The organism is Paractinoplanes bogorensis, assembly GCF_018829635.1.
Lineage (GTDB): Bacteria > Actinomycetota > Actinomycetes > Mycobacteriales > Micromonosporaceae > Actinoplanes > Actinoplanes bogorensis.
The window spans coordinates 283,467-338,357 of record NZ_JAHKKG010000002.1 but is presented as its reverse complement, the minus strand read 5'-3'; the positions used below and the strand labels follow the sequence as shown (position 1 = coordinate 338,357).

Annotated in this window: 62 protein-coding genes and 1 pseudogene (2 of these 63 running past the window's edge); 43 read left to right on the top strand and 20 right to left on the bottom strand. The window is 69.5% G+C overall.

What is annotated here, in order from left to right:
- From ygfZ to KOI35_RS06415, 7 genes and pseudogenes are all read left to right on the top strand, one after another.
- Window positions 1-605 carry the 3' portion of a CAF17-like 4Fe-4S cluster assembly/insertion protein YgfZ gene (gene ygfZ / locus KOI35_RS06445; protein WP_215785115.1) on the top strand. Its footprint begins 430 nt before the window's first position, so 605 of the gene's 1,035 nt are visible here — the last part of the coding sequence; its start codon lies off the left edge, out of view; its stop codon occupies window positions 603-605.
- Window positions 606-615: 10 nt separating this feature from the next.
- Window positions 616-1,260 carry a beta-keto acid cleavage family enzyme gene (locus KOI35_RS06440; protein WP_215785114.1) on the top strand — a complete coding sequence of 215 codons (645 nt, stop codon included), beginning with the start codon at window positions 616-618 and terminating at the stop codon, window positions 1,258-1,260.
- Entirely contained in the window at window positions 1,257-2,162 is a 906-nt protein-coding gene (locus tag KOI35_RS06435; protein ID WP_215785113.1) for an asparaginase, read from the top strand. Before KOI35_RS06440 ends, KOI35_RS06435 begins: the two co-directional genes overlap by 4 nt.
- A 69-nt stretch (window positions 2,163-2,231) precedes the next feature.
- Window positions 2,232-2,580, top strand: a pseudogene (locus tag KOI35_RS06430) (helix-turn-helix domain-containing protein); the annotation flags it as partial.
- Between the two features lie 31 nt (window positions 2,581-2,611).
- Window positions 2,612-3,058, top strand: coding sequence for a hypothetical protein (locus KOI35_RS06425; RefSeq protein WP_215785111.1), 447 nt, complete (start codon window positions 2,612-2,614; stop codon window positions 3,056-3,058).
- 66 nt (window positions 3,059-3,124) lie between these two features.
- Entirely contained in the window at window positions 3,125-3,439 is a 315-nt protein-coding gene (locus KOI35_RS06420; protein ID WP_215785110.1) for a DUF2516 family protein, read from the top strand.
- Window positions 3,436-4,332: an alpha/beta fold hydrolase gene (locus KOI35_RS06415; RefSeq protein ID WP_215785109.1), complete on the top strand. Its 897-nt coding sequence runs from the start codon at window positions 3,436-3,438 to the stop codon at window positions 4,330-4,332. The genes KOI35_RS06420 and KOI35_RS06415 overlap by 4 nt, the downstream gene beginning before the upstream one ends.
- A gap of 48 nt (window positions 4,333-4,380) precedes the next feature.
- Here the strand turns inward: KOI35_RS06415 and KOI35_RS06410 are convergent, their stop codons facing one another.
- Window positions 4,381-5,445 carry a PKD domain-containing protein gene (locus tag KOI35_RS06410; RefSeq protein WP_215785108.1) on the bottom strand — a complete coding sequence of 355 codons (1,065 nt, stop codon included), beginning with the start codon at window positions 5,443-5,445 and terminating at the stop codon, window positions 4,381-4,383.
- A 173-nt stretch (window positions 5,446-5,618) separates the two neighbouring features.
- Between KOI35_RS06410 and KOI35_RS06405 the strand changes: the two genes are divergently transcribed.
- A complete protein-coding gene (locus KOI35_RS06405; RefSeq protein ID WP_215785107.1) occupies window positions 5,619-6,056 on the top strand; it encodes a hypothetical protein in 438 nt (145 codons plus the stop codon).
- A gap of 341 nt (window positions 6,057-6,397) precedes the next feature.
- Window positions 6,398-7,189, top strand: a complete 792-nt coding sequence (locus KOI35_RS06400; RefSeq protein ID WP_308120816.1) for an EI24 domain-containing protein — start codon at window positions 6,398-6,400, stop codon at window positions 7,187-7,189.
- On the opposite strand, the gene KOI35_RS06395 is transcribed toward KOI35_RS06400, so the two are convergent.
- The 3 genes from KOI35_RS06395 to KOI35_RS06385 all read right to left on the bottom strand — a co-directional run bounded on the left by KOI35_RS06395 (window position 7,186) and on the right by KOI35_RS06385 (window position 10,559).
- Window positions 7,186-8,196 (bottom strand): LacI family DNA-binding transcriptional regulator, encoded by a 1,011-nt coding sequence (locus tag KOI35_RS06395; RefSeq protein ID WP_215785106.1) that lies wholly within the window; start codon window positions 8,194-8,196, stop codon window positions 7,186-7,188. The two genes, KOI35_RS06400 and KOI35_RS06395, sit on opposite strands and share 4 nt — an antisense overlap.
- A gap of 6 nt (window positions 8,197-8,202) precedes the next feature.
- Entirely contained in the window at window positions 8,203-9,627 is a 1,425-nt protein-coding gene (locus tag KOI35_RS06390; RefSeq protein WP_215785105.1) for a GH1 family beta-glucosidase, read from the bottom strand.
- A gap of 173 nt (window positions 9,628-9,800) precedes the next feature.
- The gene (locus tag KOI35_RS06385; protein WP_215785104.1) at window positions 9,801-10,559 is read right to left on the bottom strand and encodes a maleylpyruvate isomerase family mycothiol-dependent enzyme; all 759 of its coding nucleotides are present in this window, start codon (window positions 10,557-10,559) and stop codon (window positions 9,801-9,803) included.
- Window positions 10,560-10,684: 125 nt separating this feature from the next.
- Here KOI35_RS06385 and KOI35_RS06380 point away from each other — a divergent pair, with 125 nt between their 5' ends.
- Window positions 10,685-11,767, top strand: a complete 1,083-nt coding sequence (locus KOI35_RS06380; protein ID WP_215785103.1) for a UDP-N-acetylmuramate dehydrogenase — start codon at window positions 10,685-10,687, stop codon at window positions 11,765-11,767.
- Between the two features lie 6 nt (window positions 11,768-11,773).
- Here the strand turns inward: KOI35_RS06380 and KOI35_RS06375 are convergent, their stop codons facing one another.
- Window positions 11,774-12,271 carry a CAP domain-containing protein gene (locus tag KOI35_RS06375; protein ID WP_308120815.1) on the bottom strand — a complete coding sequence of 166 codons (498 nt, stop codon included), beginning with the start codon at window positions 12,269-12,271 and terminating at the stop codon, window positions 11,774-11,776.
- A gap of 345 nt (window positions 12,272-12,616) precedes the next feature.
- On the opposite strand from KOI35_RS06375, the gene KOI35_RS06370 reads away from it, so the two are divergent.
- The 25 genes from KOI35_RS06370 to KOI35_RS06250 all read left to right on the top strand — a co-directional run bounded on the left by KOI35_RS06370 (window position 12,617) and on the right by KOI35_RS06250 (window position 34,502).
- Window positions 12,617-13,315, top strand: coding sequence for a response regulator transcription factor (locus KOI35_RS06370; RefSeq protein ID WP_203377309.1), 699 nt, complete (start codon window positions 12,617-12,619; stop codon window positions 13,313-13,315).
- A 74-nt stretch (window positions 13,316-13,389) separates the two neighbouring features.
- Window positions 13,390-15,732: a chemotaxis protein CheW gene (locus KOI35_RS06365; protein WP_215785102.1), complete on the top strand. Its 2,343-nt coding sequence runs from the start codon at window positions 13,390-13,392 to the stop codon at window positions 15,730-15,732.
- A gap of 1 nt (window position 15,733) precedes the next feature.
- Window positions 15,734-16,171 (top strand): chemotaxis protein CheW, encoded by a 438-nt coding sequence (locus KOI35_RS06360; protein WP_215785101.1) that lies wholly within the window; start codon window positions 15,734-15,736, stop codon window positions 16,169-16,171.
- Window positions 16,171-17,043, top strand: a complete 873-nt coding sequence (locus tag KOI35_RS06355; RefSeq protein ID WP_215785100.1) for a hypothetical protein — start codon at window positions 16,171-16,173, stop codon at window positions 17,041-17,043. The genes KOI35_RS06360 and KOI35_RS06355 overlap by 1 nt, the downstream gene beginning before the upstream one ends.
- 15 nt (window positions 17,044-17,058) lie before the next feature.
- On the top strand, window positions 17,059-18,243 hold the full coding sequence (locus KOI35_RS06350; protein WP_215785099.1) for a protein-glutamate methylesterase/protein-glutamine glutaminase: 1,185 nt from the start codon (window positions 17,059-17,061) through the stop codon (window positions 18,241-18,243).
- Window positions 18,240-19,085, top strand: coding sequence for a CheR family methyltransferase (locus KOI35_RS06345; protein WP_215785098.1), 846 nt, complete (start codon window positions 18,240-18,242; stop codon window positions 19,083-19,085). The genes KOI35_RS06350 and KOI35_RS06345 overlap by 4 nt, the downstream gene beginning before the upstream one ends.
- 5 nt (window positions 19,086-19,090) lie before the next feature.
- Window positions 19,091-19,477: a response regulator gene (locus tag KOI35_RS06340; protein ID WP_246612625.1), complete on the top strand. Its 387-nt coding sequence runs from the start codon at window positions 19,091-19,093 to the stop codon at window positions 19,475-19,477.
- A complete protein-coding gene (locus KOI35_RS06335; RefSeq protein WP_215785096.1) occupies window positions 19,474-19,965 on the top strand; it encodes a chemotaxis protein CheX in 492 nt (163 codons plus the stop codon). The genes KOI35_RS06340 and KOI35_RS06335 overlap by 4 nt, the downstream gene beginning before the upstream one ends.
- A complete protein-coding gene (locus tag KOI35_RS06330; protein ID WP_215785095.1) occupies window positions 19,962-20,324 on the top strand; it encodes a response regulator in 363 nt (120 codons plus the stop codon). The genes KOI35_RS06335 and KOI35_RS06330 overlap by 4 nt, the downstream gene beginning before the upstream one ends.
- A 7-nt stretch (window positions 20,325-20,331) precedes the next feature.
- Complete coding sequence (locus KOI35_RS06325; RefSeq protein WP_215785094.1) at window positions 20,332-20,820, top strand: hypothetical protein; 489 nt, start codon at window positions 20,332-20,334, stop codon at window positions 20,818-20,820.
- A 145-nt stretch (window positions 20,821-20,965) separates the two neighbouring features.
- Window positions 20,966-21,415 carry a flagellar hook assembly protein FlgD gene (locus tag KOI35_RS06320; RefSeq protein WP_215785093.1) on the top strand — a complete coding sequence of 150 codons (450 nt, stop codon included), beginning with the start codon at window positions 20,966-20,968 and terminating at the stop codon, window positions 21,413-21,415.
- A gap of 28 nt (window positions 21,416-21,443) precedes the next feature.
- A complete protein-coding gene (locus KOI35_RS06315) occupies window positions 21,444-22,727 on the top strand; it encodes a flagellar hook protein FlgE (RefSeq protein WP_215785092.1) in 1,284 nt (427 codons plus the stop codon).
- A 202-nt stretch (window positions 22,728-22,929) separates the two neighbouring features.
- Window positions 22,930-23,217, top strand: coding sequence for a flagellar FlbD family protein (locus KOI35_RS48265; RefSeq protein WP_215785091.1), 288 nt, complete (start codon window positions 22,930-22,932; stop codon window positions 23,215-23,217).
- Complete coding sequence (locus KOI35_RS06305) at window positions 23,217-24,008, top strand: flagellar motor protein (RefSeq protein ID WP_215785090.1); 792 nt, start codon at window positions 23,217-23,219, stop codon at window positions 24,006-24,008. The genes KOI35_RS48265 and KOI35_RS06305 overlap by 1 nt, the downstream gene beginning before the upstream one ends.
- A 4-nt stretch (window positions 24,009-24,012) precedes the next feature.
- Window positions 24,013-25,020, top strand: a complete 1,008-nt coding sequence (locus KOI35_RS06300; RefSeq protein WP_215785089.1) for a flagellar motor protein MotB — start codon at window positions 24,013-24,015, stop codon at window positions 25,018-25,020.
- A gap of 13 nt (window positions 25,021-25,033) precedes the next feature.
- Window positions 25,034-25,483, top strand: coding sequence for a flagellar basal body-associated FliL family protein (locus tag KOI35_RS06295; RefSeq protein WP_246612624.1), 450 nt, complete (start codon window positions 25,034-25,036; stop codon window positions 25,481-25,483).
- Window positions 25,484-25,604: 121 nt separating this feature from the next.
- Window positions 25,605-26,555: a flagellar motor switch protein FliM gene (locus KOI35_RS06290; RefSeq protein WP_215785088.1), complete on the top strand. Its 951-nt coding sequence runs from the start codon at window positions 25,605-25,607 to the stop codon at window positions 26,553-26,555.
- Window positions 26,552-27,313, top strand: coding sequence for a flagellar motor switch protein FliN (fliN, locus tag KOI35_RS06285; protein ID WP_215785087.1), 762 nt, complete (start codon window positions 26,552-26,554; stop codon window positions 27,311-27,313). The genes KOI35_RS06290 and fliN overlap by 4 nt, the downstream gene beginning before the upstream one ends.
- 5 nt (window positions 27,314-27,318) lie before the next feature.
- Complete coding sequence (locus tag KOI35_RS06280) at window positions 27,319-27,759, top strand: flagellar biosynthetic protein FliO (RefSeq protein WP_215785086.1); 441 nt, start codon at window positions 27,319-27,321, stop codon at window positions 27,757-27,759.
- Complete coding sequence (gene fliP / locus KOI35_RS06275; RefSeq protein ID WP_215785085.1) at window positions 27,756-28,613, top strand: flagellar type III secretion system pore protein FliP; 858 nt, start codon at window positions 27,756-27,758, stop codon at window positions 28,611-28,613. The genes KOI35_RS06280 and fliP overlap by 4 nt, the downstream gene beginning before the upstream one ends.
- Complete coding sequence (locus KOI35_RS06270) at window positions 28,610-29,374, top strand: flagellar biosynthetic protein FliR (protein ID WP_215785084.1); 765 nt, start codon at window positions 28,610-28,612, stop codon at window positions 29,372-29,374. Before fliP ends, KOI35_RS06270 begins: the two co-directional genes overlap by 4 nt.
- 15 nt (window positions 29,375-29,389) lie before the next feature.
- Entirely contained in the window at window positions 29,390-30,481 is a 1,092-nt protein-coding gene (locus tag KOI35_RS06265) for an EscU/YscU/HrcU family type III secretion system export apparatus switch protein (protein WP_215785083.1), read from the top strand.
- Between the two features lie 70 nt (window positions 30,482-30,551).
- Window positions 30,552-32,606 (top strand): flagellar biosynthesis protein FlhA, encoded by a 2,055-nt coding sequence (gene flhA / locus KOI35_RS06260; RefSeq protein ID WP_215785082.1) that lies wholly within the window; start codon window positions 30,552-30,554, stop codon window positions 32,604-32,606.
- The gene (locus KOI35_RS06255) at window positions 32,584-34,269 is read left to right on the top strand and encodes a hypothetical protein (protein WP_215785081.1); all 1,686 of its coding nucleotides are present in this window, start codon (window positions 32,584-32,586) and stop codon (window positions 34,267-34,269) included. Before flhA ends, KOI35_RS06255 begins: the two co-directional genes overlap by 23 nt.
- A complete protein-coding gene (locus tag KOI35_RS06250; protein ID WP_215785080.1) occupies window positions 34,266-34,502 on the top strand; it encodes a hypothetical protein in 237 nt (78 codons plus the stop codon). The genes KOI35_RS06255 and KOI35_RS06250 overlap by 4 nt, the downstream gene beginning before the upstream one ends.
- 73 nt (window positions 34,503-34,575) lie before the next feature.
- Here the strand turns inward: KOI35_RS06250 and KOI35_RS06245 are convergent, their stop codons facing one another.
- The 14 genes from KOI35_RS06245 to KOI35_RS06180 all read right to left on the bottom strand — a co-directional run bounded on the left by KOI35_RS06245 (window position 34,576) and on the right by KOI35_RS06180 (window position 47,468).
- Window positions 34,576-36,420 (bottom strand): flagellar hook-length control protein FliK, encoded by a 1,845-nt coding sequence (locus tag KOI35_RS06245; RefSeq protein ID WP_215785079.1) that lies wholly within the window; start codon window positions 36,418-36,420, stop codon window positions 34,576-34,578.
- A gap of 34 nt (window positions 36,421-36,454) precedes the next feature.
- Window positions 36,455-37,459, bottom strand: a complete 1,005-nt coding sequence (locus KOI35_RS06240; protein ID WP_215785078.1) for a transglycosylase SLT domain-containing protein — start codon at window positions 37,457-37,459, stop codon at window positions 36,455-36,457.
- Entirely contained in the window at window positions 37,456-37,899 is a 444-nt protein-coding gene (locus tag KOI35_RS06235; protein WP_215785077.1) for a flagellar FliJ family protein, read from the bottom strand. Before KOI35_RS06235 ends, KOI35_RS06240 begins: the two co-directional genes overlap by 4 nt.
- Before the next feature lie 88 nt (window positions 37,900-37,987).
- On the bottom strand, window positions 37,988-39,295 hold the full coding sequence (locus KOI35_RS06230; RefSeq protein ID WP_215785076.1) for a FliI/YscN family ATPase: 1,308 nt from the start codon (window positions 39,293-39,295) through the stop codon (window positions 37,988-37,990).
- Window positions 39,296-39,304: 9 nt separating this feature from the next.
- Window positions 39,305-39,985 (bottom strand): FliH/SctL family protein, encoded by a 681-nt coding sequence (locus tag KOI35_RS06225; protein ID WP_215785075.1) that lies wholly within the window; start codon window positions 39,983-39,985, stop codon window positions 39,305-39,307.
- Window positions 39,969-40,994: a flagellar motor switch protein FliG gene (gene fliG / locus KOI35_RS06220; RefSeq protein WP_215785074.1), complete on the bottom strand. Its 1,026-nt coding sequence runs from the start codon at window positions 40,992-40,994 to the stop codon at window positions 39,969-39,971. Before fliG ends, KOI35_RS06225 begins: the two co-directional genes overlap by 17 nt.
- Window positions 40,995-41,068: 74 nt before the next feature.
- The gene (fliF, locus tag KOI35_RS06215) at window positions 41,069-42,688 is read right to left on the bottom strand and encodes a flagellar basal-body MS-ring/collar protein FliF (RefSeq protein WP_215785073.1); all 1,620 of its coding nucleotides are present in this window, start codon (window positions 42,686-42,688) and stop codon (window positions 41,069-41,071) included.
- A gap of 1 nt (window position 42,689) precedes the next feature.
- Window positions 42,690-43,034: a flagellar hook-basal body complex protein FliE gene (gene fliE / locus KOI35_RS06210; RefSeq protein ID WP_215785072.1), complete on the bottom strand. Its 345-nt coding sequence runs from the start codon at window positions 43,032-43,034 to the stop codon at window positions 42,690-42,692.
- A gap of 8 nt (window positions 43,035-43,042) precedes the next feature.
- Window positions 43,043-43,435, bottom strand: coding sequence for a flagellar basal body rod protein FlgC (locus KOI35_RS06205; RefSeq protein ID WP_215785071.1), 393 nt, complete (start codon window positions 43,433-43,435; stop codon window positions 43,043-43,045).
- A gap of 2 nt (window positions 43,436-43,437) precedes the next feature.
- Complete coding sequence (locus KOI35_RS06200) at window positions 43,438-43,785, bottom strand: flagellar basal body rod protein FlgB (protein WP_215785070.1); 348 nt, start codon at window positions 43,783-43,785, stop codon at window positions 43,438-43,440.
- A 180-nt stretch (window positions 43,786-43,965) separates the two neighbouring features.
- A complete protein-coding gene (locus KOI35_RS06195) occupies window positions 43,966-44,289 on the bottom strand; it encodes a hypothetical protein (protein ID WP_215785069.1) in 324 nt (107 codons plus the stop codon).
- Between the two features lie 15 nt (window positions 44,290-44,304).
- Window positions 44,305-44,685 carry a flagellar export chaperone FliS gene (fliS, locus tag KOI35_RS06190; RefSeq protein WP_215785068.1) on the bottom strand — a complete coding sequence of 127 codons (381 nt, stop codon included), beginning with the start codon at window positions 44,683-44,685 and terminating at the stop codon, window positions 44,305-44,307.
- 31 nt (window positions 44,686-44,716) lie between these two features.
- Complete coding sequence (fliD, locus tag KOI35_RS06185; protein WP_215785067.1) at window positions 44,717-46,111, bottom strand: flagellar filament capping protein FliD; 1,395 nt, start codon at window positions 46,109-46,111, stop codon at window positions 44,717-44,719.
- A 109-nt stretch (window positions 46,112-46,220) separates the two neighbouring features.
- On the bottom strand, window positions 46,221-47,468 hold the full coding sequence (locus KOI35_RS06180) for a flagellin N-terminal helical domain-containing protein (protein ID WP_215785066.1): 1,248 nt from the start codon (window positions 47,466-47,468) through the stop codon (window positions 46,221-46,223).
- Window positions 47,469-47,724: 256 nt separating this feature from the next.
- On the opposite strand from KOI35_RS06180, the gene KOI35_RS06175 reads away from it, so the two are divergent.
- The 8 genes from KOI35_RS06175 (at window position 47,725) to KOI35_RS06140 (ending at window position 54,699) form a co-directional block, all read left to right on the top strand.
- A complete protein-coding gene (locus KOI35_RS06175) occupies window positions 47,725-48,210 on the top strand; it encodes a flagellar protein FlgN (RefSeq protein ID WP_215785065.1) in 486 nt (161 codons plus the stop codon).
- Complete coding sequence (gene flgK / locus KOI35_RS06170) at window positions 48,210-49,619, top strand: flagellar hook-associated protein FlgK (RefSeq protein WP_215785064.1); 1,410 nt, start codon at window positions 48,210-48,212, stop codon at window positions 49,617-49,619. Before KOI35_RS06175 ends, flgK begins: the two co-directional genes overlap by 1 nt.
- A gap of 10 nt (window positions 49,620-49,629) precedes the next feature.
- Complete coding sequence (gene flgL / locus KOI35_RS06165) at window positions 49,630-50,526, top strand: flagellar hook-associated protein FlgL (protein WP_215785063.1); 897 nt, start codon at window positions 49,630-49,632, stop codon at window positions 50,524-50,526.
- Window positions 50,527-50,528: 2 nt separating this feature from the next.
- Window positions 50,529-50,966, top strand: coding sequence for a flagellar assembly protein FliW (gene fliW, locus KOI35_RS06160; RefSeq protein WP_215785062.1), 438 nt, complete (start codon window positions 50,529-50,531; stop codon window positions 50,964-50,966).
- A gap of 82 nt (window positions 50,967-51,048) precedes the next feature.
- A complete protein-coding gene (csrA, locus tag KOI35_RS06155; protein WP_215785061.1) occupies window positions 51,049-51,285 on the top strand; it encodes a carbon storage regulator CsrA in 237 nt (78 codons plus the stop codon).
- A gap of 155 nt (window positions 51,286-51,440) precedes the next feature.
- Window positions 51,441-52,985, top strand: coding sequence for a methyl-accepting chemotaxis protein (locus KOI35_RS06150; RefSeq protein WP_215785060.1), 1,545 nt, complete (start codon window positions 51,441-51,443; stop codon window positions 52,983-52,985).
- 105 nt (window positions 52,986-53,090) lie between these two features.
- Window positions 53,091-53,819: a hydrolase gene (locus KOI35_RS06145; RefSeq protein WP_215785059.1), complete on the top strand. Its 729-nt coding sequence runs from the start codon at window positions 53,091-53,093 to the stop codon at window positions 53,817-53,819.
- Window positions 53,820-53,901: 82 nt separating this feature from the next.
- The gene (locus KOI35_RS06140) at window positions 53,902-54,699 is read left to right on the top strand and encodes an SRPBCC family protein (RefSeq protein WP_246612622.1); all 798 of its coding nucleotides are present in this window, start codon (window positions 53,902-53,904) and stop codon (window positions 54,697-54,699) included.
- Window positions 54,700-54,760: 61 nt separating this feature from the next.
- On the opposite strand, the gene KOI35_RS06135 is transcribed toward KOI35_RS06140, so the two are convergent.
- Window positions 54,761-54,891, bottom strand: partial view of a sensor histidine kinase gene (locus KOI35_RS06135; RefSeq protein WP_246612621.1) — the end only. The gene runs 1,048 nt beyond the window's last position; only the last 131 of its 1,179 coding nucleotides appear in the window; its start codon lies beyond the right edge, outside the window; it ends in the stop codon at window positions 54,761-54,763.

Sequence of the window (54,891 nt, the reverse complement as noted above, 5' to 3'; positions counted from 1 at the left end):
CCGACGTCATCGGCGGGCTGGGCGAGCCGCGGATCAACGTGGTGCCCGGGGCCAAGTTCGCGGCCGGCGAGGTGCCGTCGGGGGCGACGAGCCTTTATCCCGTACGGGAAACCGCATTTGGTCTCGCCCGAAGGGTGCCCCTCGGCGTCGACCTGTTGGTGCCGCGGGCCGAGAAGGCGGCGGTGATCGAGAAACTCGGCGTGCCGATGGCCGGTCTGTGGGCCTACGAGGCGCTCCGGGTCGAGCACCGCATCCCCCGGCTGGGATGGGAGACCGACCACCGCACGATTCCGGCCGAGGCCGAGTTCCTGGCCGCGGCGGTGCACCTCGACAAGGGGTGCTACCGCGGGCAGGAGACGGTGGCCCGGGTGCACCACCTGGGCCGGCCGCCGCGCCGCCTCGCGCTGCTGCACTTCGACGGCATCGCCACCGACCAGCCGCCGGCCAAGGGCACTCCGGTGGTGCGGGCGGGGCGCGAGGTCGGCTTCGTCGGCACCGCCGTGCGTCACCACGAGCTCGGTCTGATCGCCCTGGCCGTACTCAAGCGCAACGCGACCGACGAGCTGATGGTGGGCGAGTCCGTGGTGGCGGTCGACCCGCATTAAGGTCAGCTCCATGACCGGGACCGTGATCACCGTTGCTCCGACCGGCCGGGATTCTTCCCTCGACGACCTGGTGAGCACCGCTCGGGAGTGCGAGGCGCTCGGCGCGGCCGTCATTCGCGTGCATGATCCCGAGGCCGTGCCGGCCCTTCGCGCGGCGACCGGTCTGATCGTGCAGCTCGCCTCCGGCTCCCTCGAGGTCCAGCCCGACATGGCGGTCTGTCCGGTGGGTGGCAGCCTGGGGAAACCCGGCATCGTGCCGGAATACGAGATCACCGACCCGGCCCAGATCGTCGAGCTGGGCCGGCTGGTGGACCAGGCCGTTCACGTCGGCCTGGTGCTGGGCGCGCCGGGCGGCATGCCGGCCACGGCCGCCGCGCTCGTCGAGTGCGAGCAGGCTGTCCGCCGGCTGCCCGAGGGCACGACGTTCTCGGCCACCGGGCTCGGCGCGGGCACCCTGCCGGTCATCCTGGCCACGCTGAGCCTGGGCGGGCACCTGCGGGTGGGCCGGGAAGACACGATCATGTACGGTCCGGGTCGCCCGGTCGAGTCGAACATGCAGCTGGTGGCCCGGGCGGTCGGGTTCGCGCAACTGGCCCAGCGCCCGCCGTTGTCCCCGAACGAGGCCCGTGAGTTGCTAGGAGTTCCGGCTAAATGATCATCGCCGAAGTCGTCCGCTCGGGTTTCGTCGAGAGCGTTCACCACGGATCGGTCTTCAGCCCGGGCGGCAGCCGGGGCGACGTGACGACGCCGATCTTCCCGCGCTCGTCGAACAAGCCGTTGCAGACGGTCGGGATGCTGCGGGCCGGCCTGATCCCGCGCGACGAGGCCGATCTGGCCCTGATCAGCGGCAGCCACTTCGGCGAGCCGTTCCACGTGCGCCGCACGCGCGAGATCCTGGCCGCGGCCGGCTTGGACGAGGGTGCCCTGCGCTGCCCCACCTCCCTGCCGCTGGCCGAGCCGGTCCGCGACGAGTGGCTGCGCGCCGGCGGCACCGCCGAGCGGGTGCTGATGAACTGCTCGGGCAAGCACGCCGGCATGCTCGCGACCTGCGTGGCCAACGACTGGCCGCTCGAGACCTACCGCGACGCCGGCCACCCGTTGCAGGTGGCGATCGCCGACGCCGTGGCCGACCTGGCCGGCGAGAAGATCACCGCGGTCGGTGTCGACGGCTGTGGCGCGCCGGTGCTGGCCCTGTCGCTGACTGGGCTCGCCCGCGCGTTCGAGCGTCTGGTCGAGGCCGAGCCGGGCAGTCCCGAGCGCCGGGTGGCCGACCAGATGCGGGCCCACCCCGAGCTGGTGGCGGGCACCGGGGCCGACGACACCGTGCTGATGGCGGCGGTGCCGGGCCTGCTGGCCAAGGGCGGCGCCGAGGGCGTGGTGGCGGTGGCCGTGCCCGGAATCGGTGCCGTGACCATCAAGATCGACGACGGCGGGATGCGCGCACGTACCCCCGTTCTGCTCGATGAGCTGCGTAAACTGGGCGTCGACGTGCCGCTTATGAACGAGTTGGTGCTGGGCGGGGGAGAGCCGGTGGGTCAGGTAAGACCCCTACGGTGACTCGTTTCACGCTTGCTGGAGTTAGCGTTTTGCTTGCAAGAGCTAGCACTCGGAGCTAACTTCGGATGCATGGCCACACCGAAGGATCTGCCTGAGGACATCGGCGGTTTCATCCGCGATCTCCGGCAGACGGCGAAGATCTCGCTGCGTCAGCTCGCCGACAAGGCGGGCGTGAGCAACCCGTATCTCAGCCAGATCGAGCGTGGCCTGCGTAAGCCCAGTGCCGAGGTATTGCAGCAGATTGCCAGCGCGCTGCGGGTGTCGACGCCCGCGATGTACCTGCGCGCCGGCCTGCTCGACAGCGAGGGTCAGCAAGGTGTGCTGGCCGCGATCGCGGCGGATCCGGACCTCACGATCGCTCAGAAGCAGTCCCTGACCCAGATCTACGAGACGTTCCGCAACGAGAACGCTCGCACCCAGCCCACCTCTGAAGCTACCGAGGAGCAGAAATGACCGAGCAGACCAAGACCCGCTTCCCCGCCCCGCTCTACGCCGCCGCCGGCGCCGGTGACATGGCCGTCGAGCAGCTGCGCAAGCTGCCCGCCGTGCTCACCGAGATCAGCGAGCGCGCCGCCGCCAACTTCCGCACCTACAACGAGCAGGCCGGCACCAAGGCCGCCGAGCTGCGGGACAAGGCCTCCACGACCGACTTCGAGGCCCTGCGCGGCAACGCCGCCAGCGTCGCCACCTCGTTCGCCCAGATCGCTCAGGACCGCGCCGTCGCGGCCTACACGGCTCTGGTCGCCCGGGGCGAGCGCGTCGTCGGCACCGGTGTCGTCGAGGCCGCCGACGTGGTGAACGCCGACCTGGCCACCACCGAGGAGCCGGCCGCGATCGAGGCCGCCGAGAAGGCCCAGCCCACCCCGAAGCCCCGCAAGCGCGCCGCCACCAAGTGACGACCCGGCAACACATGATCAGCGGGGCCCGGCATCGGCTGGGCCCCGCGGCATAGACTCTCCGTCATGGCCTCCTCCGCGCCGATCTTCTATCAAGACGTCGTTTCTCTTCTCAACCTGCTCCTGCTTGTTCTTTCGCTGGTCGTCCAGGCGATCGCGCTGATCCACTGCCTGACCCAGCGGGGCGACGGATTCCAGGCCATCGGCACGCTGCCCAAGGGGGCGTGGGCGGCCATTCTCGCCATCTGCATCGTGCTCACGCTGCTGATCAGCGGTCCGGTCGGCATCTTCAGCCTGATCGGCATCGCGGCCGCCCTGATCTATCTGCTCGACGTCCGGCCCGGCCTCAAAGACCTGTCGGACGGCAAAGGCTTCTGGTGAGGCGGTTCGGCCCGCCACCGCCCGACGGCGGGCCCCGTCTGCATCGTCCCGACCCGACCGGCCCCCGCTCGGGCCGGCCCACCCTTCCCGGGGCGCCGACCGAGATCAAGACCACCCCTTCCGGTGTACGGATCGAAGAGCTCACCACCGGCGTCGGTGACCCGGTGACCGTCTTCGCGCACGGGCTGGGCGGCGACATCTCCGGTACCCGCCCGCTGGGCAGTGCGGTCACCGGCCGACGGGTCTTCTTCCACTTCCGGGGTCACGGCCGCTCCGACGCCCCGGTCGGGCCGTGGAGCTTCGGCGACCTGGCCGCCGACCTGCGCGGCATAGCCGACCTGTCCGGCGCCACCCGGGCGCTCGGGGTCAGCATGGGCGCGGGCGCGCTGTGCCGGCTGATCAGCGAGACGCCCGACCGGTTCGAGCGGGTCGTCTTCTATCTGCCCGCGCCGTGGGACGGCACCCGGCCGGTGGTCGCCGAGACCCGCGTCGAGCGGTTGCTGGCCGCGGTCGAGTCGGGGGAGGCGGCGTCGATCGCCGCGGCCGTGGAGACGGAGCTGCCGGCCTCGGTGCGCAACACGCCGACCGGGTGGAGCTACCTGCGCCAGCGGGTCGAGCAACTGCAGCGTGACGGTCTCGCGCCCGAACTGACGACGCTCTGGCACGAGCCCGCGGTGGCCGACGAGTCGCTGCTGCGGGCCTTCCGCGGGCGGGCGCTGGTGCTGGGCTGCCTGGGCGACGAGGTGCACCCGGCCTCGTGGGCCGAGCGCCTGGCCACCCTGCTGCCCGGCGCCGACCTGCACGTCTACGACCGGCCCGCCGTGCTGTGGAACAACCGGCGCGAGCTGCGCGAGCGGATCTCGACCTTCCTCAACTCCTCGTTGAATGACTGAGGCCTCCCCGGGTTTCCCCGGAGAGGCCTCGATGTCGTACGGCTCAAGTCAGCTGGCGAGCCAGACCGGAACGTAGTACTCGGGGTTGCTGTAGTTGGCCACCTTGTCCAGCGCGACCGGCCAGATCTCGAGGTGCCAGCCCTTCGCCAGCCCGGTCACCGGGCGCGACGCCCAGGTGCCGTTGGAGGCGACCGAGGGGGTGTCTTCGATGCCCGAGGGCATCGAAGACAGCGGCTGACCGGTGTACTTGATCCACGACTTCGCGTCGAAGTTGTACATGTAGGTGCCGCTGGCGTTGTTCCACTTCAGCACGATCAGGCTGACGTAGTCCATGCCGGACTGCGAGTCGCTCGCGGTGCCCCGGATCGTCGACCACAGGCTCGCCTTGTTCGGCGGCGACGGGTACTTGATCGCCACCTTGGGCGCGGTCTTGTCGTAGAGCACGTTGAGCGTCGACGCGTTGCGCGCGGTCGCCTTGCCGTGCTCGTTGCTGAACTGCACCTTCGGCGTGAAGGTGCCCTGGTCGAAGTAGTGCGGGACGGTGGTCGCCGTCGCGTCCTGCTTGAGCAGGGTGTATTCGCCGTCGCCCCACTCGGTCCAGGCCTCGTCGGCCGTCGCCGGCATGCCGGACGGCGCGAAGACGCCCTCGACCAGGTAGTCGTAGGTGGAGCCGCCGGACGTGTAGGTGTTCGTGTAGATCGTGCTCTTCTGCCAGCCCAGGCTGCCCGACGGGGTGGTCACCGAGACGGCGGCGGACGCCAGCGTGCCGGTGCCCGCGACGGTGCCGTCGTTCAGCGCCACGCTCACCGTGAAGGTGCCGTTGGCGGCGTAAGTGTGCGTCCAGCTCGTGGAGCCGGCCTCGGCCGTCTGCGCGGCGGTGCCGTCGCCCCAGGTGATGACGCGGCTGATCTCTTCGACCGGGATGTCGTCGTCGGCCAGCGCGGTCTGCGTCAGGGTGACGGTCTGGCCGGCCCAGACCGCGGTGCCGTTCAGCGCGAAGGTGCCGGTCGGCGCCTCGCCGGCGGCCAGGGCGGGCGCGCCCACGCCGACCACGCCGGCCGTGAGGGCCGCGGTGAAAAGCGCAGGTAGGGCGCGACGGTAAACGATTTTCATCTGTCCCCCGTTGATGTGCCTCCCCGACCCGACAGTGAGGGAGCCTCGGGACAGTACCGGTGACCCGCCTCATCGATCAAGCCCGTTCTACCAGTTGGGCCGTAACCTTCTTCACCTGTGACCGCGTTGTCTACATCGTGCGGCTTTCCCCTAAATCAGTCTTTGTCGGACTAGTGGCGATTGGCCTGCCGGTCGCCGTCACGATCGGCTGGAGCCTCGCCACGCCGGCCAAGCGCCCCGCTGCAGTGGGCGCTCCCAACGGCTGGGGTGGCCTGGGCGCCGCCCCGGCCACGGCCCGGACCGGCCCGGTGCCGGTCCGGTATTCGGCGCAGCCCTACCGCCCGTCCCCGGTGGTGTCCACAAGCGTCCCCCCAGCGCCGGCCACATCCCCGGTGCCCGCCTCGTCGTCGTCCCCCACGGCAGGCGTCACGACACCGACGGTCTCGCCGTCCCCCACCCCGTCAGCGACGACGACCGACACGTTGCCGCCGCTGACCCTGCCCCCGGTGCCGACCCCTACCGACCCGGGTCCCGGCCCCGACCCCGATCCGACCGATTCCGAGGTGCCGCCCTCCGTTCCCCCGAGCGAGCCCGCGCCGTCCTTTCCGTGAGGTGGTAGCCGAAAGGCCCGCCACCTTCCCCGTCCACCCACCCGGGGGCAGCCGTTTTGAAGGTAGGGGCTGTCAAGTCGAGGTGACCGGTTATCCACAGGCCGGGCACCTTCGGGTGGAGTTTGTGGACAACGACGCCGAAGGTGCTGGCGAGGACACGGCGGCGGGCTGACCGGGGTGTTGGGCGCCTCCGGCCGTCCGACACCCCGAGCACCTGGGAGCGCCTCGATGAACGGCCTGCCGCACGACTGATCGTCGCTCTCCAGCCCCGGTCGGTGTCGGCCAGAGTCGTGGCCCTCAGGGGTGAGTGGCGGGGGCGCGGCTGCTCTACGCTGCTGGGCGTGAACGCGGATCACGGCAAACCGCTCGGTGCTGTCAAGCAGTTCTTCTTCGGTGCGGGGCTGCTCGGGCGGGGGCTCGGCATCATCCTGCGCAGTCCCAAGCTGCTCGGCCTCGGGCTGGTGCCGGCGCTGATCTCGGGCGTCATCTATGCCACGGCACTGTTCTTCCTGCTCGACTATCTGCCCGAGTTGTCCCGCTCGGTCACCTGGTTCGCCGACGGGTGGTCGGAGTGGGCTCGTGACCTCGTCCAGGTGCTGGGTGGCCTGGCTCTGGTCGGCGTGGCCGCGCTGCTCGGCGTGCTCACCTTCACCGCGGTCACGCTGCTCATCGGGGATCCGTTCTACGAGCGGATCTCGGAGCTGGTCGAGGATCGGTTCGGCGGTGTGCCGGACGCTGTCGAGGTGGGCTTCTGGCCGTCGCTGCGGCGCAGCCTGGTCGACTCGCTGCGCCTGATCGGGCTGACCATCCTGGTCGGCATTCCGCTGTTCCTGCTCGGGTTCCTGCCGGTGGTCGGGCAGACGGTGATCCCGGTGCTGGGTGGCGCGGTCGGTGGCTGGTTCCTGGCCGTCGAGCTCACCGGGGTGCCGTTCCAGCGGCGGGGGCAACGGCTCAAGCAGCGGCGGGCCGCGCTGCGGGCGAACCGGCCGCTGGCCCTCGGCTTCGGCGTGGCCGTGTTCTGCTGCTTCCTGATTCCGCTGGGCGCGATCCTGCTCATGCCGGCCGCCATCGCCGGCGCGACCCTGCTGGCCCGTCAGTCGCTCGGCCACTCCATCGAGGCGATAAAGGTCTAAGCCGATTCCCGTACGACCAGCTCGGTCGGCAGCACCACGGCGTCCGGCAGCCCGGCCTCGCCGTTGATCAGGCCCAGCAACTGGCGGGCCATCGTCCGGCCCATGTCGGCGATCGGCTGGCGGACCGTGGTCAGCGGCGGATCGCTGTAGCGACTGATCTCGAAGTCGTCGAAGCCGATCACCGCCACGTCGGCCGGCACGCGGCGACCCGCTTCCTTCAGGGCGAGCAGCGCGCCGTGGGCCATCATGTCGGAGGCGGCGAACACGGCATCCAGCGCCGGGTCGTCGGCCAGCAGCGTGCGCATCGCGGCCAGGCCCGACTCGCGGGTGAAGTCGCCGAACGCCACGTGCTGGGCCAGGCCGGCCTCGTCGAGCGTGGCGCGATAGCCGGCCAGCCGGTCGATGCCGGCCACCATGTCCTGCGGGCCGGCGATGGTGGCGATCCGGCGGCGGCCCCCGGCGACCAGGTGGCGTACGCCGGCCGCGACTCCGCCGAAGTGGTCCACGTCCACATAGGGGACTTCGGTGGTCCCGATGGGGCGGCCGCTGCAGATCACCGGAATGCCCATGCGGACCAGCGTGCCGGGCAGCGGGTCGGCGCCGTGCATGGATGCGAACATCACGCCGTCGACGTGACCGGCCACCGCGTACCGCTCGACCCGGTCGTGGCTGCGGACCGAGCCGGCCATCATCAGCACGAGCTGCTTGTCGGCCAGTTCGAGTTCGACGCCGGCCCCGCGGATGATCGCCGGGAAGAAGAGGTCGTCGGAGAAGACCCGGTTGGCCGTCTCGGGCAGGATCAGTGCGATCGACTCGGTGCGCTGGGTGACCAGGCTCCGGGCGGCCTGATTGGGCACGTAGCCCAGCTCGTCGACGGCGCGGGTGACCGCCTCACGGATGGAGGCGGCCACCGAGGTCGAACCGTTGACGACGCGGGAGACGGTCGCCCGGGACACCCCGGCGCGGCGCGCCACTGCTTCCAGGGTCGGCCGCTCCCGCGTCACCACAAAATCTCACCCCTCGTCGGATCCCGGCGCGGCGATGCCGTTGCGCCGGATCACCTCCCGGTACCACTTCGCGCTGTCCTTCAGCGTCCGCGCCTGCGTCGCGTAGTCGACGTGCACGACCCCGAACCGCTTGCGATACCCCTCGGCCCACTCGAAATTGTCCATCAGCGACCAGACGAAGTAACCACGCAGATCGACTCCGGCCGCCAGGGCATCATGGCAGGCCCGCAGGTGGCCGTCGAGGTAGTCGACGCGGCGGGCGTCGTGCACCTCGCCGTCGGCCGACGGGACCTCGGGATACGCGGCGCCGTTTTCGGTGATCATCAGCGGGATGCCCGGGTAGTCGTCGTTGATCCGGGTCAGCAGGCCGGTCAGCGCGGACGGCTCGATGCGCCAGTTCATGTCGGTGACCGGGCCGTCGGGGGCGTGGAACGCGATGCCCTCGCTGCCGGGCTGGTCGAGCGACGACGGGGTGCCGGGCTTCGCCGAGACGTACGCGGGCTGGTAGAAGTTGATCCCCAGCACGTCGATCGGGGCGTTGATCGTGGCCAGGTCGCCGTCCGCGATGTACGACAGGTCGGTGAACCGGGACATGTGCTCGAGCATGTCGGCCGGGTAGTGCCCCTTGACCAGCGGGTCGAGGAACATCCGGTTGGACAGCCCGTCGATGATCCGGACCGCGTCGAGGTCGGCGGCGCTGGTCGGGTCGACCGGCAGCGCGACGTTCGGGTTGAGCGTGATGCTGATGCTCTGGGCGCCGGCCGAGCGCAGCGCCCGGGCCGCCATGCCGTGGCCGAGCAGCAGGTGGTGCACCGCGGCGAAGACGGCCGCCGGGTCCTGCTTGCCGGGCGCGTGCACGCCACTGCCGTAGCCGAGGTAGGCCGAGCACCAAGGCTCGTTCAGCGTGGTCCAGGTCTTGACCCGGTCGCCGAGGCGGGCGTGGACGATCTGCGAGTATTCGGCGAAGGCCTCGGCGGTCAGCCGGTTGGCCCAGCCGCCCAGGTCTTCCAGGGTCTGCGGCAGGTCCCAGTGATAGAGCGTGACGACCGGGTCGATGCCCTTGCCGAGCAGCTCGTCGGTCAGCCGGTCGTAGAAGTCGAGACCCTTGACGTTGACCGGGCCGGTGCCGTCGGGCTGGATGCGGGGCCAGGCGATCGAGAACCGGTACGACGCCAGTCCCAGGTCCGCCATCAGCGCCACGTCGTCGACGTAGCGGTGGTAGTGGTCGCAGGCGATGTCGCCGGTGTGGCCGTTGTAGACCCGTCCCGGCGTACGGCTGAAGGTGTCCCAGATCGACGGGCCGCGACCGTCTTCCCGTGCCGCGCCCTCGATCTGGTACGACGCGGTGGCCGCGCCCCAGATGAAGTCGTCGGGGAAGGTGATCGCGGCGAGGGCCGGCTGCGCCGACGTTGACGTAACGGTGGCCGTCATACGTTCCCCTTAGTCGCTCACGAAGCGAGAAGCTCGAACTTAACCGGTTAATCATAGGGGCCGAAACATTCGGCGGAATACCGGTAAGTCGAATGTAAGCCAGTCTTCAGTCAGGCAAGGGGCGGTTGGCCGGCGTGGTTGGACGGGGTCCCGGCCTGAGCGCAGGACGGTAATCAGCCAGTGCGCAGGGCGCTGACCAGGCGTGGGTCGCCGGTCACGACCAGGCGATCCGGACGAACCCGGCCCATCAGCATCAGCAGCAGATCGCTCGCCGTGCCGGTCGCCTGAGCGCGGGCGTGGTGATCGTCGGTGTCGAGGATCGTGAGCGTGTCGAGCAGCGCCACCCCGGCCCCACGCAGTCGCACGAACCACTCGTAACCGGCGTCGTTGGCCACCAGGTGGACCACGCCGTGCAGGTCGGTCGGACCCTGCCGGCGCCCGGCGGGCAGCCAGGTGTCGAGCACCTCGCTCACCCCGTCGGCGGCCAGCTTGGTCTCTATCGGGGTCGGGCGCTCGGCCGCGGACTCGGCGTCCCACCGGTGCACCGAGATCTCGTGGGCCATCCGGCGCTGCCAGAACGCGGCCTTCTTGGCCTGGGGCGCCCAGTTCCACGCCGGGAAGTCGGCGTCGAGCGCCTCGAGCGTCTCGATCGTGCCGGTGAGCTCGCGGCGCAGGCCGTCGAGCGCCGCGTCCCACTCGGGGCGGGCCGGCACCTCGGGCTGGCCGGGACGCTCGGTGACCCCGCGGGGCGCGATCTCACGCACCCAGTGCAGCTCGGAGGTGAGGTGCTCGACCAGGTCGGCGACCGTCCAGCCGGGACAGCCGGGCACGACAGCCTCGGGACCGGACTGGGCCACGGCGTCCTGCAACGCGGGACTGTCGGCGCGCAGAGCGGCCATCCAGAAGTCCTTCGTCGCGTGCAGCCTGTTCATCGCGATGCTCTCCGCTTCCACCGAGCCGCTGAGGACGAGCCGCCAGGCAGGCGGACCGCCGCTGTGGACGACCCGCCGGGAAGCGGACCGCCGCTGTGGACGACCCGCCGGGAAGCGGACCGCCGATGAGATGCCCCGAACCCGTTGAGCCTAGGGTGGTTGGCGTGTCAGACGTTACCGTCGCTCCGCAAACCGACCTGTCGGCGTACACGACGCTACGCCTTGGCGGCCCGGCCGGCATCTTGACGGTCGCCACCGAAACGGACCAAGTGGTGGCTACCGTGCGTAATGCCACCGAGGATGGCCGTCCGATCCTCCTTCTGGCCGGCGGAAGCAATGTCGTGATCGGTGACGGCGGCTTCGACGGCACCGTGGTGCTGCTCCGGACGCGGGGCGTGCGCGTGGTCGAGGAGCACGAGGAATCGGTCGTCCTCCGGGTCGCGGCGGGGGAACCGTGGGACGACTTCGTGGCGTACGCGGTGGAGCACGGCTACTCCGGTGTCGAGTGCCTGAGTGGCATCCCGGGTTCGGCCGGCGCGACACCGATCCAGAACGTGGGGGCGTACGGGCAGGAGGTTGCCCACACGATCGTCGCGGTGCACGCGTACGACCGGGAAACCGCCTCGATTCGCGTCATGCCCCCGGCCGAGTGCGCCTTCGCCTACCGCGCCAGCGTCTTCAAGCACAACGACCGCTACGTGGTGCTCGAGGTCGACTTCCGGCTGGCCCGCTCGGCCGAGTCGGCGCCCATCCGCTACGCCGAACTGGCCCGTAACCTGGGCGTCGAGGCGGGTGACCGGGTGCCGCTGCAGCATGCCCGCGACACCGTCCGCAAGCTGCGCGAGGGCAAGGGCATGGTGCTCGACGCGGACGACTACGACACCTGGTCGGTGGGCTCGTTCTTCACCAACCCGGTGGTCAGCGCCGCCCGCTGGGCCGAGCTCGGGCTGGACGCGCCGCACTGGCCGGGCGACGACGGCACGGTGAAGATCCCGGCGGCCTGGCTGATCGAGCACGCCGGGTTCGGCAAGGGCTTCGCCGGTGACGGGGTGGCCATCTCGAGCAAGCACACCCTGGCGCTGACCAACCGCGGCTCGGGCACGACCGGGGCCCTGCTCGACCTGGCTCGCACCGTGCGGGACGGGGTACGCGAGCGCTTCGGGGTCGAGTTGCACCCGGAGCCCGTACTGGTGAACTGTGCGCTCTGAAAGGCGTCACTCCCAGCCGAAGACCTGCGTGTAGTAGGGCGTCCCGTTGGCCGCGTAGACCACGCCGGAGCCGATCGACTTGGCGCCGCAGTTGAGGATGTTGGCCCGGTGGTGCGGGCTGGCCATCCAGGCGTCCATCACCTCGGTCGCGGTGCGGTAGCCCCAGGCGATGTTCTCGCCCGACGGCTGCGCGTACCCGGCCAGGTGCGAGCGCCGGACGAAGGTGGTGCCGTCGCGCCACACGTGGCTGAAGAGGCCGGTGCGGGCCATGTAGACGCTCTGCCGGACCGACGCGACCACCAGTTCCTGGTCGACGGCCAGCAGGCGCTTGCAGCCGTTGGCCGCGCGTTGCTGGTTGGTCATGGTGATGACCTGCGACATCAGAACCTTCGGGGCGACCACCGCCGGGGCTGCCGGTGGGGCCGGGACTTCGGCCTGCGCCGGTGAGGCCACCATGAGGGCGATCACCGGGGCGGCCACGAGCAGCAGAAGGCGTCGCAACACGGCTTGGCTCCAATCCCAGCAGCAGTCAGGCGTCTGGGAATATCGGATCCGTTTTCTAGCCGTACGTCCCATCTTTGACGGAAACCGGATACTCGGTCGGACACCGTGTCACTCTGAGGGGATTGGCGGAATCGGGACGTCGGGGACCTCGCGGTTATCCGCCCGGACCCGGCCCCGGAGGGCAGATAGCCCGCTAATCTGTCACTGTCCGTAAATAGTCCGTGACATCACGCTATCGTGGCTTTGCGGATGATTCCGCCGCCGACACCGACCCCTCACCTTTCCGAGAGCGCGGTCGTGTCCGGACCCGAGCGTGTACGAGGGGTGGGGCAGGGTGAGCACAGAATGAGTCGCCTACTCGTCGTCGAGGACGATCCGGACATCGCACTGGCGCTCCGGCTGTTGTTCAGCCGTGCGGGGTACGAGGTCGCGCACGCCGGCGACGGTCGTACCGGCCTCAAGGAGGCGTACGCCGAGCACCCCGACCTGGTCGTGCTCGATGTCGGCCTGCCCGAGATGGACGGCTGGCAGGTGCTGGAGCGTCTGCGCGACGTCTCCGACGTGCCGGTGCTGGTGCTGACCGCGCACGGCCAGGAGGCCGAGAAGGTGCGCGGGCTGCGCGGTGGTGCCGACGACTACCTGACCAAGCCGTTCGCCAACAACGAACTGCTGGCCCGGGTCGAGGCGCTGCTCCGGCGCTCGTCCACCGGCCAGAACAGCTGGGCCAGTCAGGTCTACGACGACGGGCTCGTGCACCTCGACCCGACCAAGCGCCGGGTCTATGTCAAGGGTGACGAGAAGCGTCTCACCCCGACCGAGTTCCGGCTGCTCAACGCTCTGGTGCGGCACGCCGGGGCGGTGCTCAGTCCCAACCAGCTGCTCACTCAGGCCTGGGACGACCCGACCGGCATCGGCCAGGAACGGGTCAAGTTCGCCGTGCTGCGACTTCGCCGCAAGCTCGGCTGGTCCGATCCCGACGACTCGCCGATCGAGTCCGTCCGGGGCTTCGGTTACCGCTACCGCCGGCCCGGCGGAGAGGCCTGAGTCCTTCGGTGTTCTCAGGTGAGGCACGTACGGGTCGATGAGGGCCTTGGAACGCCGAGCAGGAGGTAGCAAGCGTGGAAGACCTTGGTGAGATCGTTGGCGAATTCCTCATGGAGAGCCACGAGAATCTGGATCAGATCGACCGCGACCTGGTGGAGCTCGAGCAGGACCCCAACTCCCGGGATCTGATCTCCCGCATCTTCCGGTCGATCCACACCATCAAGGGCACCAGCGGCTTCCTGGCCTTCAGCCGGCTCGAGAAGCTGGCCCACGCGGGCGAGTCGCTGCTCTCCAAGTTGCGCGACGGCGTCATGCCGGTGACCCCGACGACGATCACCACGCTGCTCGCCACCATCGACGGTGTGCGCTCGATCCTCGCCGCCATCGAGGAGACGCAGGCCGAGGGCGACGTCGACATCGACACCATCATCGCCCAGGTCAACGCGCAGATGAACGCGGGTGAGGAGGCCCCGGCGGCCGCACCGGCGCCGGCCGCGGAGGCCGAGGCGCCCGAGCCGCTGGCCGAGGTGCCCGCCCGCGTGGCTCCCGATCCGGTCGACAACCAGCGCAAGCCGATCGGCGAGATCCTGGTCGAGACCGGCGCCGCACAGGCCTCCGACGTCGGCTCCGCGCTGGCCCAGCAGATCGAGGGTGACGAGCGCAAACTCGGCACGATCCTGCTCGACGAGGGCAAGGCCCAGCCGGCCGCGGTCAGCGAGGCGCTGCAGGCCCAGACGCCCAAGCGCAGCATCGCCGACAGCGCCATCCGGGTCGACGTCGACCTGCTGGACACCCTGATGAACATGGTCGGTGAGCTCGTACTCGCCCGGAACCAGCTGGTCCGGGGCGTGATGGAGACCGGCGACGCCACCCTCGTACGGAGTGCGCAGCGCCTCGGCATGATCACCAGTGAGCTGCAAGAGGGCATCATGAAGACCCGTATGCAGCCGATCGAGCACATCTGGTCGAAGCTGCCCCGGGTCGTCCGCGACCTCAGCCAGTCGCTCGGCAAGCAGGTCCAGCTGGTCATGCAGGGCAAGGAGACCGAGCTCGACCGCAGCCTGCTCGAGGCGGTGAAGGACCCGCTGACCCACCTGGTGCGTAACGCGGTCGACCACGGTATCGAGAACCCGGACCAGCGCATCGCCACCGGCAAGGGCCCCGAGGGCACGCTCACGCTGCGCGCCTATCACGAGGGCGGCCATGTGGCGGTCGAGGTCGCCGACGACGGCGCCGGCCTGAACGTGGAGCGGATCGCGCAGAAGGCGGTCGAGAACGGCCTGCTGCGCCCCGACCAGATCCCCAACATGGACCGCCGCGACATCATGGCGATGGTCTTCCAGCCCGGCTTCTCGACCGCGGCCAAGGTCACCAACGTGTCCGGCCGCGGCGTCGGCATGGACGTCGTCAAGACCAACATCGAGAACATCGGTGGCGCGGTCAGCGTCGACTCGAAGCCCGGTGAGGGCACGGTCTGGCGCCTCACCATCCCGCTGACCCTGGCCATCATCCAGGCGCTGACCGTCGACTGCGGCGATCAGCGGTACGTCATCCCGCAGGTCGCGGTGCTCGAACTGGTCTTCATCGACGGCCAGTCCACCAAGATCGAATATGCCTCGGGTGCGCCCGTCTATCGCCTGAGGGGCAAACTTCTTCCCCTCGTACGCCTCGATCGCGCGCTCGGTCTGGACGTGGGCGGCGACCAGGGCGTCTACATCATGGTGCTGCAGGCCGACGGCCGGCGCTTCGGTCTGGTCGTCGACCGCGTGCTGAACACCGAAGAAGTAGTGGTCAAGGCGCTCAACTCGAGGTTCAAGGACATCGGCCTGTACGCCGGCGCGACGATCATGGGCGACGGCAAGGTCGGACTGATCCTGGACGTCTCGTCGCTGGCCCGCCGCAGCCACCTGACCGCCGACGCCGAACGGCAGAACCTGGAGGCGTCCTCGCGGGCGGCCGGGGCCGGCGGCAGCGGGGAACGGTTGCTGGTCACCGCGGTCGGCGAACGACGGGTCGCCATCCCACTCGACACCGTCACCCGGCTCGAAGAGTTCCCCCGCGAACGCATCGAGCACGCCGGATCGCGCGAGGTGGTGCAGTACCGCGGGCAGATCCTGCCCCTGGTGCGGTTGTCGCACCTGCTCGGGGCGTACGGGGAGGAACCCGAGGGCGACACCGTCTCGGTCGTCGTCTACAGCGAGGGAGCGCGGAGCGTGGCGCTGGTGGTCGACCGGATCGTGGACATCGCCGAGAACTCGACCACGGCCCGCCGGGACGCCGAGGAGGACGGTCTGGTCGGCACCGCGGTCATCCAGCAACGGGTGACCGAGCTGCTGGACGTCCGGCGCGCGATCCTGGCCGCCGACCCGAACTTCTACACCGACCTGGAAAACGACGAGCTGCTGGTGGAGGCCTGAGATGGCGAGCCGTCAGTTCGCCACGTTCGAGGTGGCCGAGCAGCTCTTCGGGGTCGAGGTGCACACGGTGCAGGAGGTGCTCTCGTACAGCGAGTACACCCCGGTGCCGCTGGCGCCGCCGGCCATCGGCGGGCTCTTCAACCTGCGCGGTCAGGTGATCGCCGCGGTCGACCTGCGGGTGCAGCTCGGCATGGCTCGCAAGGCGCTCGAGGGCCAGGTGATGAACGTGATCCTGCGCGGCGACGGCGAGCCGGTCAGCCTGGTGGTGGACCGGATCGGCGAGGTGGTCGACCTCGACGACGACACGTTCGAGCCACCGCCCGACACGCTCAGCGGACCGACCCGCGACCTGGTCGTGGGCACGTTCAAGCTGGACGGCCGGCTGATGCTCGCCCTCGACGTCAACGCCGCCGTCGACACGCTCCGCGTCACGACCTGATGTACAGCCTCGTCAGCGCCCCGGTGCTCGGCTTCGACCTGACCCGCCTCACCGGTGGGTCGGCCACGGCCGAGGTCATGCTGCGCGGTTTACGCCTGCAGGCCGCCGACCTGCCGGTGCTCGCCGAGCGGTTGCCGGACGAGGGTGTGCGCGGCCCGCTCTGGGTCGAGGTGGAGAGCGCGGCCCGCCGGATGCCGTCGCTCAAGGGTATGTCGAAGGACGACCCGGCCGGGAGTCTGGCCCTGGTCGAGCGCGCTCCCATCGGTACGGTCGACGCGCTGCTCACCTGCGTGCGGTACGACGTGATGGCCTGGACCTGGACCGGCACCGGGCGTGACGCCCAGCAGTCCGAGGTGGCGGCCGCGGCCACCGCCCTGATCTGTGACGCCGCCGTGGCCAGCTATCTGCGCGAGGTGCTCGACGCCGACACCCGCCGCGGGCTCGGCGCGGGCTGGGTCGCGGCCATGCGCAAGCTGCCGGTCGGGGCGCCGATCGACCTCGGCCCGCACCACTACACGGTGTCGGCGCTGCTCGACCGGTTGCGTTCGCTGCGATCGAGCGATCTGAGCCGGCTTCTCGCCTCGGCCGAGGACGCGCGCCGCAACGCCGGCGGCTGGTCCCCGGCGGTGCATTCGGCGTCCTGGGCGGCCTATCTGTCGGATCGGGTCCGGACCGCCGCCGCGGCGCAGATGCTGTTGGTACAGGCCGTCGACACGGCCGCCATTCCGCTGGCCGACCGGGCCGGTGGGGTGTGGAACATGCTCAGCGGCGCGGTGCAGGCCCTCGTGGTACGAGACCTGCTGGACACCTCGACCGCGCATCGGCTGCTCGCCCCCGTGGTGGCGGCTCTCGGCCCGGCGTGGCTGGGCTGACAAGGAGGAGGCCAGGTGATTTCGGTCCTCGTCGTCGACGACTCGGTCGTCGTCCGCCGCCTGATCGTCGACGCCCTCGGTGGCGCCGAGGGCATCGAGGTGGTCGGCACGGCGTCCAACGGCCTGCTGGCCCAGGCCAAGATCGACCAGCTCAAGCCCGACGTGATCACGATGGACATCGAGATGCCGCAGATGGACGGCATCACGGCGGTCCGCGAGCTGCGCAAGCGGCACCGGCAGGTCCCGGTGATCATGTTCAGCACGCTGTCGGCCTCGGGCGCGTCGGCCACCCTGGAGGCGCTCTCGGCCGGCGCGACCGACTACGTCACCAAGCCGAGCAACGTCGGCTCGGTCAACGAGTCGATCAAAGCGGTCCGCGACGAGCTGGTCCCCAAGATCTATGCCCTGGCCGGTAAGCGCCGCCCGGGAGCCGCCCCACCGGCCCCACCGGCCCGGCCCGCCGTGGCCCCGCCGCCGTCCGCGGCCCGCCCACTGACCCGTCCCGGGGCCGTCACGCCACCACCCGTCGCGGGCCGTCCGCTCGCGAGGCCCGGCGCCGCCCCGGTCAAGGCCGCCGCCCCGCGGCGCACCGCCGCCGGCGGGCGGGTCGACATCCTGGCCATCGGCTCGTCCACCGGCGGACCGGACGCCCTGACCAAGGTGCTGACCGGCATCCCGGCCGACCTGCCGGTACCCATCGTCATCACGCAGCACATGCCGCCCGTCTTCACCAAGATGTTCGCCGAGCGACTCGACCGTGGCACGCCGCTGCACGTCGTCGAGGCGGGCGACGGGATGGAGCTGACCGCCGGCTGGGTCTACATCGCACCCGGCGACAAGCACCTGGTCCTGCACCGCCGGGGCACGGCCACGCTGACCCAGCTCAGCAGCGCGCCGCCGGAGAACTCCTGCCGCCCGGCCGTGGACGTCATGTTCCGGTCGGTCGCGGCCCTCTACGGCGCGTCGGCGTACGCGACCGTGCTCACCGGAATGGGAAGCGACGGACGGGGTGGTGCGAAGGTGCTGAGAGACGCCGGAGCCGAGGTGCTGGCCCAGGACGAGGCCACCTCGGTGGTGTGGGGCATGCCGGGCGCCGTTGTCGGTGCGGGGCTGGCCGACGAGGTCCTGCCGCTCGACCGGATCGCCGCTCACCTGGTCAACCGGGTGAAGTCCGGCCGATCGGCGGCGGTGGCCCGATGACGCTGTCGCAGTCCGAGTTCAACTTCGTGGCCCAGCTCGTACGGCGTGAGGCCTCGATCGTGCTCGCCCCGGGCAAGGAGTATCTGGTCGAGGCGCGGCTCATCCCGGTCGCCCGGGCCGTCGGCGCTGCCGGGGTCAACGAGTTCCTGGCCGACCTGCAGCGCCGGCCCGACCCGGCCAAGCAGCGCAAGATCATCGACGCGCTGACCACCAACGAGACCTCGTGGTTCCGCGACCGGGAGCCGTTCGCGGCCCTGACCGACGTGGTGCTGCCCGAGCTGGTCAAGTCGCGCTCGGCCGCGCGCAAGGTGCGACTGTGGTCGGCCGCCAGCTCCAGCGGGCAGGAGGCGTACAGCCTGGCCATCACCATGCAGGAGAACCTGCCGCCGGGCTGGGGCTACGACATCATGGGCACCGACATCTCGACCGAGATGGTCAAGCGGGCCGAGACCGCGGAATACAGCCAGGTCGAGGTCAACCGCGGCCTGCCCGCGGCTCAGCTGGTGCAGTACTTCGAGCGGGCCGGCGCGCACTGGCGGATCACCCCGGCGCTGCGCCGCAACGTGTCGTTCCGGCTGATGAACCTCACCGCGCCGTTGCCCGCCATGCAGCCGTTCGACGTGATCTTCCTGCGCAACGTCCTCATCTACTTCGACGTCGCGACCAAGCGCACCGTGCTGCAGAACGTGGCCAAGCTGCTTCGCCCCGACGGCTGGCTGTTCCTGGGGGCGGCCGAGACCACGATCGGGATCGACGACAACTACGAGCGGGTGGCCGCCGGCCGCACGTCCGCCTACCGAGTCCGAAGCGGGGCGTCCGTGGGCGCCGCCAGAAGGGGATGACACCCATGCGCGCCATGGTGATCGACGATTCCCGCGCGATGCGGATGATCCTCAAACGCATCGTCAGCAAGCTCAATTTCGAGGCCATCGAGGCGGGCGACGGCAAGGAGGCGCTCGACCTGGTGACCTCGATGACCGAGGTGCCCGAGCTGGCCCTCATCGACTGGAACATGCCGAACATGAACGGGCTCGAGTTCGTCACGGCGGTCCGTTCCGACCCGCGGCTGCGCGAGATGACGCTGGTCATGGTCACGACCGAGAGCGAACAGAGCCAGATCGTCCGGGCCCTCGCCGCGGGTGCCCACGAATACGTGATCAAGCCCTTCACCGAGGGCGCCATGATCGAAAAGCTGGCCCTGCTGGGCCTTGTCCCGACCGGAGCGAACTCATGAGCGTCGAAGTCGAGGTCAACGAGAACGACCTCGCCGAGATGGTGGAGCAGGTGTGGGAGTCGTATCTGGATCCCGAGGGTGTGAACCCGCTGATCCCGACCTACGACGAGAACCAGCCGTCCGAGGTGCACTCCTCGGTCTCCATCACCGGTTCCTGGACCGGGCACATCGTGTACGCGTCCTCCACGCTGGCCGCCCGCCGGGCCGCCGCCGCGTTCCTGGCCATGGAGCCGGACGAGGTGAGCGAGGAGGACCTCTCCGACGTGCTCGGTGAACTCGCCAACATCGTCGGCGGGAACGTCAAGGCGATGCTGCCGCCGGGTGCGCTTCTGTCGCTGCCGCAGGTGGTACTCGCCCCCGAAGCTACGGCGCGCTTTCCCAACACGTCCCGGATCAGTGGGGTCTACGGGGTCTGGGACGGCGAGCCGGTGTCGATCTCCATGTGGCAGAGCCGTGGAGACAACCACAACAAGGAGGGCGCGGAATGAAGATTCTCATCGCTGACGACAGCCGGGTGATGCGGCAGATCGTGGTCCGCACCCTGCGTCAGGCCGGCTTCGGTGATCACGAGCTGATCGAGGCGGCCAACGGGCGCGAGGCGTTCGACATGGTCAACTCGGAGAGCCCCGATCTGGTGCTGTCCGACTGGAACATGCCGGAGATGAACGGCATCGAGTGCCTCCGGCAGCTCCGTGCGGCCGGCAACGACGTCAAGTTCGGTTTCGTGACGTCCGAGAGCACGCCCGAGATGAAGGACCAGGCGGATGCCGCGGGTGCTCTCTTTTTCATCGTGAAGCCGTTCTCAGCTGAGCGATTCGATGAAGTCTTCGCTCCTATTTTGGGATGATTACGACATGTCCGACGTCTCGGTTCTCCCTGGCACCCTGGCCGTTCGCAACCTCTTCGAGGACCTGCTCGGCCGTGAGGTGACCGTCAGTCCTGGTGAGCCCCTCAGCGCAGATGAGGTCCCCACCTCCACGGTCGCGATCTTCACCGACTCCGCGCAGAAGGTGTACGCGGTGCTCGGGATGTCGCTGTCCCTGGCCGCCAACGCCGGCGCCGCGCTGGGTCTGCTGCCGGCCGGTGCGGCCGAGGACAGCATCGACGAGAAGCAGCTGTTCCCCAACCTCGCCGAGAACGTCTTCGAGCTCTGCAACGTGCTGACCAGCCTGCTCAACCGTGAGGGTGGCCCGCACATCAAGCTCTACCAGGTGATCTACCCGGGTGACCCGCTGCCCGGCGACGCCCGGGCCCACCTGATGGCGCTCGGCCGCCGGGTCGACCTGCTGGTCGAGGTCAACCGCTACGGCAAGGGAAAGTTCAGCCTCTCCCTCGCGCCCTGATCTCCGCGTACGTCAAGAAAGCGGGTCCGCCTCCCTGGCGGGCCCGCTTTCTCGGTTGCGGGACGGGTTCAGTTCGGGGCTAAGCAAATTGCCGATCCGGTCGAAGCAAAGGACGAGCCCTGTTGTCGACGGACGGGAGTAAGCCATGACCTTTCCCGGTGTTTCCGGTGCCAATCCGCTGGCGGCTGCCGCCGGCGCGGCCGGCGCCTCCAAGGGCAAGGACGGCAAGGACCTCGGCGACAAAGACACGTTCATGAAGCTGCTGGTGGCCCAGCTGAAATACCAGGACCCCAGCAAGCCGGCCGACTCGACCCAGTTCCTGGCCCAGACGGCGCAGTTCACCCAGGTCGAGAAGCTCGAAGGAATCATGAACATGATGAAGGGGCAGCAGCTGATCACTGCTAGTTCCCTGGTCGGCAAGAACGTCGAGTACATGACCGGTGACGGCGTACGGCTCACCGGAACCATCTCGGCGGCCAAGCTCAACGGCGACGCCGAGCCCCTGCTCCGGGTCGGCAACGTGGACGTGCCGCTATCCAAGGTCACTCAGGTCGAGCAGCAGGGTCAGACCGCGACCGACGCTCCCAAGTCTTAAGCCCTCTCCTCGAGCAAAGGAACGATCCATGCTGCGCTCGCTCTATTCCGGCATCAGTGGCCTGCACGCCCACCAGCAGATGATGGACGTCACCGGTAACAACATCGCCAACGTCAACACCGTCGGTTACAAGGCCAGCTCGGTCCAGTTCCAGGACACGCTGAGCCAGATGACCGCCGCCGCCGGCGCCCCGCAGAACGGCCAGGCCGGCTCCAACCCGGGCCAGGTCGGTCTGGGTGTCCGCAACGCCGGCATCACCTCGAACTTCAGCCAGGGCTCGGCCGAGACCACCGGCAAGGCCGGCGACATGATGATCCAGGGTGACGGCTTCTTCATGACCCGCCGCGGCAACGAGGAGCTCTACACCCGGGCCGGCTCGTTCTTCTTCGACGCCAACGGCACGTTGGCCACCGCGACCGGCGAGCCGGTGCAGGGCTGGACCGCCGATGAGAGCGGCGTGGTGAACCCGGCCGCCAAGCCGGGCGACATCAAGATGCCCCTGGGCAAGAGCATCTCGCCGGTAGCGACCAGCACGGTGGAGATGAAGGGCAATCTGACCAATGACATGCCCGAGGGCGTGACCGACCCGACCACCATCCCGGCCATCGAGATCCCGTTCAAGGCGTTCGACAAGACGGGCAACCCGATCAGCCTCTCGGCGAAATTCACGCGGACCACCACCGATCCCACCGCTGACACCCAGGACTGGACGGTGACCCTCACGAAGTCGGGTGATGCCGGGCCGGCCACGCCGATCACCGCGACCATCCAGTTCAAGGACGGAAAGCCGGTCGCCACGCCGCCGGCGACGAGGGCGACGCTCAATTTCTCGGGGGCGACCGCGATCGACCCCAACATCAGCGACACGTTCACCGTCGACGCCGGGGACCTGACGATGTTCCACGGCCTCACCGAGGCCCGGGTCTCCGACTCGAACGGCAACGCGGCCGGCACCCTGGCCTCGCTCTCGTACACGGTGTCGGACACCGGCCAGATCATCGGCGCGTTCAGCAACGGTCAGAAGAAGGTGCTCGGTCAGGTCGCCCTGGCCACCTTCAAGAACGTCAACGGCCTCGAGAAGACCGGAGACTCGCAGTGGCGCGCCACCGTGAACTCCGGTCTGGCCCAGGTGGGCACGCCCACCAGTGCCGGCCTGGGGCAGGTGATCAGCGGTGCGCTCGAAATGTCGAACGTCGACCTGGCTCAGGAGTTCACCAACCTGGTCATCGCCCAGCGCGGCTTCCAGGCCAACTCCCGCATCATCACCACCTCGGACGAGCTGCTCCAAGAACTCGTCAGCATGAAGCGCTAGACGCCAACGAGCGTGCAGGACCGGCCACGGCCGGGGCAAGCCCGTGCGGCTTGTCCCGGCCGTCCGTTTTTTGCGGATCATTCGCACCTGTACGGCGACCGGTTGGCTATCAGCGGCAACCGGCATCACGCCGAAACACATAGCGAAGGCCCACGGACGGCCTGCCGGCTTAGGACCACACCACCACCAAGGACGGACGTTCGTGATCCTCGTAACCCGCATCAACGGTGCCGTGTTTGCCCTGAACCCGGACCTGATCGAGCGTGCCGATTGCACGCCCGACACGGTCGTCACGCTGGTCGACGGCACTAAGTACGTCATTGCCGAGTCCGTGCCCGAGTTCATCGATTCAGTGCGGCACTACCGCGCCTCACTGATCGCCCAAGCGAGTCGCCTCGAGGCCGAGCCCACCAACACCCACTCCTCCGCCCCGTCGTCCGACGACGACGCCGACGCTAAGGTGCTCCCGCTGCACCGGAATGGTCGCTGATGGATATCTCAACGATTGTCGGTGTGGTCGTTGGCCTCATCATCATCTTCACCGTCCAGATCCTCGAGGGCGGCTCGCCGGCCTCGATCATCCTGATCCCCTCGATGCTGCTGGTGTTCGGCGGCGCGTTCATGGCCGGTATGGCCGGTGGCGTGCTCAAGGACGCGACCGGCGCCGGCAAGACCCTGCAGAAGGCGTTCCTGGCCAAGGTCACCCCGCCCACCAAGCTGGTCGAGGAGGTCGTCAAGCTGGCCGAGCGCGCTCGCCGCGAGGGCCTGCTGGCCCTGGAGGACGCGGTCAAGACCGTGGAGCACCCGTTCCTGAAGCGCGGTCTGCAGCTGGCCATCGACGGCACCGACCCGGACGAGCTGCATGACATCCTGCACGCCGAGATCGCGGCCAAGAAGAAGGCCGACAAGGCGAGCGCCAAGCTCTTCGAGAACATGGGCGGCTACGCCCCGACGATCGGCATCATCGGCACGGTCATGGGTCTCGTGCACGTGCTCGAGAACCTGAACAAGCCCGAGTCGCTCGGTCACTCCATCTCGGCCGCGTTCGTCGCGACCCTCTGGGGCGTGCTCAGCGCCAACGTCATCTGGCTGCCCGTCGCCGCTCGCCTCAACCGCCTCAGCGCGGTCGAGGCCGAGGAGATGGAGCTGGTCGTCGACGGTGTCCTCGCCATCCAGGCCGGCTCGAACCCGCGTCTGGTGGCCCAGAAGCTCCGCAGCCTGCTCCCGCCGGACGAGGCGAAGAAGGCCGAGGCGGCCGCGAACACGAAGAAGGCAGCGTAAGCAGATGAGTTCAGGCGGCGGCAAGCGCAAGCAGCGCCATGAGGAGCACGAGGAGCACGTTAACCACGAGCGCTGGCTCGTGTCGTACGCCGACATGCTTACCCTGCTGTTCGTTCTCTTCGTGGTTCTGTACTCGATGAGCGACGTCAACATGAAGAAGTTCGCCCAGCTGGCCTCCGGTCTGTCCTCGGGATTCGGCGCGCAGAGCGTCGCCTTCCAGGGTCAGACCGGCCCGATGGACGGCGCCGGCAACGCGACCGAGATCGTGAAGATCGACCCGGGCGCCAACCCCGGTGACGGCAAGTCCGGCACGTCCAGCCTGACCTCGCAGCAGGTGGCCGCGGTCAAGGCGGCCATGGCGGCCGAGCAGCGCAAGAAGGCGTCGCAGGACGCCACGGCGGCCGCCAAGGAGGCCGAGAACTTCAAGAAGATCGAGAACAAGATCTCGGACGCGCTGGCGGCCCAGAAGCTGCTCGGTTCGGTCAAGTTCACGATCGACCGGCGTGGCCTGGTGGTCACCGTCGTGACCAACGAGGTCGTCTTCGACGGCAACCGGGCCGACCTGCAGCCGGGCGGCAAGAAGATCCTCGACGCCATCGCCCCGTCGCTCGTCAAGCTGCCCAACAACATCGAGGTCGACGGCAACACCAACCAGCTCAAGGCCAAGACCACCTTCTACCCCAGCGGCTGGGAGCTCTCCGCCGCCCGCGCCTCGACCACGGTCCGTTACCTGATCGACCACGGCCTGGCCAAGAACCGGATGACCGCCGTCGGTAACTCCGACACCAAGCCTCTGATCAACCCGTCGGACCCGCGCTCGATCACCATGAACCGGCGCGTCGACATCGTCGTACTGACCACCCTCACGGCCGACCAGGCGGCACTGCTGCCCTCGGCGGCCGGCGAAGACGCAAAGTTGCACTCCGGTGAGACCTCGGCCCAGGCCGAAGCTGCCGCTAAGCGGGCCGGTACGACGGCCGATTCCAACACCGACACCACGACGCACGACTGAGAGGACCTCGAATATGAGCACCAACGAGATCACCCCGGCCGAGGCGCCGAAGAAGTCCAAGAAGATGCTGATGATCATCGTGATCGCGGCGGTGGTACTGCTCGGCGGTGGCGGGGCCGGCGCGTTCTTCATGATGAAGGGCGACAGCGCGGAGGCCGCACCGACGAAGGGCACCGTCAAGGCGCTCGACGACGCGCTGACGATCAACTTGGCTGACGGCCACTACCTGAAGCTCAACTTCTCGCTGCAGCAGACCACCGACGCCGCCGAGGACGTCGACACCAGCGAGGCGCAGGAGCTGGCGATCGACGAGTACACCGGCAAGACCCTGGCGCAGCTCTCCACCGAGAAGAGCCGCGAGGAGATCAAGTCGGACCTCACCGCGAAGATCGTGAAGGCCTACACCGAGAGCGGCAAGAAGATGGTCATGGGCGTCTACTACACGTCCTTCGTGACCCAGTAAGCAACAGGTCAGAGTAACGAGACGGGCGGGTTCACTCCGGTGAACCCGCCCATTCCTCGTTAATAGGGCAAGTTAGGTCGCTCGGGCTCAGCCGATCCGGAAACGAGCCGATGGGGACAACGTGACCAACGCCGCACGTTCCCCGGGCCGGCTGTCCCGCCGTGGTCAGGGCGCAGGGCCGACCGCGTACGACTTCCGCAAGCCGATCAAGCTGTCCCGCGAGCACATCCGCACGCTGCAGATCGCCTTCGAGACGTACGCGCGCAGCTGCGGAACTCTGCTCACCACGCGGCTGCGGGCGGTCAGCAACGTCACGCTCGCCTCGATCGAGCAGCTGAACTACGACGAGTACGTCGCGGCCCTGAACAACCCCACGGTGATCGCCGTGGTGGGCCTCGACCCGCTGCCCGGCACGGCCCTCATGGAGATCTCGTCCTCGGCGTCGATGACCGCGATTGATCACATGCTCGGCGGCCCCGGCGGTCCCCAGCCGGAACGCCCGCTGACCGAGGTCGAGATGCCTTTGCTCCGCGGTCTGCTCGAGCGGATGCTGGGCGAGCTGCGCTACGGCTTCGAGACGCTGGTCGAGCTGCACCCGAAGCTCAAGGAGATCGAGTACAACGCGCAGTTCCTCCGGGCCCACCAGCCGGGCGACGCCTGCGTGATCGCCTCGTTCGACATGAAGATCGGGGCCGAGGAGACCGCGCACACGTTCTGCCTGCCGTTCAACACGATCCTGCCGGTGCTGTCGAAGACCGAGACGGTGGTGCTGAGCGACGCCGAGCGGTCGGCCAAGGACATGGCGATGCGCAACCTGACGGCCGGCCTCTCGTCGGCCCCGCTCGACGTCGCCGTCCGATTCCAGCCCATCCGGATGCGGACCGATGACATCGTGGACCTGCAGCCCGGCGACGTCGTCCCGCTGGGTCACCCGACCACGCAGCCGCTCGAGGTCAAGGTCAACGAGACCGTTTTTGCCCACGCAGTGCCCGGTAATCAGGGTGCCCGGCTCGCCTGTCTCATCGTGCCGGCCCCCCAGGAAGCCTCGCCCAAGGAGTCTGGTCGCCCATGACCGCGCCCACCATCACCGCGCCGCAGCTGGCGCTCGCCCGGAACGCGGCCGACGCCGCGCTGGGTGTCCTGCCCACCAGCCGTCCGCTGGCCGTCGCCGAGCCGATCGCCGCCTCGGCCGACGTGCTCATCGAGGGTCAGGCGGTCACCGCCAGATTCAGCGGGGCGGCCGCCGGCGAGGTGGTCGTGGTGGTCGGGCAGGACCTGGCCGACGCGCTCAAGGAGAGCCCGCTCGGCGAGCTCGACCTGACCGCCGCCGTCCGGCCCGCCCTGGAGGCCGCGGCCCGCGTCTTCGGGCCGGTCGTGCTCGATCCCGGCCAGGTGATGGAGCCGCAGGTGGCGCTGAGCGCGCTGGCCGCCAAGGACGGCGCGGTGGCGGTGCCGCTGGTCGAGGGCAACGAGATCCGGGCCGTGCTGGCGCTGTCGCTGAGCCCGTGGCCGAGCGACGGACCGGGAGCGGGCGGCAACGTGGCCCGCCGCGACTCGGCCGGACCCTCGATCCAGCTCCGCGGTGGGCTGGACATGCTGCACGACGTCGAGATGGAGGTGTCGGCCGAGCTGGGCCGCACCCGGATGAGCGTACGGGAGCTGCTGTCGCTCACCCCGGGGGCGATCGTCGAGCTCGACCGGGCCGCCGGCAGTCCGGCCGACCTGCTGGTCAATGGTCGCCTGATCGCACGGGGCGAGGTCGTCGTGGTCGACGAGAACTTCGGCATCCGGGTCACCGAGATCGTCACTCCCGGCACCGAGCGGGAGTAACGGCCTTGTTCGAGCTCGTCCTCCGGATCGGCTTCTCGCTCGCGATCATCCTCGGCATGATGTGGGGCCTGGCCCGGCTCGTGCGCCGTCCCTTGCTCGGGCGCGGGCACGGGCAGCTGGTCGTGCTCGAGCGTCAGCAGCTGTCCCGAGGCGCCGCCGTGGCCGTGGTCAAGGTGGCCGACCGGGCCGTGATCCTGGGCGTCACCGATCAGCAGGTGAGCCTGCTCGGTGAGGCCGAGGTCGAGCTGTTCGACCACCACCCGGCCGAGCACCGCGACCACCTGGAGCTGGATCAGGACATCGCCGACGAGCTGGCGGCCGGTCCCGACCTGCCCAAGCGGCATCCGGCGGCCACGGCGCCCGGCCGGCTGGACGGTTCGATCCTCTCGCCGCGCACCTGGCGCATGGCGCTCGAAGTCCTGCGAGATCGGACCAGTCACCGATGATCAAGCGCGCGTTCCTCCTTCTGCTGGCGAGCTTCGGTCTGGCCTTCGTGCTGCTTCCCGGAGCAGCACAAGCTGAGCCTTCCCGTACGCCGTCAGCACCGGAACGCGCGCCGGTCGTCCACGTGGTCGCCCTGCCCGAGCGGGCCCCGGCCCCGCCGTCCCCGCCGGCCCGGCCCACCCGCCCCAACATCAACGTGAACATCAACGGCACCAACCCGGACGGCAGCCGCCCGGCCACGTCGATGATCATCATGTTGGGTCTGACCGTGCTCTCGGTGGCACCGGCCCTGCTGCTCCTGTGCACGTGCTTCACCAAGATCTTCATGGTGCTGGGCATCACCCGCAACGCGCTCGGCATGACCAGCATGCCGCCCAACCAGGTGCTGGCCGGCCTGGCCGTCTTCATCAGCCTGTTCATCATGGGCCCGACCGTGTCGGCCATGAACGAGCAGGGCGTGCAGCCCTATCTGAAGGGCGACAAGACCCAGTCGCAGGCCTTCAAGGACGGCGTGCAGCCCCTGCGCGACTTCATGTGGAAGACCACCCGGGACGACGAGGTGGCGCTGATGATCAAGCTCTCCGGTCAGAAGCCGCCGCGCAACCGCAACGACGTCGAGCTGACCACGCTGGTGCCCGCCTTCATCCTGTCCGAGCTGCGGGCCGCGTTCATCATCGGCTTCGTCATCTTCATCCCGTTCCTGCTGATCGACATGGTGGTCTCGGCGTCGTTGATGTCGCTGGGCATGATGATGCTGCCACCGGTGACAGTTGCTTTACCCTTCAAGCTTCTACTGTTCGTGCTGGTCAACGGGTGGGGGTTGATCCTCACGGCGCTGGTGGCCTCGTACAAATGAACCTCAGCGTCCCCACTGCCGAGCTGCTCGCCCTCATGCTCGGCGCGGCCCGCACCGGCGCGTGGATGATGATGTGCCCGCCGTTCAACTCGCGGCTCATCCCGGGCACGGTCAAGGCCCTGCTGTCGATCGGGCTGACCCTGCCGATGTTCCCCTACCTGCGGGGCACGCTGCCGTCGCTGCAGACGTCGGACATCATCTTCAGCATCCTGATCCAGGTCTTCGTCGGCGCCGGGCTGGGCTTCATCACCGCGATGCTGTTCGCCGCGCTGCAGGCGGCCGGCGACATGATCGACGTGTTCGGCGGTTTCACGCTGGCCATGGGTTACGACCCGCTGTCGCAGAACCAGAGCTCGATCTTCGGCCGGTTCTACAACCTCGTCGCGGTCACCCTGCTGTTCGCGACCGACGGTCACCAGCTGGTGCTGCGCGGCTTCCTGCAGACGTTCAAGACCGTGCCGCTGAACTGGACGTTCGACTCCGGCACGTTCACCGAGCTGCTGCTCAAGGGGCTGGGCGACCTGTTCGTGGCGGCCATCCAGATCGCCGGCCCGCTGATCGCCGTCCTGTTCCTCACCGATGTCGCGTTCGGTCTGCTGAACCGGGTCGCCCCCGCGCTCAACGCGTTCCAGCTCGGCTTCCCGGCCAAGATCTTCCTGGTCCTGATCGTCTCCAGTATCGCCGTCACCGCCCTGCCCGGCGTGGTCGACTCGATCGTGAAGCAGGCCGTCAACGCGGTCCTGCACGTAAGCGGCACCTGAGGCCTGGGGGGTGAGATGTCCGGCGAGAAGACAGAACAACCCACACCCCAGAAACTCAAGAAGGCCAAGCGCGAGGGCCAGATCGGCCGTACGCAGGACATCGGCGCCTGGTTCGGGATGCTGGCCGCGAGCGTGATGCTGCCGCGCACCCTGGCGGCCGCGCTGAAGCACGCCGAGGAGCTGGTGGCCCAGTTCCCCGACGTGATCGCCGACCCGCAGGTGCCGCAGGCGATGGCGCTGCTCAAGCAGGCCATGATGGGCACGCTGTGGGCCGTGCTGCCGCTGTCCCTGACGATGATGGCGGTCGGCGTCGCGGCGGCCGGGGCCCAGGGCGGCATCCGGGTCGCCACCAAGCTGTTCATCCCGAAGTTCAACCGGCTCAACCCGTGGCCCGGCCTCAAGCGGATGCTCGGCCCCCAGGCCCTCTGGGAGGGCACCAAGGCCCTGGTCAAGACGGCCGTGCTGGCCGCCGTGCTCTACACCACGACCAAGAACGTCTTCCCGGCCCTGATCAGTGCCGGTCAGCTGCCGATCGCGTCGCTGCTGGGCACGGTGGTGGACGCGGCCCTCAACCTGATCCGGGCCGCCTCGGTGGCCGGCATCGTGATGGCCGCGGCCGACTACTTCGTCGTGCGCCGCCGCACCAACAAGCAGCTGCGGATGACCAAGGAAGAGGTCAAGCAGGAGTACAAGAACTCCGAGGGTGACCCGCTGATCAAGGCGCAGATCCGGGCCCGGCAGATGCAGATGGCCCGCAACCGGCAGATGGCCGACGTGCCGACCGCCGACGTGGTCATGGTCAACCCGACCCACGTGGCGGTGGCGTTGCGCTACGAGCCGCAGAAGGGCGCGCCGCGCGTGGTGGCCAAGGGTCAGGGGCCGCTCGCCACCAAGATCCGCGAGCTCGCGGGTGAGCACCGGGTGCCGCTGGTCGAGGACAAACCGCTGGCCCGGGCGCTGTACGGCGGCGTCGATGTGGGCGGCGAGATTCCGGCCGAGTTCTTCGGCGCGGTGGCCAAGGTGCTGGCGTTCGTGATGAGCCTGAAGGCGCGAGGTTCGGCGGCCGGGCTGCACCGCAACCCACATTCCGCCACAGAGGTCTCTTAACTAAGAAGTTAGGAGATTTCCTCACATAGGTACCTCTTACGAGGGAAGATCGGCTGGTGGGGGAGGTGTCGTGAAGAACCGCAACATCAGCAAACTCGCCGTGCCCGTCGGGGTCGTCGGCATCATCCTCATGATGGTCGTGCCCATGCCGACCTTCCTGCTGGACATGCTGATCGCGCTCAACATCACCGCGGCTCTGCTGATCATGTTGACCAGCATGTTCGTCCAGAAACCGCTCGACTTCTCGGTCTTCCCGGCACTGCTGCTGGTGGCCACCCTCTTCCGCCTCGCCCTCAACATCAGCGCGACCCGCCTGGTGCTGCGCGACGGCGACGCCGGCAAGGTGATCCACGCGTTCGGCAGCTTCGTCGTCGGTGGCAACCTGGTCATCGGCCTGGTCATCTTCCTGATCCTGGTGATCGTCCAGATGGTCGTGGTGACCAAGGGTGCCGAGCGTGTCGCCGAGGTCGGCGCCCGCTTCACCCTCGACGCCATGCCCGGTAAGCAGATGGCGATCGACGCCGACCTCAACGCCGGTCTGATCGACGAGGACCAGGCCAAGAAGCGCCGGGCCGAGGTCGGGGCCGAGGCCGAGTTCTACGGCGCCATGGACGGTGGTTCCAAGTTCGTCAAGGGCGACGCCATCGCCGCCGTCATCATCACGCTGATCAACCTGGTCGGCGGATTCGCCATCGGCGTGGCCCAGCAGGGCATGGCGGCCGGCGACGCGATGAACCACTACAGCCTGCTGAGCATCGGCGACGGCCTGGTCTCGCAGATCCCGGCCCTGCTGCTGTCGGTGGCCACCGGTCTGATCGTGACCCGCTCGGCGACCTCGGGCGACATGGGCTCGACGGTCACCACCCAGCTCGGCCAGAACAAGCTCGCGCTGCGCATCGCGGGCGGCGCCGCCCTGGCCCTGTGCGTGATCCCCGGCCTGCCCAAGCTGCCGTTCCTGGTGGTCGGCGCGGGCATCCTGATCGCCGCGCAGAAGATGAAGGACCCGGTGCCCGAAGAGGAGGCCGCAGCGGCCGCGGCCGCCGCCGAAGCGCCCGAGATGCCACCGGCCGACTCGCCCGAGCAGTTGCTGGGCGAGATGCGGGTCGACCCGCTGGAGCTGGCGCTCTCACCCGACCTGGTCGACCTGGTCGACGCCAGCAGTGGAGACCTGCTCGACCGCGTACGGGCGCTGCGCCGCAAGATGGCGATGGAGCTCGGCATCATCATGCCGCCGGTGCGGACCCGGGACGACCTGGACCTGCCCCTCTCCTCGTACGCCATCCGCATCTCCGGCACCGACGCCGGCACCGGCCAGGCGCCGCCCGGCACCGTACTGGCGATCGGCGACGGGCTCCAGGGCCTGCCCGGTTCGGCGGGGATCGAGCCGGTCTTCGGCCTCCCCGGCAAGTGGGTGCCGGCCGAGCTGCACTATCAGGCCGAACTCTCCGGCGCGACGGTGGTCGACCGGGCCAGCGTGATCATCACGCACCTGGCCGAGGTGGTCCGCACCAACGCCAGCCGCCTGCTCGGCCGCGAGGACGTGCGAGCCCTGACCGAGACGGTCAAGCGCACCCACCCGGTGGTCGTCGAGGAACTGACCCCGGCCGTGCTCAGCCTCGGCCAGATCCAGAAGGTGCTGCAGGCGCTCCTCGACGAGGGTGTGCCGATCCGCGACCTCGTCCGCATCTTCGAGGCGCTCTCCCTGAAGGCGAAGGTCTCCGTCGACCAGGACAGCCTGGTCGAGGCGGCCCGTGCGGCGCTGGGTCCCGCGATCGCGGCCCAGTACACGACCGCCGGCCGGCTCACGGTGATCACGCTCGACCCGATGCTCGAGCAGCAACTGCTCGAATCTCTGCGGCCCAGTGAGACCGGGGCCTTCATGGCGATCGACGGCATGCGTGCCGAGGCGATCGTCAGCGAAGCGGCCCGGCTCACCGAGACCGCGGAACAGCAGGGCCTGGCCCCAGTGCTGGCCTGCTCGCCACAGCTGCGGCTGCCACTGATGCGACTACTGCGCGCCGGGTCGCGCCGGGTGCAGGTGCTGTCGTACGGCGAAATCTCTGGTTCCACAGCACAGATCGAGACGATTGGGGTGGTGAACGGTGCCTACGCGGGTGCTGCTTGAGGGACCGGCCATCGAGCCACTACTGGCTCAGGTGCGCGATGAGTACGGCTCCCGTGTCCGGATCATCTCCGCCGACAAGGTCCGCAGTGGCGGCGTCGGTGGGTTCTTCGCGAAACAGCATTACGAGCTGTCGGTCGAAGTTCCGGACCCGAATGAGGACAGGAGTGACATGGCACAGCGCACGAAGACGGCCGACACCGGCCAGCACAGCCTGGAACGGCTGCTCGAGCGGGCCGAGTCGCAGGACCGGATGGAGGAACCCGGCCGGGGCGCCAACCGCCCGTTCGGCACGTCCTCGCCGCGGTCGGTGACGCCGGCGTCGTTCGGGATGACCCGGCCGGGCGAGCAGGCGGCTCGTCCGACGCCCGAGAACATTTTCGGGACGGCGGCCCGGCCGACGCCGGCACCGTCGCCCGAGAACGGGTTCGGGGCCGACGAGGGGCGCAGTGCCGCGCTCGGGGACACCGGGGCCGCGTTCGCCGAGCTGATGGCCGGCTTGGACGCGGGACCGGCGGCCGACCGGCTCACGTCGCGTCCCAAGCCCGCGCCGAAGGAGGACACGCCGACCGTACGGCCGTTCCGCCCGGCCGCCGCGAGCGAGTCACCGGTCAACATCGCGCGTACGCCCACGCCGCCCGCGATGGCGCCGATCTCGCCCGCCGCGATGCCGCCGGCCGCCTTCCCGGGGACTCCAGCCGCTTTTGCTGAGACTCCGGCCGCTTTTGCTGAGACTCCGGCGCCGCCCGCTCCGATCGCCGCCCAGGTGTCGCCTGCGGCCGCTCCGGTCTCGCCCGCGCCCAGCCTCGCCGAGCGGATCGGCGGCCTGGTGGCGGCCACCGTCGAGGTCGAGGACGAGCCGGTGGTCGAGCCGGAGCCGGAGCCCGCGCCCGTCGAGACGTACGGCTTCCGTCCGGTCTCGGCCGTCCCGGCCACCCCGGTGCACATCGCCGAACCGGCCGCGGACAACGAGCCGGTCGTCCGCAACCTGATGTCGGTCGGCATGCCCGAGACCATGGCCCGGCAGATCACCGGCAGCGACACGTACGCCGGGGTGCTGAGCGTGCTGGCCGCCCGGCCGAGTGCTCCCGGCATCCCCGACGGCCCGGGCGAGATCCTGGTGCTCGCCGGTGACATCAACCTGGGTGTCCTGATCGGCCGCCAGCTGCTCGACGCGATCGGGGTGGCCGAGAACCACCTGCTGCTGGCCGCGCAGTCGACGGCCGGCACCGGGCTGCACTCGTCCCGGCTGATCTCCACCCCGGAGGCGGCCGAGACCCGGGCCGAGAAGCTGCACGGTGCCGAGGAGCCCTGGGTCGTCGTGCTCGAGGCACCGGTCGGCGGCACCGACCCGATCTGGGTCAACGAGATGTGCGACGCGATCGGGGCGACGGCGCTCTGGGCCATCGTGGACGCCACCCGCAAGACCGCCGACACGGGACGCCACCTGCGCACCCTCGGCGAGGTCGAGTCGCTGGTGGTGCACGGCGTCGAGCTCACCGCCGACCCGGCCTCGGTGCTCGGCCTCGAGCTGCCGATCCACTCGCTGGACGGTAAGCCCGCCACTCCGCACGCCTGGGCCGCCATGCTCTGCGCGCGGATCGCGTCCGACGTCATGCCGGTCGCCGCGGCCCCGCGCCGCGTCACCCGATCGGCGCGGCAGTGATCCGTCCGTCGGTCCTGTTGTTCGCGCTCCTGATGAGCGCGCCGGCGCTGTATCGCTATGTGCTCGACCAGATCGATGTCACCGAGGTACTGATCCGGTTCGTGATCGCTGTGCCCCTCGCCGCCCTGCTTCTGGCCGGGCTGAGGTTCGTCACCGCGGGTTACGGCCGGCCGGAGGGGAAGCCGGAAGGCACCCCGGTGACACCAACTCCGATGGACGAGAAGCCGGCCTGATCGCCGGTACATAAACCGGTACATAAAAAGGGGGGGTGGCCGCCGAGGCGGTCACCCCCCTTTGCCGTACGTGTCAGGCGGTCGTGTCCAGGCGGCTCGAGCCCGGGGCGGCGCGGCGGATCGTCGGCGCGGTCGTCTCGGCCGGAACCGGGCCGTTCCCCGCGTCCCGGCGTCCCGGCAGGCCCGACGGGCCGAACTGCTGCCGTGCCTGCTCCTGCTGGGCGTTGCCCTGCCGCAGGTCGAGCGACGTGTTGCCGAAACCGGCGTCGTTGAGCTCGCGCCGCAGGTCGTCCAGCGCATTGCGCAGGGCGTCGTTGCCGGCGTCGGTCTGGCTGGTCAGCTGCACGTTGATGTCGCCGTTGCGGATCTCGGCCACCACCTGCACCGGGCCGAGGTCGACCGGGTGCAGGTGCACGGTCAGCCGGTGGATGCCGTCGGCGTCCAGCTTGAGCGGCACGATCCGCATCGCGACCTGGGCCGCGGGCGTCTGGAACGGCTGCGAGGAGGCCGGTGGCGGCGGGGTGGCGGCGGCCGGTGCCGCCGGTGCGGTCGCCTGCGGTCCGGTGACGCCGGCGAGACCGGCCTGGCCGAGCGCGCCCGGGTTGGCCGTGCCGTCCGGGGCCACGCCGGGGGCCGCCGCCGGGTTGACCGGGTTGGCGGTCGCGGGGGCGGCGGTCGCGTCGGGGGTGGCCTGATCGGGCAGCGCACCGGGCTGGGCCGCGGCCGCGTCCGGCGATGCGGCTTCGGCCGGGTTCGACGTGGATCCGGCGGCCGCTGCCTGGTCGGCCGGCGGGGCCAGACCGGCCGGGCGGGGTCCGGCCACCGGGGTGTCGCCGGAGGCGGTGAGGGCAGCCGCGGCGTCGGCCGCCGCGGCCGGGCCGGCCGGGGTCGCGGTGCCGGTCGGGTCGGTGCCGGTGCCGGTGTCCGGGCCGCCGGTGGCGGAGCCTGGGCCCGGAGCGGCGCCCTGGCCCGGGCCGGTCTGTGCGGTCTGCGTGGCCTTGGCGAGTTGTGCGGCCAGCGCGGGCGAGAGGGGTGCGCCGGTGCCGGTAGCACCCGGAGTCGTCCCGGTCGGCGCGTCCGGGGTGGCGGACTGGCCGGTGGCCGGCGGGGTGGGAACCGCGGCCTTGGCCGGTCCGCCCGCGAGGGACACGGCGTCCGTGCCCGCGGCCTGGGCAGCCTCCGGCGAGCCCGGCGTCGGCGTGGGCTGAGCCGCTTGACCCGCGATCATCTGCGCGAGCGTGGCCGGCGTCGGCGTGGCGGTCGCCTTCGAGTCGCCGCCCTTGGTCGCGTCGTCGCCCTTCTGATCGGAGCCGACCCGGTCATCGGCCGAGGACTTGGTGTCGTCGGCCTGGTCGGCGCGGCCGCTCTGGGCGGCCCGGTCACGGTCCCCGGCCTGGTCGGCACGGCGGTCGGCGTCGGCCCGAGTCCGGTCGGTCTCGGCGCGATCAGCGCGGGCCCGGTCGGCTTCCGAACGGTCGGTGCGAGCCGTGTCAGCCCGGGCCCGGTCGGCTTCCGAACGGTCGGCGCGAGTCGAGTCAGCCCGGCCCCGGTCGGTCTCCGAGCGGTCGGCCCGGGTGCGGTCCGCATCGGATCGGTCGGCCCGGCTCCGATCCAGGTCGGCCCGGCGCTGGTCGGCGCGGTCGGCGGCATCCCGCTGCAGGGCGCTGCGCCCGGCCGCGTCGGCCTGGCGGTCGGCCGCCCGGTCCGCGGCCCGCTGCTCGGTGGCCCGCTGCTGAGCCGCCCGATCCGCCACCCGCTTGTCGTCCGCCCGCGCGGCGTCGTCCGGGCCGGGCCGGTCGAGTTCGGCCTCGAGCGCGGAGCCGAACTCCTCCCCGCCCTCGCCCCGCTTCGCGCCGGGGCGGCGCAGGTCGGCGATCGACGTGCGGTCCGTCTGTCCGACGGAATTCGGCGACTTCATGCGGTCCTCCTCAGGTTGTGGCCGGTCGGTGGGGTCAGCCGCCGAGCGCGGCGAGAGCCTTCTGGACCTTCGGGACGTACGCCTGGGTCTCCGAGAACGGCGGGATACCGCCGTACTTGTGCACCGCCCCGCCGCCCGCGTTGTAGGCGGCCAGAGCCAGCGGCAGCGACTTGAACTCACGCAGGTTGCGGGACAGCAGCTTGGCCCCGCCGTTGATCGCCTGCTCCGGGTCGAAGGAGTCCTTGACGCCCAGGCCCTTGGCGGTCGACGGCATGAGCTGCATCAGCCCCTGGGCCCCGACCTTGCTGACCGCCTGCGGGTTGTATCCGGATTCGACCTTGGCCACGGCGGCGAGCAGCTTGGGCGAGACGCCGTAGCGGTTGCCGGCCTGCACGAACAGGTCGCCGTAGGGCACGCCGGGCAGCGATCCGCTGCCCTGGAGGCTGGCCGGGCGGACGGAGGCGACGTTCTGGGCCGGCAGTGCGGCGAAGTCCGAGACCACCCGCCGGATGTGCGTCGGCTTCTCGTACACGCTCTGGATCTTGACGTGGTCGCCGGGCTTCGGTGCCGCGATCATCTTGTTGTCGCCGAGGTAGATGGCGACGTGGTCGACCGGGGAGTCGAAGGCGAGGATGTCGCCCGGCTTGGCCTGGGCCAGGCTGTCGACCTTGGTGCCGGCCTTGGCCTGCTCGTGCGAGAGCCGGGGCAGCTTGATGCCGAGGTCGCTGTAGGCCCGCTGCACCAGGGCCGAGCAGTCCAGCCCCTTGTCCGGGTCGGTGCTGCCGAACACGTACGGCGTACCCAGGTATTTCTTGGCCGCGTCGACCACGTCGGACCCGGAGGCCTGATTGTTCAGCTTGATCGTGCCGGTCCCGCCGGTCGCGCCGGCCAGGGCCGAGGCGAACGAGGAGTCGCCCAGCGCGGTGCTGCCGTTGGTGCTGACCGTGCCGGTGGCGCCCGGCGCCGGGTTGACCGGGGTGAGGCCGAGCTGGCCCTGGAGCTCCTGGATGCGGTTGAGCACCCCGGTGACACCGATCATTCAGCGCCTCCGCCGCGGGCGGCGTTGCGGGCCTTGGTGGTCACCGCGATCTCGTCCAGATCGGCCTGGTCCTTGCGCAGGTCGTTGGCGCGCACCATCTCGGCGTGCCGTTCGCCCAGCATCTCGACCGCGCGACGGCGCTTGGCCGCCTCGGCCAGCACTGCCATCCGCTCGCGCTCGAGATCCTCGGCCTCGGTGACCATGCGCTGGGCGCTCATCAGGGCGCCGGCCAGCGACTGGCGGGCGACCAGCCCGGCGACGATGGCCCGGGCCGAACCCTCGGTGGGTGCCTCCGATCCGACCAGGTCGAGCCGCTTGCGCCGGACGAGGTCCTCGGCGTCCTTGATCTGGGCGCGGGACTGGATCACGGCGCCCTTGGCCGCGTCCTCCTGGGCCTTGCGGGCACGGAGCACGGGAGAGAGCCGGAAGAATCGGTTCACGTTCTGCCTCCTAGCGCGGGCCTCACCCTTCCCGGTCGGCCCGATAACCGTTTCGCTGAGCTGCTGCACCCAAGCCGCAACTGAGCTGTCAGGAGGCGGCGATCAGGGCTCGCAGCTGGCCCCAGGCCTCGTCGGCGGTGACCCGTTCGTCGAGGCCCTGGCGCAGGAACGCGTTGATGTGGGACCAGATCGCGGTGGCCCGGTCGGCGTCCGGGTTGGTGCCGGCCACGTAGGCGCCGATCTCGACCAGTTCGCGGACCTCGCGGTGGGCGGCCATCATGCGGCGCAGCTCGGTGGCGTCGGAGCGCTGCTCCTTCGTGGTGATCTTGTTGGCGACGCGGGAGATCGAGTCGAGGGCCTGGATGCTCGGGAAGTGGCCGGCGGTGGCCAGCTTGCGGTCGAGCACGACGTGGCCGTCGAGGATCGAGCGGGCCGCGTCGGCGATCGGCTCGTTGTGGTCGTCACCTTCGACCAGCACCGTGTAGAGGCCGGTGATGCTGCCCCGGGCGCCCGGCCCGGCCCGCTCCAGCAGCGACGCCAGCATCGCGAACACCGAGGGCGGATAGCCACGCGTGGCCGGCGGCTCGCCCACCGACAGGCCGACCTCGCGCTGCGCCATGGCCGCACGCGTCACGCTGTCCATCATCAGCAGCACGTCGGCGCCCTCGTCGCGGTAGTACTCGGCGATTCTCGTGGCCACGGCGCCGGCCCGGAGGCGTACGAGGGGAGGGGTGTCCGACGTGGCGATGACCACCACCGACCGCGCCAGCCCTTCCTCGCCCAGGTCGTGCTCGATGAACTCGCGCACCTCGCGGCCGCGCTCGCCGACCAGCGCCACGACGTTCAGCTCGGCCGAGGTGCCTCGCGTGATCATGCTCATCAGCGTCGACTTGCCGACGCCGGAGCCGGCGAAGATGCCGATGCGCTGCCCGCGCCCGCACGGCACGAGCGTGTCCAGGACGCGTACGCCCAGGCTCATCGGTTTGTCGACCAGCTGGCGTTCCATGGCCGACGGGGGCGCCGCGTCGATGCCGACCAGGTGGCCCTTGAGCGGCGGACCGCCGTCCATCGGGCGGCCCAGCCCGTCCAGGATCCGGCCCTGCAGGTCGGGCCCCACGGCCACCCGCAGTGGTCCACCCGTGCTGACCACCGGGGTGCCCGCCCCGAGTCCGGCGATCGGGCCCAGCGGCAGGCAGGAGAGCTTCTCGCCGTCGATCGCGGCCACCTCGGCGAAGACCGCCTCCGGGCCCTCGCCCATCTGCACGAGGTCACCGACCCGGGCGTCGACGCCGCTGACCGTCACCCGCAGGCCGACCGCACCGGTCACCTTGCCGCGGGTGAGCGGGCGGGCCGCCTCGAGTGCCGCCGACATGCGGTGGCGGAACACATCCGTCATGTGTGTCTCCTAGTGGATGCGCAGCGCGTCCCGGGCGCGGGCCACGGCGGCCGCGATGGTCGCGTCCACCGTCGCCATGCCGGTCTCGGCGACCGCGTCGCCCGGGTGCAGCGTCGCGTCCGGGCGCAGGCGGACCCGGCGCCCCTCGTACTCGAACTCGGTGTCGCCGCCCTCGCCGACCAGCGTGTGGTAGTCGTCGGGGTGCAGGCTCACGACCAGCTGCCCGGCCTCGGGTACGGCCTGCATGGCCCGGCGCACCGCACCGGCCGTACGCCCCTCGGCGTCGTCCAGGCTGCGGCCGACGATCGCCTCGGCCAGTTCGAAGGCGTGCGCGAGCAGCACCTCCTGCAGCTCGGCGAAGGTCGGCATGAGCTGGTTCTCGAGGTCGGTCACGGCCCGGCCGAGCGCGTTCACGGCCTGTCCGAGGGCATGCGACCGGCGCTGCTCGTGGGCCTGTTCGGCGGCCTGGGCCCGGGCCGCGGCGCCCTCGGCGGCCGCGGCCGCCTCGCGCTGCCCCTGGGCCCAGCCCTCGGCGTAGCCGGACGTGCGGGCCTGCTGCTTGGCCCGTTCGAGCGAGTCGCCGTCGACGGGCAGGCCGGTGCGCAGGTCGACCCCGAACCGGGCGGCCGAGACCGACTTGGCCGACGAACCCCGTAGGACCGGGCTGGTGCTCTCAGGCGATGAGGTCATCGGCCTCGCCGCCGCGCTGGACCTCGATCTGGCCGGATTCCTCGAGCGAGCGGATCACCGACACGATCTTGGCCTGGGCCTCCTCGACCATCTTGACCTTGACCGGGCCGAGCAGGTCGATCTCCTCGAGCAGGTTCTCGCGGCCGCGCTCGGACAGGTTCTTGGTGACCTTGTCGCGCACGGTGTCGGGCACACCCTTGAGCGCGGTGGCCAGGTCGGCCGGCTCCACCTGGCGCAGCACGAGCTGGATGGCACGGTCCTCGAGGTTGATGATGTCCTCGAACATGAACATCCGGCGCCGGATCTCCTCGGCCAGCTCGGGGCTGCGGGCGTCGAGGGCCTCCAGGATGAGCCGCTCGGTCGTCCGGTCGGCGCGGTTGATGATCTCGACCAGCGGCTGCAGGCCGCCGACCGTGGAGAGCTCGTCGGGCTGGAGCACCGACGAGAGCTTGCGCTGCAGGGCGGCCTCGACCTGGCGGATGATCTCGGGGGAGGTGCGGTCCATCACCGCGATCCGGTGCGCGACGTCGGTCTGCACCTCGATCGGGAGGCCGGCCAGGATCGACGAGGCGAGCGCCGAGGGGATGTGCGCGAGCACCAGCGCGATCGTCTGCGGGTGCTCGTACTGCACGTAGGAGAGCAGCTGCCGGGGGTCGGCGTGGCTGAGGAAGTTGAAGGGGATGTCGTTCATCGACGCTTCGAGGCGGTCCAGGATGAGCGCCGCGCGGTCCTTGCCGAGCGAGGCCTCGAGCAGTTCCCGGGCGTAGTCCATGCCACCCGAACCCGCGTAGCGGGTGGTCGCCATGGCGTAGAACTCGTCCATCACGTCGTCGACCTGGGTCGGTTCCAGCTTGCCGAGCCGGGCGATCTCGGCCGAGATCATCTCGACCTCTTTCTCCGACATCTGCGACATGATGTGCGCGGACTGCTCCTTGCCGAACTGCACGAGCATGATGGCGGCCTTGCGCACGCCCGTCATCGACATGGTGGTGAGCGCCGGTGTGCTCAACGCGTACTCCCTCGGACCGTCAGCAGAGAATCAACGCGGCGACCGGCACCCGGGCCGGCCGCCGCACGAAGGGGTCAGCGCGTCACATCGGCGGCCAGCCAGCCGCGCAACAGCACCGCCATCTCGTCAGGTTGATCTTTAACCATCTGCTCGATCTCCCGCTGGCGTTCCTCGCGAGCCTGCACGTTCGAGTCGTCCATCGCCATTCCGGCCTCCAGCATCTGGGCCGGAATGGCCTGGTTGAGCTCGGCCAGGCGCTGCGCCTCGAGCGCGGCCTGCATGTCCTCGAGGTGCTTGCGCTCCTCGGGGGTCAGGCCCCGGCGCTTCTTGCTCTTGCGGCTGAACCGCCAGGCCAGGAACAGCAGGACCAGCACGAGTCCGGCGAGTCCGGCGGTCTTGTACATCGACATCTGCTTGGCCTCGACGGCAGCCGCGGAGGACGCGCTCAGGGCGGCCTGGGCGGCCTGGGCCGCGCTCTGGTCGAACGGCATGGCCGAGACCGCGATGGTGTCGCCCCGGGTGGTGTCGATGCCCGCCGCGGCGGTGACCAGCTGCTGCACCTGGGCCGGCTGGATGGTGCCGGCCGTGGCGCTGTTCAGCAGGACCGCCACGCTCAGCTTCTTGATGCCACCGGGCGCGTTCTTGCGGACCTCGTTGACCTCGTTGACCGCGTTCTGCTTGACGTTGCTGCTGTTCTCGTACTGCCCCGGGCCACCGCTGCCGGTGGAGCAGCCGGGACCGGCGATGTTGTCCGGGCCGAGCACACCGCCGGCGCAGTTGTTGGCACCGTTGTAGGCCTCCCGCTGGTTCTGCTCGCTGAGCGCGGGCACCGACGGGTCGGCGTTGTACGTCTTGCTGGTCGTCTGCGTCTGGTCGAAGTCGAGCGTGGCCGTCGTGACCACCGACGAGTTGCCCGGACCGACAACGCTGTCGAGCATGCTCTGGATGGACTGGTTCATCCGGTTCTGGAAGGCGACGGTCTGCGAGTCGGCCCCGCTGTCCCCACCCGTCCCGATGGCCGCACCGCCACCGGTCGAGAGGATCTTGCCGTCCGCGCCGGCCACCGTGATCTCGGTCGGGTCGAGGCCCTCGACGCTCGACGCGACCAGGTGGACGATGCTCTGCACCTGATCACCGCTCAGCGGCTGGGTGGCGCTCGAGGCGACCAGCACCGAGGCGGTCGGCTTGTCCTGCTCGTCGGCGAAGACGTCCTTCTTGGGGATCACCAGGTGGACCGTGGCCGCCTCGACCCCGTCGATCGACTTGATGGTGTTGGAGAGCTCGCCCTCGAGCGCGCGCTGGTAGTTCGTCTGCTGCATGAAGTCGCTGGTGGTGATGCCCTGCTGGTCGAGCAGCGCGTAGCCGGTGCCGGCGTCGCCGGGCAGGCCCTCGCCGCTCAGCGACAGGCGCAGGTCGTTCACCTGGTCCTGCGGCACGAGGATGGTCTGGCCCTCGTTGGCCAGTTCGTAGCTCGTGCCGGTCTTCTTCAGCGACTCGACGATCGCGCTCGCGTCCTTGGACGAGAGGTTGTTGAACAGGATCGAGTAGGAAGGTTTGGACGCCCACGTGGCGAAGAAGTAGGCGCCCACGATGAGCGCGATGACTGCCGCGATCGTGACGGCCTTCTGTCCCGGGGTGAAGGACCGGAACATGTCCGTGACGCGGCGAACCGGAGCGGGAAGGCGGTCAGTCATGTCAGGCCTGCATCCTCATGATTTCCTGGAACGCTTCCACGGCCTTGTTGCGTACGGCGAGGGTCAGCTGCATGCCGAGCTGGGCCTCGTTCGCGGCCATGGTGTATTGCGCCGGGTCGGTCAGCGTGCCCTGCGCGGCCTGCACCGCGAGGTCGTCGGCCTTGCCCTGCGCGGACTGCACACTCTCGAGACCCCTCGACAGCATGCTGGCGAAGCTCTCGTGCGCGCCCTGGGCCGCGGTGGCCCGGTCGGTGCCGGAGATCGCGTCGGTGGAGCCCACCCCGGTGACCGCCTGCAGACCTGAGACCGGCGAGAAGCCGCTGATGGGACTGATCGGAGACGTCATCGCCTACCTCACTTCCCGAGGTTGATCGCGGCGGTGTAGGAGTCCTTGGCGCGGTCGACGACCGCGAGGTTGGCCTGGTAGGCGCGCTGCGCCATCATCATCTGGGCCATCTGCGAGCTCAGGTCGATGTCCGCCTTACGCACGTAGCCCTGGTTGTCGGCCAGCGGGTTGTCCGGGTCGTGCACCAGCACGCCCTCGGCGCTGCCGAGGGCCACGCCACCCACCTGGGCGCCGTTGCCGTCCTGGGCCTCCTGGGCGATGACGTAACGGGCCTGGAACGCCTTCTCCGACGTACGGCTCGTGTTGTCCATGTTGGCGATGTTGTCGGACACCGCGTCGAGCCACTTGCGGTAGACGGTCACACCCGTGCCGGCGACGCCGATCGCGTTGAATGTGCTCATCGTCAGGCTCCCTTGATCGCGTCGCGGATCATCGAGTACTTGGAGTCCAGCGCCCGCATGGTCAGCTGATAACGCATCGTCGTGTCGATGTGGGAGAGCGTCTCCTCGTCGAGGTTGACGTTGCTGCCGTTCAGACGGGTCGGCTCCAGCGATGTCGCCGTCTGCGGGGCCACTCCGAGCGGTGACAGACCCTTGGCCACGGCACCGCGCAACGCCTCTTCGAACTCCACCTTACGAGCCCGATAGCCTGGGGTTTCGACGTTTGCAATATTGTTCGCGATAGCGCTCTGGCGGGCCGCGAGGCCGGTGACCGCGACGCGCAGCGCGGACGACGAGACATCGTCGAACACAGCAGCTCCTTGTGCGAGTTCCAAGGTGCCGATCCGTGGCTTTTTGGTAAGCGATCCGTCGCTCGTACTCTGCCCTTCGGCGGGCGGGCCGATCCGCTGAGCGTCAGACGGTTGCCGACTGGTTGCACGCGAAAACGTCCCGGCACCCACCTGGGGTCCCGGGACGTCATCGTGTGTCGCTTACATGGCCCGATCGACGTAGACCGGCCGCTTGACCGCCTCGCCGGTCTCGATCTTGGTGGTCATCGTCATCTGCTGCCGGGTGGCGGTCATCCGGCGGGCGATCTCCTCGGCTGCTTTCAGCTGCCGGGTGAGGATCTCGTCGGCCCTCGGCCGGAGCTCCAGCGGCAGGGCGCCCAGCTCGGTGGGCGGCTTCCAGATGTCGGCGGGCGGGTGCTCGGCGTGCCGGTGCTCGTCCTCCAGCATGGCCTCGATCGAGGCCACGTCCAGCTCGAGCTCGTCCAGAGCCGCGCTCCAGGCGTCCCGCCACTCACCGCCGCTCACGCCGGCCTCCGCCCGTCAGTGGGCGACCGCCGAGGCGGCCGCCTCTCGCCAGGCGTCCCGCAGCGGCTCGAGGAATCCTCGGCAGACCGCGACCCGGTCGGCGTCGCGGGCGATGTTCGCCCCGATCAGCTCGGTGAGCAGGTAGCCGTAGAGGTTGGCCAGGCCCGGAGCACCCGACCAGGCCTCGACATCAAGGCTGACCTGGAGCTCGATGATGATCTCCTGGGCGTGCGTGATCTTCTCGTGGGCGACCTCGCGCTCGCCCGCCCGCAGCGCCTCCTCGGCCTGCCCGAGGTCGAGGATCAGGCGGTCGTACAGCATGAGCAGGAGCTTGGCGGGCGAGGCGGTGCTGACGGAGTCCTGCATGTAGCGGTTACGAAGATTCGGCGCGGTCATCGGTCTCCCCAATCAGAGCGGCAGGTCAGGGTCAGAGGCTGGACAACTGGCCGGACAGCCAGCTCGACTGGTTCTTGAGCTTTCCCAGCGAGGTCTCGAGGTCGGAGTACGTCTTCTGCAGGGCCAGCTTCTTGGCCGCGAGCCGGACGTCCCAGTTGCTGATCTGGCTGTTGAGGCTGTCGATCTCGTTGTTGCGTCCGGTGATCACCGAGGTGATGTTGCGCGACTGGTCGAACGCCATGGCCCGGGTCTGGTCGGCGAACTCGATGCCGGCCGCCTGGGTCTGCGTCGGGTTCGCGTTGTAGGAGGCGGTGAAGTCGTCCTTGTTGAACACGAGCTTGCCGGAGCGGTCGAGCTGTACGCCGATCTTGGCCAGCGAGATCGAGATCTTCTCCAGGTTGGTCTTGGTGGCCGGGTCGCTCGGCTGCGTCGAGTCGTACGAGGGATTGGTGTACGTCAGACCGAGGCTCACCTTGCTCAGCAGCACCTGCGAGATGTTGCGAACGGAGAAGTCGCCGGTCAGCGGGGAGCTCTGCTTGGTGTTGGCGTCGTACGCGGTCTGGTTGCTGATCTCGGAGAGCGTGGAGTTGGCCGCGTCGACCATCGCCTGGATCTTGTTCGCCATGCCGTCGACGTCGGAGTCCGCGGTGACGGTGACGCCGTCCTCGAGCTTCGACACGGAGATCGAGACGCCCGGCATCAGGGCGGTGAACGTGTTCGTCTCGCTGGTGACGCTGTAGCCGCCGGCGGCCGAGTTGGCGTCGCCGCCGCCGATGTCGAGCCGGGCGTTGGTCGCGCTGGCCACGTTGGTCAGCGGCGAGGCGAGCCCGTCGAGCCCGTCGATCTTGAACGCCGCGTTGGCGCCGGTCTTGGCCCCGCTCAGCTGCAGAATGTTGCTGGTGCCGCCGGTGCTCACGACGGTGGCCTTGACGCCGAGGCCGGCCGCGTTGATGGCGGCCGCGATGCCCTTGGCCGACTTGTCGTCGCCCAGCGTGACCGTGGTCAGCTTGTCCTTGTCGCTGCCGTCGAGCGGGCCGACGGTGATCTGCAGCGAACCGGCCGAGGTGATGGCGCCGTCCGCGCTCACCTTGGCCGTGGTGACCTGGTTCTTCGCGAGGCTCTTGACGTCGAAGACGGTGGTGCCGGAGGCGGCGTTGGTGCCGGTGACGGCGGTCGCGGTCACGGTCGTCGAGCTGGAGGTCGGCTTGACCGCGCGCCACGTGCTGAGCGCGCCCAGGTCGGTGGCGGCGTTCTTCAGCGCGACCAGCCGGGAGTTGACTGCCTGGTAGGAGGAGACCGCGGTCTGGGCCGTGCTCACCTTGCTCTTGAGCCGGGTCTGCGGCGCCGCCTCGACCTGCATCAACGAGCTGATCATGGAGCTGGTGCTGAGACCACTGACCAGGCCGTCGACCGAAGATGAGCTCACCGGAGCCTGCCTTTCGCTGGAAACAAGCGGGGGCAGCCGCTTGTGACGGCTACCCCCACCTATTCGGTCACTTGCAGTAGAGATTCAGTTGCTACCGGTGGCAGTTTGGTTAGCGGAGCAGCGAGAGCACGTTCTGCGCCGACTGGTTGGCCTGGGACAGCATCGAGGTGCCGGCCTGGGTCAGGATCTGCGACCGGGTGAAGGAGACCATCTCCTGGGCCATGTCGGTGTCACGGATACGCGACTCCGACGCGGACAGGTTCTCGACCGCCACGTTCAGGTTGTTGATCGTGTGCTCGAAGCGGTTCTGGATGGCACCGAGCGACGAGCGGCTGTCGGTGACCGACTGGAGAGCCTTGTCGATCACCGAGATCGCGTTGTCGGGGTCCTTCGTGAGGTCCAGCGACGCGGTGCCGAGCGTCTCCGAGTCGACCGCGCCGATCGAGATGCCGATCTTCTGGTTGGCGTTCGAGCCGACCTGGAAGCGGCCGGTGTTGCCGCCGGTGTCGGTCGTCGCCTGGGTGGTGTCGATGCCGGCGGCGGTGAGCACCGTGTCACCGGTGATCTTGAAGTCGCCCGCGCCGGCCACCTTGAAGGTGGTGTTGTTCTGCATGTCGGTCTTGGCCGACATGGTGACCTCGTTGCCCTGGAAGCCGTGCTCCTTGAGCGCGGTCTCCATGGCGCTGTTGACCGCGGAGGCCAGGTCCTGCGCGGTCGCACCGGCCGGCAGTGCCTTCACGTTGACCGTGATGCCCGTTCCGGGCGGGGTGCTGGTGGTCGAGATGCTGTTGCCCTTGGGGTCGGTCGTCTTGCCGCCGACCGACTCCAGCGTGAAGCTGAAGTCGCTGTTGGCCGCGGTCGGGATGGCGGCCGCGGTGCCGTCGGCGTTGGCCGCCTGCTGGGTGCCGGCCAGCTGCTTGGTGGCGCCGAAGGTGCCGTCGAGCAGCTTCTGCTTACCGAACGCGGTGGTGTCACCGATCCGGTTGAGCTCGGCGTTCAGGGCCGACATTTCCTTGTTGGCCGCGCCGGCGGCCGCCGTGTCGGTGGCGCCGGAGTTGGCCGCCTGCACCGAGAGGTCACGCATACGCTGCAGGATCGCGGTGGTCTCGTTGAGCGCACCTTCAGCGGTCTGCGCGACGCTGACACCGTCCTGGGTGTTGCGGACGGCGACCTTGAGACCGCCGACCTGCGAGCGCAGGCCCTCGGAGATCGAGAGACCGGCCGCGTCGTCGGCCGCCCGGTTGATGCGGAAACCACTGGACAACTTCTCCAGCGACTTCGACATCTGGTTGTCGGTGACCGACAGGTTCCGGTAGGCGTTCTGCGCGGCGATGTTCTGATTGATACGAAGACCCATGAGTGCTTCCTCCTTGAGGGGTCTTTGATGCCGGCCCAATCCATGGAGCCGTGGCGCCGACGGTTCACCAGCAGTCTGCGAGATTTCTTCGCCCTTTTCCGGCGAACTGCAAGAAATCCGAGCCGAGTTCATAACTCCACCTGAAAGGGCCAGATCGGGGGAAATTCCTCAGCGGTGCCGCAGACGTGCCGACCTGTCCGAATGAGCGGGTTCGTCGAGGGGGCGGGCCCGACCGCAAGCGAGACGGAGGTCCAGGGTGAGCCTGACCGACCTGGCCAGCGTCCTGTGGCGTTCACGTGAGCTGCTGGAGATGCTGCTGTTCAAGCTCGAGGAGGAGCAGCTGCTTCTCGCGGCCGGCCGCTCCCGCTGGCTGAGCCACGCCACCCGGGAGGTCGAGGTGGTGCTGGAACAGATCCGGCAGACCGAGGTCATCCGCGCCGCCTACGCCCAGGACGTCGCCGTCGAGCTGGGCCTGTCGCCCGAGGCGTCGCTGGGCGAGCTCGCCGACGTCGCTCCGGCTCCCTGGTCCGACCTGCTGCACCAGCACCGCAAGGCGTTCCTGCTGCTGACCTCCGAGATCAGCGCGCTCGCCGACGTCAACCGAGACCTGCTCACGGCCGGGCAACGCGCAGCACGCGAAACCATGCTCGCGTTCGCCGAAACTGTGGAAACCTACGGACCACAGGGGCAGACCGTTTCCGGCGGCATCCGCCGCTCCAGCCTGGTGGATGAGGCGATCTGATGGCTAGTTCCTTCAGCGGTATCAACACGGCGCTCACCTCGCTCTACGCGCAGCGCCGGGGCCTGGACGTCACGGGCCAGAACATCGCGAACGCGAACACCGAGGGATACACGAAGCAGCGGGTGCGGATGGCTTCGCAGACCGGCAGCCTCAACCCCGGTGTGTACGCGACTACCACGCAGGTCGGCAACGGCGTGACCGTGGCCGGCGTCGAGCGCGGCCGGAACGCGTACCTGGAGGAACGGGGTCGCACCGAACACGCGAACTCGGCCTACCTGCAGAGCCAGAAGGCCGCGTACGGGCAGATCGAAAGCGTCCTGGCCGAACCCAGTGACACCGCGTTGCAGGCCCGCATGCACGACATGTGGGACGGCTGGAACGACGTCGCGAACAACTGGCAGGACCCCTCGACCCGCTCGTCGCTGCTCGAGAAGAGCCGCACCGTGGCGATCACCCTGAACGACACCCGCGCGTCGCTCAGCAGTCAGTTCGGCGCGAACCTGAACGAGATGAGCGCCTACGTCGACCAGGTCAACACGCTGGCCGACAACATCGCGCACATGAACAACCAGGTCGTGGTGGCCCAGGCGGCCGGCCTCGAGGCCAACGAGCTGCAGGACTCCCGCGACGTCGCCGTAATGAAGCTGTCCGAGCTGACCGGCGCCACCGCGATCTCCAAGGCCAACGGTGCGATCAACGTCTACGTCGGATCGTCGCCCCTGGTCAGCGACTTCTCCACGCGCAAGCTGGAGCTCTCCGGGCCGCCCAACCTCGACTCGTGGACGCCGACCACCCAGGTCGCGCTCAAGTGGTCGGGCACCGACACCAATGCGACCGTCGGCGGCACCATGGGTTCGATGATGGACACGATGAACACCATCATCCCCGGCATCTCGGGCCAGCTCGACGCCGTGGCCAACTCGCTCGCGACCAGCGTCAACGCGCTGACCACCTCGGGCTACGACGTGAACGGGAACCCGGGTGCCGCCTTCTTCTCCGGCACCGGCGCGCGGGACATCGCCGTCGCGATCACCGATCCCGACCAGGTCGCCTTCTCGGCCGGCAACCCCAAGGCGGTTCCGCCCGAGGTGGCCGCGATCGACAACGACCAGGCCGACGCGCTGGTCGCGCTGGGCAGTTCGCAGAACGGCCCGGACGCGACCTACCAGCAGATGATCGGCCAGCTCGGCGTGGCGTCGCAGGCGTCGTCGCGGCGCAGCGAGATCCAGGACACGGTCCGCGACCAGGTCGACACCTCGCGCGAGGCGGAGTCCGGGGTCAACCTGGACGAGGAGATGACCCACCTGCTGACCTACCAGCGGGGTTACGAGGCCGCCTCGCGCGTGCTGACGACGATCGACTCGATGCTCGACCAGCTGATCAACCGCACTGGCATGGTCGGCCGGTAGGGGATAGATCATGACCATTCCGAGTCGGGTCACCGATTCGAGCATGCGGCACCGCATGCTCGGCGACCTCAACCGCAGCATGGCCCGCGGGCAGAAACTGCAGGAGCAGATCTCCAGCGGCAAGCAGCTCAGCAAGCCCTCCGATTCGCCGACCGGCACCGTCACGTCGCTGCAGCTGCGCGGCGAGGTGCGGGCGACCCAGCAGTTCGGGCGCAACGCCGACGACGGCCTCGGGTGGCTCGGGTCCATTCAGGACAAGCTCGGCGACGCCTCCGGTCAGATCATCCGGGCTCGCGACCTGACCGTGCAGGGCCTGAGCGGCGCGATGAACGGCGGATCGCGGGACGCCATCGCGGCCGAGATCGACCAGATCCGGCAGCAGATGATCGGCGAGGCCAACACCAGCTACCTGGGCCGGCCCATCTTCGGGGGGACGACACCGGGGAAGGTCGCGTTCGACCCCACCGGCACCTATGTCGGCAACGACGGACAGACCACGCGAACGGTCGGACCGAACGCCAAGGTGCGGATCGACACGACAGGCGCCGAAGCGTACGGCGCGAACGGTAGCCCCACTCAGCTCTTCAAGGTGCTGGGTGACATTTCCGCGGCGCTTCGCGGCAATGACGACGATGCGCTGAATGCAGGGCTGGCCAACCTCGATACGGCCCACGATTTACTAAAGTCCACCCTTTCGGACGTTGGCGCCCGATATAATCGGATTACGCAGATGAAGCAGTCCGCTGATGATCACCTGCTGTCCGTGACGTCGCAGCTGTCCGATATCGAGGATGTCGACCTGCCTAAAGCGATCATGGAATTGCAGATCCAGCAGACGTCTTATCAGGCCGCCCTGGCCGCCTCGGCCAAGGTGATCCAGCCCTCGCTCATCGATTTCCTGAGGTGACCATGTCTACTCGTACCGCTGCCCGACCGATTGAGTCCGCCCTGACCGACACGTCGCTGGGCCTGCCGACCATCACCATGGCCGTGCCCATGCCCGGGTTCCCGGCCCACCGGGAGTTCGTCCTGGTGCGACTCAACGAAGACGGCCTGCTCTACGCGTTCACGTCCACTGAGGACCCCGACCTGCGCTTCCTGGTGGCGCCGCCGGAGCCCTTCTTCCCGGACTACGCGCCCGAGATCGAGGCCGACGTCTTCGCCGCGCTGAACACGCGGGACGCCGACCGTCTGCTGCTGCTGACCGTCATCACGGCCGGCACCAACGAGACCACCGCCAACCTGATGGCCCCGATCGTCGTCGACCGGGACAGCATGCGGGCCATGCAGGTGGTACTCAGCGGCTCGGGCTTCCCGGTCCGCGCGGTCATGAACCCGGTCTACTGACGTCCCGAGGGCGCGGTCGCGGGCTCGCGGCCGCGCCTGTCTCGCGATGCTGTCCGTCCACGGATGGAGGAGGGCACCGACGATGCTCGTACTGACCCGGCGCTCCGGGGAGAGCGTGATGATCGGCAACGATGTCGTCATCACCGTGCTCGAAGCGCGTGGCGACGTGATCCGGCTGGGCATCCAGGCTCCGCGTGACGTGCAGGTGCATCGCGAGGAGGTGTACCGGGAGCTGCAGGCCTCCAATCGGGAGGCCGCCTCGCCCACACAGGACGAGGTGCAGGCGGTCAGCGATCTGCTGAATCCGCCGGCCACATAGGATCCAAAGAGTTTTCCCGTACGCCCCGTCGCCGCGCGACGGGGCGTACGTCGTCTTCGTACGTAAATGTGGAAATCCGCCGTCTTCCCACCGGAATAACTGAAAGATGTTCATTACCGCGCGAGCGGTGCTGTTCCGGCTTCGAAGGGGGATCGATGTCGCGGTTGGCCGAACTCGGTATCGCCAAACGACTCGCCATGATCGTGGTGGTGGGTGCCGTCATGCTGGGGGCGCTCGCGACGATCGGGCTGCTGGGCCAGAACCAGCTGGCCAATCAGGGCTACAACGTCTCGCAGCTGCAGGCGTGCCAGGCCGCGCTCAACCACCTCGACACCCGGCAGAGCGAGCTCAAGGTGGACGCGTACCGGTCGGCCCTCGGTCAGGACGTGACCCAGGACGTCAAGGACGACGTGCAGTCGTCCACCGAGGCCGCGGACGCCGTGGTCGCGTCCTGCGTGTCTCCGGACGTGGCCCAGACGTTCGCCCAGGACCGCCCGGCCTTCGTCGAGTTCAGCACCTTCATCTCCGACTTCGTGGCGTCGGCCGACAAGCGCACCCGGATCGCCGAGATCGCCGAGCGCAACAACGCCACCGACGACGCGCTGGGCGACCTGATCGACAAGGTCGCCGGCGCCGTCGCGACCGAAGAGGGCGACATGGCCCGGACGGTGAGCCGCACCCGGACCGTCTCGATCGTCGTCGCCCTGATCGGGCTGGCGCTGCTCGTCGGCCTGGCCATCCCGCTGGCCCGCTCGATCCTGGTGCCCGTGCGCACGCTCGGCGCGGTCATCGACGGGCTCGCCCAGGGCGACCTGACCGGGCGCAGCGGCATCACCACCCGCGACGAGCTGGGCCGGATGGCGGCCGGCCTGGACGGCGCGCTGGAGTCGATCCGCGGATCGCTCGAGACGATCGGCCGGGACGCGGACGCGCTGGCCGGTGCGGCGGGCGAACTGTCGTCGGTGGCCGCGCAGATCGCCGAGGCGGCCGGTAAGACCGACCGCCAGACCGCGGCCGCGTCGGCCGAGGCCGAGGAGATCTCGCGCAACGTGCAGACGGTCGCGGCCGGCTCCGAGGAGATGGGCCTGGCGATCCGCGAGATCTCCCGCAACACCAGCGAATCGGCCCAGATCGCGTCGATCGCGGTGTCCGAGGCGGCCCGCGCGACCGAGACGGTCCGCCAGCTCGGTGACTCGTCGGCCGAGATCGGCAACGTCATCAAGCTGATCACCTCGATCGCCGAGCAGACCAACCTGCTCGCGCTGAACGCGACGATCGAGGCGGCCCGCGCGGGCGAGGCCGGCAAGGGCTTCGCCGTGGTGGCCAGCGAGGTCAAGGACCTGGCCCAGGAAACGGCCCGCGCGACCGAGGACATCGGCACCCGGGTCGCCGCGATCCAGCAGGACACCGGTGGGGCGGTCGAGGTGATCTCGCGGATCAGCGAGGTGATCGGCCAGATCAACGAGTTCCAGACGACCATCGCGTCGGCGGTCGAGCAGCAGACGGCGACGACCGGCGAGATGAGCCGGAGCATCGCCGAGGTGGCCAACGGCTCGGCCCGCATCGCCACCAACATCGCCGACGTCTCCACCGCGAGCGCCGCCTCGGTGCAGGGGGTCGAGCAGACCCGCCAGGCCTCGACCGGGGTGGCCCGCACCGCCGACGACCTGCGCGCCCTGGTCAGCTCGTTCCGGATCTAAGCACCCGGACTGCACCGGAGGCGGACCGAGGCTGACAACGCCGCCCCCGCACTCTTCTGGTCAGACGGGAAGAGCCCGTCGAGCTTGAAGGACCGGGGAGAGACTGTGAGCGCGGATCGGGAATCAGTCATCGGCGTCGCGCTGGACCTGACGGCCGACGCGCATGTGCACACCGGTTTCTCGGCCGGGCGGGACGCCGTCGGAGTCGTCGTCTCGGCGGCTGACCTGGCCGGCCTCTCCTCGATCACCTTCGCCGACCAGGCCGGCCCGGAGACCACCTGGCTCTCCACCTACGCCGACTCGGTGCGGCGGGCCCGGTCCCGTACGGAGATCAACCTCCGGATCGCGGCCGAGGTCGAGGTCGTACGCCCGGACGGCTGGCTCGCCCTGCCGCCCGACATCAGCGCGCTCGAGGCCCTCTCGGTCGCCGTCTCCCGCCTGCCGCAGGACGCCGGCGTGGTGGGCCCGCGTGAGGTGCGCGCCCAGCTGACCGAGGGCCGGGTCACCGCCGACCAGGTGGCCGAGCAGTTGCTCGACGCGACGGTCCGCGGCATCGAGCGGGCCTCCCGCTACGCGCCGACCCAGCTCGCCCGTCCGCTCGGTCTGCTGGCCCAGGTCGGCCTGGACGACGCGGTGCTGACCCCAGACCTGATCGCCGCGCTGGCCACCGCCTGCCGCGAGACCGGCACCGTGGTCGAGATCAGCGAGGCCTGGCGCTCGCCGTCGGCCCGGGTCGTGGCCATGCTGCGTGCGGCGGGGGTGGCGATGGTCCCCGCGAGTGACGCCCGGTACGCCACCGAGGTCGGCCACTGGCAGTACGTGCGCCGGGTCTGAGCGAAACCGGCCGCTCGAAGTAGCCGTCTCCGTACTCTCGGTCATGCCCGTAGTCATCACGCCTAGGCATGGGAGAGTTGCGATGAGTATGGTTCAGCAGGCCATCGAGGTGAGTGCGCCGTTGCACACGGTGTACGAGCAGCTTGCCGCGTTTGAGAACTACCCGCAGTTCATGAGTGGCGTACGGCAGGTCACCCCGACCGGCCCCGACCAGACGCACTGGGTCATGGACGTCGAGGGCCACCGCCGCGAGTTCGACGCGCAGATCACCGAGCGCACGATGGACGAGCGGGTCTCCTGGGCGACGGTCGACGGGCCGCTGCTCGCCGAGACCATCACCCTGCGGCCCATGGGCGAGACCAAGACCCAGGTGGTGGCCCAGCTCGAGGCCGACGTCGCGTTCCTCATGCCGAACGACCGACACGGACAGGCGTCGCTGAACAAGCGCCTCAAGGCCGACCTGAGCGCCTTCAAGGGCCTGGTCGAGCGGGGTGCCAGCACCAAGAAGCTGGCCCGCCCGGTGCCGACACCGGCCGCGGTCGCCGCCCGGGCGCGCAATCGGGCCCACCCCGGTGCCGGCTGGGGCACCAGCGCCGCCGAGCAGAGCAACGCCAGCCGGGCCGACCTGCCCTATCACGGCCTGTCCGCGTCGACCATGGGCACGCGCGTCGACATCACCTCGGCCCCCGGCATCAGCAGCTCGCACGATCTCGACGACGTGCTGGCCCCCGGCCGCCGCATCTCGACCGCCGGCACCATCAGCGGAGGTCCGTCGGGCATCGGCGCCAGCGCCCGCATGGGTGGTCGCACGAACCGCAAGGACACCTGGGGCGACGGCATGATCAACGAAGAGGACCGGGGCAGCGCCCACGATCATTAAGAGCGTTTCCCCGTACGACGTGAGGGCCGGCTCCCGGTGAGCCGGCCCTTGTCGTGTCCGGTCACACCGGGCCGCTCTCGAAGGTGGCGATCAGCCGGGCGCCGTGCGGATCGGCCCGCTCGTAGCGGACCTCGCCCCCGTTGGCCTCGACCAGGTGGCGCACGATGAACAACCCCAGCCCGGCCCCGCGCA

Bases quoted from the DNA above. Each gene is read 5' to 3' on its own strand.
- KOI35_RS06440 (WP_215785114.1), top strand. From the start codon at position 616: ATGACCGGGACCGTGATCACCGTTGCTCCGACCGGCCGGGATTCTTCC.
- KOI35_RS06435 (WP_215785113.1), top strand. From the start codon at position 1,257: ATGATCATCGCCGAAGTCGTCCGCTCGGGTTTCGTCGAGAGCGTTCAC.
- KOI35_RS06425 (WP_215785111.1), top strand. From the start codon at position 2,612: ATGACCGAGCAGACCAAGACCCGCTTCCCCGCCCCGCTCTACGCCGCC.
- KOI35_RS06420 (WP_215785110.1), top strand. From the start codon at position 3,125: ATGGCCTCCTCCGCGCCGATCTTCTATCAAGACGTCGTTTCTCTTCTC.
- KOI35_RS06410 (WP_215785108.1), bottom strand. From the start codon at position 5,445: ATGAAAATCGTTTACCGTCGCGCCCTACCTGCGCTTTTCACCGCGGCC.
- KOI35_RS06390 (WP_215785105.1), bottom strand. From the start codon at position 9,627: ATGACGGCCACCGTTACGTCAACGTCGGCGCAGCCGGCCCTCGCCGCG.
- KOI35_RS06385 (WP_215785104.1), bottom strand. From the start codon at position 10,559: ATGAACAGGCTGCACGCGACGAAGGACTTCTGGATGGCCGCTCTGCGC.
- KOI35_RS06380 (WP_215785103.1), top strand. From the start codon at position 10,685: ATGAGATGCCCCGAACCCGTTGAGCCTAGGGTGGTTGGCGTGTCAGAC.
- KOI35_RS06370 (WP_203377309.1), top strand. From the start codon at position 12,617: ATGAGTCGCCTACTCGTCGTCGAGGACGATCCGGACATCGCACTGGCG.
- KOI35_RS06360 (WP_215785101.1), top strand. From the start codon at position 15,734: ATGGCGAGCCGTCAGTTCGCCACGTTCGAGGTGGCCGAGCAGCTCTTC.
- KOI35_RS06355 (WP_215785100.1), top strand. From the start codon at position 16,171: ATGTACAGCCTCGTCAGCGCCCCGGTGCTCGGCTTCGACCTGACCCGC.
- KOI35_RS06345 (WP_215785098.1), top strand. From the start codon at position 18,240: ATGACGCTGTCGCAGTCCGAGTTCAACTTCGTGGCCCAGCTCGTACGG.
- KOI35_RS06340 (WP_246612625.1), top strand. From the start codon at position 19,091: ATGCGCGCCATGGTGATCGACGATTCCCGCGCGATGCGGATGATCCTC.
- KOI35_RS06335 (WP_215785096.1), top strand. From the start codon at position 19,474: ATGAGCGTCGAAGTCGAGGTCAACGAGAACGACCTCGCCGAGATGGTG.
- KOI35_RS06330 (WP_215785095.1), top strand. From the start codon at position 19,962: ATGAAGATTCTCATCGCTGACGACAGCCGGGTGATGCGGCAGATCGTG.
- KOI35_RS06325 (WP_215785094.1), top strand. From the start codon at position 20,332: ATGTCCGACGTCTCGGTTCTCCCTGGCACCCTGGCCGTTCGCAACCTC.
- KOI35_RS06320 (WP_215785093.1), top strand. From the start codon at position 20,966: ATGACCTTTCCCGGTGTTTCCGGTGCCAATCCGCTGGCGGCTGCCGCC.
- KOI35_RS06315 (WP_215785092.1), top strand. From the start codon at position 21,444: ATGCTGCGCTCGCTCTATTCCGGCATCAGTGGCCTGCACGCCCACCAG.
- KOI35_RS06305 (WP_215785090.1), top strand. From the start codon at position 23,217: ATGGATATCTCAACGATTGTCGGTGTGGTCGTTGGCCTCATCATCATC.
- KOI35_RS06300 (WP_215785089.1), top strand. From the start codon at position 24,013: ATGAGTTCAGGCGGCGGCAAGCGCAAGCAGCGCCATGAGGAGCACGAG.
- KOI35_RS06295 (WP_246612624.1), top strand. From the start codon at position 25,034: ATGAGCACCAACGAGATCACCCCGGCCGAGGCGCCGAAGAAGTCCAAG.
- fliN (WP_215785087.1), top strand. From the start codon at position 26,552: ATGACCGCGCCCACCATCACCGCGCCGCAGCTGGCGCTCGCCCGGAAC.
- fliP (WP_215785085.1), top strand. From the start codon at position 27,756: ATGATCAAGCGCGCGTTCCTCCTTCTGCTGGCGAGCTTCGGTCTGGCC.
- KOI35_RS06270 (WP_215785084.1), top strand. From the start codon at position 28,610: ATGAACCTCAGCGTCCCCACTGCCGAGCTGCTCGCCCTCATGCTCGGC.
- KOI35_RS06265 (WP_215785083.1), top strand. From the start codon at position 29,390: ATGTCCGGCGAGAAGACAGAACAACCCACACCCCAGAAACTCAAGAAG.
- KOI35_RS06245 (WP_215785079.1), bottom strand. From the start codon at position 36,420: ATGAAGTCGCCGAATTCCGTCGGACAGACGGACCGCACGTCGATCGCC.
- KOI35_RS06240 (WP_215785078.1), bottom strand. From the start codon at position 37,459: ATGATCGGTGTCACCGGGGTGCTCAACCGCATCCAGGAGCTCCAGGGC.
- KOI35_RS06230 (WP_215785076.1), bottom strand. From the start codon at position 39,295: ATGACGGATGTGTTCCGCCACCGCATGTCGGCGGCACTCGAGGCGGCC.
- KOI35_RS06225 (WP_215785075.1), bottom strand. From the start codon at position 39,985: ATGACCTCATCGCCTGAGAGCACCAGCCCGGTCCTACGGGGTTCGTCG.
- fliF (WP_215785073.1), bottom strand. From the start codon at position 42,688: ATGACTGACCGCCTTCCCGCTCCGGTTCGCCGCGTCACGGACATGTTC.
- fliE (WP_215785072.1), bottom strand. From the start codon at position 43,034: ATGACGTCTCCGATCAGTCCCATCAGCGGCTTCTCGCCGGTCTCAGGT.
- KOI35_RS06205 (WP_215785071.1), bottom strand. From the start codon at position 43,435: ATGAGCACATTCAACGCGATCGGCGTCGCCGGCACGGGTGTGACCGTC.
- fliS (WP_215785068.1), bottom strand. From the start codon at position 44,685: ATGACCGCGCCGAATCTTCGTAACCGCTACATGCAGGACTCCGTCAGC.
- KOI35_RS06180 (WP_215785066.1), bottom strand. From the start codon at position 47,468: ATGGGTCTTCGTATCAATCAGAACATCGCCGCGCAGAACGCCTACCGG.
- flgK (WP_215785064.1), top strand. From the start codon at position 48,210: ATGGCTAGTTCCTTCAGCGGTATCAACACGGCGCTCACCTCGCTCTAC.
- flgL (WP_215785063.1), top strand. From the start codon at position 49,630: ATGACCATTCCGAGTCGGGTCACCGATTCGAGCATGCGGCACCGCATG.
- fliW (WP_215785062.1), top strand. From the start codon at position 50,529: ATGTCTACTCGTACCGCTGCCCGACCGATTGAGTCCGCCCTGACCGAC.
- csrA (WP_215785061.1), top strand. From the start codon at position 51,049: ATGCTCGTACTGACCCGGCGCTCCGGGGAGAGCGTGATGATCGGCAAC.
- KOI35_RS06150 (WP_215785060.1), top strand. From the start codon at position 51,441: ATGTCGCGGTTGGCCGAACTCGGTATCGCCAAACGACTCGCCATGATC.
- KOI35_RS06140 (WP_246612622.1), top strand. From the start codon at position 53,902: ATGAGTATGGTTCAGCAGGCCATCGAGGTGAGTGCGCCGTTGCACACG.